Raw genomic sequence first — 56,836 nt, forward strand, 5'->3', positions numbered from 1 at the left:
CGTGCTTTTGGCCGGGATCCACTACTCATCGGGTGTGGATCCCGGCCAAAAGCACGCCGGAATGACGAGGGGCGCTACGGCATTTGGTTTGGGCGTGCCGGAATGACGGGGGGCGCTACGGTATTCAGTTTGGGTGTGCAGGAATGACGAAGGGCGCTACGGCATTCGGTTCGAGGATTACGAATGACCTGGGGTGCTGAGGTATTCGGTCCCGGGCATTCGGATTGACAAGGGGCACTGGGGCATAAGGAAGGCCGCCCCCGTCAAGGGGGCGGCCTTCGAATGGTGCGATGTCGCCCGGTCGGTACCGATGGCGCGGGAATCAGCCGGAGATGTCGGCGTTCTCGCGCTCTTCGTCGACGGCCTGATCGTCTGACTTATTGTTGTCCTGAATTGCCTTGCGGCCGGACTGATTCAGCGATCGGGGCTCGGGAGCGCCGTCGAGCAGTTCGCTTTCGCGGTTGACCGCGGCCAGCATGGCCGGGACCGAGTCGAGCTGACCGCGAATACCGAGCAGCTGGGCCAGGACGCGGCCACGCAGCACGCGCATTTCCTCGGCCAGTTCCTTGGCGTGCGCGATCTTGCGATCGGCGGACTGGGTGGCATTGGTGACCAGGCGGTTGGACTCGTCGGTCGCATCCTTGATCCGCTGGGCGGCCTCGGCGCGACTGGTCGCCTCCAGCTCCTCCATGGCACGGGTGAGCTTGGTGCGGCGCTCGGCCATGGTGACCTCGAAGTCCTGCTGCGCGGCCTTGCGCTTGGCCTCGGACTCCTTGGTGAGGCGGTCGGCCTCGGCATTGGCGGCGTCGATGATCTTCGTGGCCTCGTTGCGGGCATTGGCGAGAGTCTGCTCGAACTCGATCTCGAGCGCCTCGCGCTTCTCCTTGGTCTCGCCGAGGAGCGATTCGTACTTGCCGCGCATCTCGGCCGCCTGCTGCTCGGCGATCGAGATCATTTCGGCGGCCTCGGCCTGAGCCTGGGCGCGCACCTCGGAGGCCTCGTCGGAGGCCAGGCGGAGCATGCGGGAGATCCGGTCCGACATACCCTCCGCGGTGGTCGGCGGCACGGACAGCCGGTCGACCTCCTTGCGGAGCTCGTCGATCTCGTCGCGTGCGTCTTCCAGCTGCGCGGCCAGGTTTCGGGCCTGGGCGGCAGCGGCATCGCGATCGGTTGCGGTTACCCTTAGCTCGGCATCGAATCGGTCGAAGTAGTTGCGCACCTCATCACGGTCATACCCCTTCCGCACTACGGTAAAGGGCAGAGCGACGAAGCGATTACGATCGGGCTCAGTGGACGACATGCCCCACAAACTACAGCCTGGCGACCGGTGATGGTGACCCGACCGCGAATGTTGTTACAGCCTCTTTCCCGCCGCGAACGTCGGTACTAGTGAGTAGTTTTCGCGGCTGGTTCGACGAGTTCCACCAGCACACCGCCAGCATCCTTCGGATGGATGAAATTGATGCGGGAACCTGCGGTTCCGCCGCGTGGGGCGTCGTACAGCAAACGCAAGCCCCGTGTACGCAGATATGTGGCGACAGCATCGATATCGGTGACCCGATACGCGAGCTGCTGCAGGCCAGGGCCATTCCGGTCAATGAACTTGGCGATCGTGGACGCGTCACTCAGGGGTGCCAGCAACTGCAGGGCACTCGATCCCTCGGCTGCGCCCGCAAACGACAGCATGGCCTCGTGCACGCCCTGGGCCTCGTTGATCTCCCGATGCGTCTCGACCATGCCGAGATTGTCGGTGTACCAGGCGACCGCGGCATCGAGATCGGGCACCGCGATGCCGACATGATCGACGGCGGTGACGTACTCCGCGGGGATGAATTCGGACTTATCGGTATTGCTCACTCTTCGAACGGTAGCGCGCACCTGGGGAAGGCCGGCGGGAGGCCGCGGGTTACCTTTGAGTAGGGCTCCGATGGTTGGCGGAGCCCGACCATTCGACCCTTAGTGAGGTTCATCGTGACCACGACCGTCATCGTCTCCGGTGCGCGTACCCCGGTGGGGCGGCTGCTGGGATCGCTGAAGGATTTCAGCGGTTCCGACCTGGGTGGTTTCGCCATCAAGGCGGCCCTGGAGAAGAGCGGGGTCGCGCCCGACCAGGTCGACTACGTGATCATGGGCCAGGTGCTCACCGCGGGTGCGGGACAGATCCCGGCGCGCCAGGCGGCCGTGGCCGCGGGCATTCCGATGGACGTCCCGGCGGTCACCGTCAATAAGGTCTGCCTGTCCGGTATCAATGCGATCGCCCTGGCGGATCAGCTGATTCGCGCCGGTGAGTACGAAATCGTGGTCGCCGGTGGCATGGAGTCCATGTCCCAGGCTCCGCATCTGCTGGAGAAGAGCCGCGAGGGCTTCAAGTACGGCGATGTCACCCTGCGCGACCATATGGCCTACGACGGCCTGCACGACATCTTCACCGATCAGGCCATGGGCCTGCTCACCGAGCAGCAGAACGACACCCAGCCGATCAGCCGTGCGGATCAGGACGCCTTCGCCGCCGCCTCACACCAGAAGGCCGCTGCCGCCTGGAAGAACGGTGTCTACGAGGACGAGGTCGTGCCGGTCTCGATCCCGCAGCGCAAGGGCGATCCGATCCTGTTCGCCGCCGATGAGGGCATTCGCGCCGACACCACCGCCGAATCCCTGGCCAAGCTGCGTCCGGCCTTCCGCAAGGACGGCACCATTACCGCCGCCTCGGCCTCCCAGATCTCCGATGGCGCCGCCGCCGTCGTCGTAATGAGCAAGGAGAAGGCGCAGGCGCTGGGTTTGAGCTGGATCGCCGAGATCGGCGCGGCCGGTGTGGTCGCCGGGCCGGACTCCACCCTCCAGGACCAGCCCGCCAATGCCATTGCGAAAGCCTGTGCGCGCGAGGGCATTTCCCCCGCCGACCTGGATCTGGTCGAGATCAACGAGGCCTTCGCCGCCGTCGGCATCGCCTCCACCCGCAAGCTCGGCATCGATGCCGACAAGGTCAATGTCAATGGCGGCGCGATCTCCATCGGCCACCCGCTCGGCATGTCGGGTGCGCGCATCGTGCTGCACCTGGCGCTCGAGCTGAAGCGTCGCGGTGGCGGCGTCGGCGCGGCGGCCCTCTGCGGCGGTGGCGGCCAGGGCGACGCCCTCATCGTCCGCGTTTAGGTTTCACCCCGTCGCCCCGGTCCGGGTCGACCTCTCCGTCATCCCGGCCAAAAGCACGCCGGAATGACGAGGAGGCTGTGTCGGGGAGGGAACCTCACGTCGCCGGGGCGCGAGGTGTACCGGGACGATTCACGAAAATCACTGATCACTAAGGAATTTGGGAGCCTGCCCCCGGTTCGTATTCGAACCGGAGGCGGTTTCGTTCGGGGTATGTGACCACCTCCACTACGAGGTGTCGTAGATCTCAGGGCACAATGGTGCGCATGGGCAATCTCCTGGACCTCAGCACCGTGGCCAAACGTTTCCGATTTGTCGCATTTTTGGAGGCGGTGTCCTGGGCCCTCCTGATCGTCGGCATGATTTTCAAGCGCCTGCCCGAACCGGTGCTGTGGCCGGTCAAGGTATTCGGCATGTTCCACGGCGTGGTGTTCGTGGTGTTCGTACTCGTCGCCATCATGGCCGCGCGGGAATTGCGGTGGAACTGGAAGGTCACGCTGCTGGCGCTGGCATCGAGCATTCCGCCGTTCTTCACCGTGCTCTTCGAGGTGCTGGCGGTGCGTGCCGGTCTGCTCGCTGAGCTGAGCGAGGGGTCCGACGCCCAGGCTGGAGACCCCGCCGCCGCGCGTTCGTGACAGACTGGATGTCGTGACTCGACCTGCACGACGACCCTCAGCCGCTGCCGTTGCCGCTATGTCCGGTGCGGTGGATCTGTCCAGTTTGAAGCAGCCCCCAGCCGCCGCGGCGGATGTTCCGGACGGGCATTCCGTCACGGAAGTCGATTTCGAGACGAAGGTGCTGCGCCGTTCCGCTCAGGTGCCGGTGGTGGTGGCGCTGTATTCGCAGCGCAGCGCCGGCAGTATCGAACTGGTGAAACTGCTCGAGCAGCTGGCCGGGGAGACCACCGACTGGGAATTGGCCACCATCGAGGCCGAAGCGAATATGCGCATCGCGCAGGCGTTCGGGGTGCAGGGCATTCCGACCGTGGTCGCGGTGGCCGCCGGGCAGCCGCTCGCCGACTTCACCGGCAATCAGCCGGAGGAGCAGGTGCGGCAGTGGCTGACCGCCGTTGTCGACGCGGTGCGCGGCAAGCTGCCGGGCGTCGGCGCGGGTGAAGAGGCCGAGGTGGAAGAACCGGAGGACCCGCGCTTCGTGGCGGCCGAAGAGGCCCTGGAGCGTGGCGAATTCGATACCGCGGTGGCGGCTTACCAGGCCATCCTCAATACCGAACCCAATAATGTCGAGGCCAAGGCGGCACTGCGTCAGGTGCAGTTCATCGCCCGCGTCCAGGAGCTCGATCCGAGCGCCGTCGCCAAGGCCGATGCCGATCCGTCCGATATCGACGCCGGGTTGGCCGCTGCCGATCTGGAGATGTTCAACCAGCAGCCGGAGCAGGCGTTCGACCGCCTCATCGCACTGGTGAAGCGCACCGCGGGTGACGACCGCACCCGCGTACGCACCCACCTGCTGGAACTGTTCGAACTCTTCGATCCGGCCGAACCGATCGTGGTCGCGTTCCGCCGCAAACTGGCCGCCGCGCTGTACTGAGCAAACAGGCCGGTTCCCCACCTCTTATGAAGTGGGGAACCGGTTTTCGCAACTACCCGAGCGTTCGGGTGCCCGGGGGTGGGACCTAGTCCGCCGGGGTGGCCTGCGAGCTGCCCGAGATCAGAGCCTTCAGCACATCGGCCAGCGCCGAGGCGGACCCGGTGCCATTCGGGTCGGGCTCGCCCACGTCGACGACCGGCTCAGCAGCGGTGACGGGGACGTTGGCGGTCGCAAAACCGGCGCCGACGCCGACAAAGCCGGCCATGGCCGCACCGATGAACAGAGCAGTGCCAAGCTTCTTCATGTAGATGTATTCCTATCCATTGGTATTGCAGTTCGGGATGCGACGCCGCGTAACCAAATCCACTACATTCCAAACGATCTCGGCAGCCCCCAATGCCCGTGCCGGTAGTCTCGGGGGCGGCGCGACAGGGTGTTCTCAGCCGATGTCGGGCAGCCCGGCGAGAGCGGTGTCGATACGATCCTGGGGCAGTTCGAAGTCGCCCATCTCGCCGGAGAGATACCGCTCGTAGGCTGTCATATCGAAGTGCCCGTGGCCACACAGGGCGGTCAGCAGGACCTTCTCTTCGCCGGTTTCGGTGCAATGGCGGGCCTCGTCGATGACGGCCGCGATGGCGTGGGCGGGCTCGGGGGCCGGGAGGATGCCTTCGGCGCGGGCGAAGGTCACCGCGGAGGCGAAGCATTCGAGCTGATTTTTCGTGACGGCCTCGAACATCCCCAGTTCGTACATATGTGAGAGCAGCGGCGACATGCCGTGATATCGCAGGCCGCCCGCATGCACCGGATCGGGGATGAAGTCGTGTCCGAGGGTGTGCATTTTCATCAGCGGCGTGAATCCGGCGGTATCGCCGTGGTCATAGCCGTACCGGCCGCGGGTGAACGATGGGCAGGCGGCGGGTTCGACGGCGCGGAACACCGGATCGGTTCGCCCGGCGAGCTTTTCCCGCAGGAAGGGGAAGACGAGCCCCGCGAAATTCGAACCCCCGCCGGTGCAGCCGATAATCATGTCGGGCAGTCGCTCACCGGCGGCGTCGAACTGGGCGAGCGCCTCCTCTCCGATGACGGTCTGATGCAGCAGCACATGGTTGAGCACGCTGCCCAGCGCGTACTTGGTATCCGGGTTCTCGGCCGCCACCTCGACCGCCTCACTTATGGCGATCCCGAGGCTGCCGGGTGAATCGGGGTGGTCGGCAAGGATTTTCGCGCCCGCCGCCGTGACGGCCGAGGGGCTGGGGTGTACGGTCGCGCCCCAGACGTGCATGAGGGTGCGGCGGTGCGGTTTCTGATCGTAGGAGGCGCGCACCATCCAGGCTTCACAGTCGATGCCGTACTGTGCGCAGGCGAAGGCGAGCGCACTGCCCCATTGCCCCGCACCGGTCTCGGTGGTGAGCCGCCGGGTGCCCTCGGCCGCGTTGTAGAACGCTTGCGGTACGGCCGTATTCGGTTTGTGCGAGCCGGCGGGGGAGCCGCCCTCGTACTTGTAGTAGATCCGCGCCGGGGTGCGCAGGGCCCGCTCCAATCGCCGCGCCCGAAACAGCGGTGTGGGCCGCCAGAGCCGGTAGACGTCACGCACCTCGTCCGGAATTTCGATATAGCGCTCCCCGCTCATTTCCTGGCGGATCAGCTCCATCGGGAACAGCGGTGCGAGGTCGTCCGGCCCGATCGGCTGCCTCGTTGCCGGGTGCAGCGGCGGAGGCGGCGGGGCCGGAAGATCGGGAATGACGTTGTACCAACGTCTGGGCAGTTCGGATTCGTCGAGGGTGATTTTGCTGCGACCGCTCATCTGCGTCTCCCAGAGGATTGCCCCCTGTCGGGACGATACGCCGCGGCTCCGGCGCGGGTGGCCCGTTCGCGTGGATAGCGGTGGAATTACTCCGGTGCCAACCACACGGCGCTATTGGGGGCCAAGGCGACGGTGGCGGAGGCGGGCCAGCCCAGGCACGGCCGCTCGGTCGCGGCGACGACACCCAGATTCCCGATTCCACTGCCGCCGTAGGTAATCGCGTCGGTATTGAGTACTTCGCGCCACCGGCCCGGGCGGGGCAGACCGACCTGATACTTCGCGTGCTCGGAACCGGAGAAGTTGTAGAGGCACACCAGCATGGCGTCCTCGGTGCCGTAGCGCAGGAAAGACAGCACATTATTGTCGCGGTCGTCGGCGTCGATCCAGGAGTATCCACCGGGGGAGGTGTCCTGGCTCCACAGCGCGGGGTGGGCGCGATAGAGGTCGTTGAGGTCGCGAATCAGGGCCTGGACACCGTGGTGCAGCGGATTGTCGAGTTCGTGCCAGTCCAGGCCGCGGTCGTGATCCCATTCGCGGAACTGCCCGAATTCCTGTCCCATGAACAGCAATTGCTTACCGGGATGCGACCACATGTAGGCCAGCAGCGCGCGCACGCCGCTGGCCTTGGCGAAATCGTCGCCGGGCATCCGGGTCCACAGGGTGCCCTTGCCGTGCACCACCTCGTCGTGGCTGATGGGTAGGACGTAGTTCTCGCTCCAGGCATAGGTGAGCGAGAAGGTGATCTCGTTGTGGTGCCAGGCGCGGTGCACGGGGTCGTGGCCGAGGTAGCCGAGGGTGTCGTGCATCCAGCCCATATTCCACTTCATGGTGAAGCCCAGCCCGCCGACCTCGGTGGAGCGGGTGACGCCGGGCCAGGTGGTGGATTCCTCGGCGACGGTGAGTACACCCGGGTGGCGGCGGTGCACCGTGGCGTTCATCTCCTGGAGGAAGGCAACGGCTTCCAGGTTTTCGCGACCGCCGTGGATATTGGGTTCCCAGCCGTCGTCGGGGCGGGAGTAGTCCAGGTAGAGCATGGAGGCGACGGCATCCACCCGCAGGCCGTCGATATGGAATTCCTCGATCCAGTACAGCGCGTTGGCGACCAGGAAATTGCGGACCTCGTGCCGACCGAAGTCGAAAACGTAGGTGCCCCAGTCGAGTTGTTCGCCGCGGCGTGGATCGGCGTGTTCGTACAGGGCGGTGCCGTCGAAGCGGGCCAGGGCCCATTCGTCGCGCGGGAAGTGCGCGGGGACCCAGTCGAGGAGGACGCCGATTCCCCTGCCGTGCAGATGATCGACGAACCAGCGGAAGTCGTCGGGGGAGCCGAAGCGGGCGGTCGGGGCGTAGTAGGAGGTGACCTGGTACCCCCAGGAACCGCCGAACGGGTGCTCGGCGACGGGGAGCAGTTCGATATGGGTGAAGCCCTGGGCGGCAGCGTATTCGGCCAATTGCTCGGCCATCTCCCGATAGCCCAGGCCGGTCCGCCAGGAGCCGAGGTGCACCTCGTAGATGCTGATGGGGGCCCGCGGCGGATCCAGGGTCGAACGGGCGCGCAACCATTCGTCATCGTCCCAGGTGAATTCGCTCTCGGTAATCACCGACGCGGTGGCGGGCGGTGTTTCGGTGGCGAAGGCCATGGGGTCGGCGTGGTCGACGGTGCGCCCGTCCGCACCGTGTACCCGGTACTTGTACTTGTCACCCGGACCGAGACCCGGGACGAATACCTCCCAGACCCCGGAGCCACCGAGCCGTCGCATGGGCACGGTATTGCCGCTCCACCCATCGAAGTCGCCGATGACCGCGACCCCGCGCGCATTCGGAGCCCACACCGCGAACGAGGTGCCGGAAACTGCGCCGTCGAGGGTCGTGTACCGGCGTGGACGGGCCCCCAGCGCCTCCCACAGGCGCTCGTGTCGGCCCTCACCGATCAGGTGTAGGTCGAGTTCCCCCACGGTCGGCAGGAAGCGGTAGCCGTCGGCATCGATGGTGGTCCGCCCGCCCGGATACGAGGTGACCACCCGGTAATCCCACAGCTCCGGAAACGGGATCACACCTTCGAACAGTCCGTGCTCGACATGGTCGAGCGGATGATCGCCCTCGCCGATCCGTGCCACCACCGAGTCGGCATGTGGACGCAGGACCCGGACGACCGTGCCGCCGGGGTGCGGGTGCGCGCCCAGGACGGTGTGCGGATCGGGATGGGTACCCGCCGCCAGCAGCATGAGATCACGCCGGTTCACCGGGGGAGTCCCCGGCAGCCTGGCTCACGGACGGCGCGCACCCTGCCAACTTACTGCGCGGCCGGTGCGCGGTGCGTACCGCGACGTCGCGGCGGCACCCGGCCGATACGATCACCTCGGACTCGAAACGCTCGAACCAACGCTCAGCGAGGAGCGCCATGTGTCGATTGTTCGGTTTGTCGGCCGCGCCGCGGCGGGTCACGGCTACCTTCTGGCTGTTGGACGCTCCGGACAGCCTGTCGCTGCAGAGTCGGCACAATCCCGACGGCGCGGGGCTGGGCACCTTCTACCCGGACGGATCACCGCGGGTGGAGAAGCAGCCGATTGCCGCGTTCTCCGATGCCGACTTCGCCGAGGAAGCGCGGGAACGGGAATCGGAGACCTTCGTCGCGCATGTGCGGTTCGCCTCCACCGGCGGCATGGAAACGCGCAATACGCATCCTTTCGAGCAGCGGGGTCGGCTGTTCGCCCACAATGGCGTACTGCACGGACTCGACGAACTGGATGCCGAACTCGGCGCCTATCGCGAACTGGTGCACGGTGATACGGACTCCGAGCGGTACTTCGCCCTCATTACCGAGCGCATCGACCGACACGGCGGGGACATCACCGCGGGTATCACCGACGCCGTGCGCTGGATCGCCGACCGACTGCCCGTGTACGCGCTGAATCTGGTGCTCACCACCGCGACCGAACTATGGGCGCTGCGCTATCCCGATACGCACGAGCTGTTCGTGCTGGAACGCGCCGCGGGTGGGGCGAATGGCGGTCGCCATCTCGTGCATGAGGGGCAGGCGGGCATTCGGGTACACAGCGCGTCGCTCGCGGATTACCCGTCCGTTGTCGTGGCCAGTGAGCGCCTGGACGCGGACCCGGCCTGGCGGCTACTGGCGCCGGGAGAGTTGCTGCACGTCGACGCCCGGCTGAGCGTCAGCTCGATCACCGTCTCGGATTCCGCACCGAAACAACTGCTCACGCTGGCGCAATTGGATGCCGCAGCCGCTGCCTCTCAGACCGCGGTGCCCTGAGATTCTCCGCGTGATGTCGCCTGACGAGAGGGTGTGCGATACCGCTCGTTCGAGCTCAGTGATCCGGCTCGGGGACATTCAGTGGAATGAGCGGCGGAAGGCCAGTTGCTGGCGGGCGTGCATCGGCACCGGCGGCAGCACCAGGATGTGCGCGACCGCGTGCGCCGGGTCCAGTCGCACGTAATTGCTTTGACCCCAGTGGTATTCCTCGCCGCTGATCTCGTCGTACACCACCGGCCGATCGTGCCATTCGCGGCCGATGGCGGGCAGGTCGAGGGAGACCATGCCCTGTTCGGCCCCGAAGGGGTTGAGGTTCACCACGGTCAGCACCGCGTCGCCGGTGGTGGGATCGAATTTGGAGTAGGCGAGCAGGGAGTCGTTATCGGTGTGATGGAAGTGGATGCAGCGCAGCTGCTGTAGCGCGGGATGCGAGCGCCGGATCTCGTTGAGGCGAGTGATCCACGGCTCCAGGGATTCTCCGCGTGCGGCGGCCTCGGTGAAGCGGCGCGGACGCAACTGGTATTTCTCCGAGTCCAGATATTCCTCGCTGCCGGGATGCGGGGCCTGGTGTTCGTAGAGCTCGAAACCGGAGTACACGCCCCAGGTCGGACCGAGTGTCGCGGCCAGTACGGCGCGAATGGCGAACATACCCGGGCCCCCGTGCTGCAGGGTCTCGTGCAGGATGTCCGGGGTGTTCACGAAGAGGTTGGGGCGCGCCTCATCGGCTTTGGCGGCCAACTCGTTTCCGAAGTCGATGAAATCCCACTTGGTGGTGCGCCAGGTGAAATATGTGTAGGACTGGCTGAACCCGCGCCGGGCCAGTCCGTACAGCCGGGCCGGGCGGGTGAACGCCTCGGACAGGAAGATGACATCGGGGTGGTCGTGATGCACCTGCGCGATGAACCATTCCCAGAAGTCCGCTGGTTTGGTGTGTGGATTGTCGACGCGGAAGATCTTGACGCCCAAGCCGATCCAGTGCCGCACCACCCGCAGGATCTCGGCGTAGAGTCCGTCGGGATCATTGTCGAAATTGATCGGGTAGATGTCCTGATACTTCTTCGGCGGATTCTCCGCATAGGCGATGGTGCCGTCGGGGAGGGTGGTGAACCACTCCGGATGCGCGGCCACCCACGGATGATCGGGCGCACACTGCAATGCCAGGTCGATGGCCACCTCCAGGCCCAATTGCCCGGCGGCGGAGATGAAGTCGATGAAATCCGCCTCGGTGCCCAGATCGGGGTGAATGGCGTCGTGGCCGCCCTCCACGGAGCCGATGGCCCACGGTGAACCCACATCGCCGGGCTCGGCGGTCAGAGAGTTGTTGGGGCCCTTGCGATTCACCTTCCCGATCGGGTGGATCGGCGGCAGGTACACCACATCGAAACCCATGGCGGCAATGCGGGGCAGCTCCTTGGCCGTAGTGGCGAAGGTGCCGTGCACCGGCTTGCCCTCGGCGTCCCAGCCGCCCGTGGAGCGCGGAAAGAACTCGTACCAGGACCCGACCAGCGCACGCTGCCGGTCGACATGGACCAGATGCTGCGGGCCACGCGCCACGAATTCCCGCAGCGGGGTGACGCGCAGGATATCGCTCACCTCGGTGCTGAAGGCGGGCGCGACGCGGGCGGGCAATTGGGCATCACTGCGCAGTGCGGTGGCCGCGTCGCGCAATCTCTCCCACTGTTTCTTCGGCACCGCCTGCGCGGCCCGCTCCAGCAGTCGCGCCCCCATCTCCAGATCATTGGCCAGATCGGTGGCACTCTGGCCGACCGCGAGTTTCGCCTCCACCGCCGACCGCCAGGTGGCGATGGGATCGCTCCACCCTTCGATGCGGTAGCTCCACAGCCCCGGTTCGGTGGGGGTGAATACGGCATTGAAGACATCGGGCTCGTAATCGGGCGTCATTCGAATGCGACGGGGCCGCGTGGATCCGGGCGCGCGCACCGACAGCGTCGCGGCGACCGCGTCGTGCCCCTCCCGCCACACCACGGTACGTACCGGGAAAACCTCTCCGACCACGGCTTTCGCCGGTCGGCCACCGGGAATGGCGGGGGCGGTGTCATCGATGGCGATGCGGCCGGTCACGGAGTCGAACATACCGGCAGCGGCCGCCGCCCGGCGCGGCGGCGGGCGCGGAACTCACCAGAACCTGGGTCGCAATCCCCACGCGGTGAGTTCGGCGGCCACATGGCGGCGCAGGGTGTCGCGGTCGGGAAACCGGTCGGGATCGACCCCGGCGACAGCCAGCGTCACCGTTTCCCCGTCCCCGGAGTAGGCCACGGTCAGCCCGGCTTCGGCGCGACGGAAGAACTCCGGATCACCGGCCCGCACCACCGGCCGCATCACCACGGCGCGGGCGCGGATTCCGGCGATATCGGCGACCAGCTTCGCGCTGTCACCCAGATTGGTGCACAGGCAGATCGGCGCTTTCGAGGTGCGCACGAACCGGCGGGTGAGGGCGTCGGGCAGCAGCACCTGCACCGGTTGCAGATGTTGCAGCGGCGGGGTGGTGGCGGGATCGTCGTGTGCGGTGACCGCGCGTTTGGTGGCCGCCCGCAATCGCGCCAGATCGGTGCGTTCGCCGTGCCGATACGGCACCGCGACGGCGACACCGGTACTGGCATTGCCCCGCGGATCGTCGAGGCCGCGCATGGAGCGGGGGATCTCCACCCGCACCGCACCGTCGGTGACCCGGCCGCTGCGGCCGAGTACACCGACCGCGACCCCCACCATGAGCCCGTTCGCGGTTCCGGAATGCGCGGCGGCCACCCGATTCCAGTCCGCTGCCGGAACCGAGACCAGCAGATCCGCCGGCTGGAAGGGATTGGCCAGCGCCACCGGTGTGGTCTCGGGCCGGGGCTGGCGAACCGGTTCGTGGACCGCCCGCGCCCGAATCGCCCCGCGAATACCGGCGGCTACCGCCCGCACCTGTGCGACGGCATCGGCGATATGGGCGCGCAGCAGACCGGCCGAAAGGGTGTCCCCGACCAGACGACCGGCACTGGCCGCCCGGTCCGGGCTGGCGTCGGCACGCAGTCTTTCCAGGGCGTCGGCGACGGCGAACAGCCCACCGCCGCCATCGACCGCGACATGGGAGGCGACCAGCGATAGCACCGTGCCACCGGTCGCGGTGGGCGCGGCCGAGAGCCGCCACACCTCACCGGTGATCGGGTCCAGATCGGTATCGGTCTGTGCCGCAAGCCAATCCGGTACCCGGTCGGCGCGCACCGGCTCGGTCCGCCAGTCCAGCGGCAGCGCCCGCAGCGCGGGAGCCCACCAGGGCCGCGCCAGCGGAAACCGCGTGGTAACCACACGCCGGGCCAGGAATCCGTACGAAAGATGCTCGTGGAACCGCTGCACCGTGGCGCGCTCCAGCGGTTCGTCGAACAGCCAGGCCAGTTGCACCACCAGCAGCGGCCCGTACAGCCGGTGCACCTTCCAGAACAGGTCGTCGTCGGCGGTCAGTCGATTCATCTCGGTCATGAGTGGTCCCTGGGGTCAGCGCGGCCGCAGCACGCGCACGGTGACAAGAGCCGATACGAGCATGACCACCAGTGCGGTGGCCACCGACCAGACGGCGTCGCCGCCGAATCGACCGGTATCGGCGAGCGTGCGCACCGCCGAGACCAGATGCGATACCGGATTGACGTCGGAGATGGCGCGCAGCCACGAGGGCATGGCCGAGGTCGGGACGAGAGCGTTGGAGGCGCAGGTGAGCAGCATGAGCAGCAGGCCGGAAATGCCCTGCACGGCGGCCGGTCGTGTCACCGAAACCCCGACCACCGCGAAAACCCAACTGAGCGCGGTGGTTACGAATACCACCAGCACTGCGGCGGCCACCAGCCCGAGTGGATGGTCCGGGCGGTAGCCCATGACCCGGCCGACCAGCAGTACCACCGTGGCCCCGATGGTGTAGCGCACCACCCCGGCGGTGAGCGCACCGGCGATGGGAGCCAGCCGGGCCACCGGCATGGCGGCGAAACGGTCGTAGACACCGGACCGCACATCCTCGCAGAGCTGCACCCCGGTGGTCACCGACATGGTGAGCATGATCTGCACCAGTACCCCGGGGATCAGGATCGGCAGATAGTCGGTCACACTGCCCGCCACGGCGGTTCCGAAGACACTGCCGAAGAGGACCGGCGCGGCGATCGGCAGCAGCACGGCGTCGAACAGCAATTGGGGACTGCGGCGGAATACCAGCAGACCGCGCAGCGCCATAATCATCGATTGCCGGGCCGCCGACCCCGCGCCGACGCGAATTACCCGGGGCCGCCGGTCGATTCGCGTCACCCGGGTGGTCGGGACAGCAATGGTGGCGGTCATGCCGCTCCCTTCGTCGAGGACCGATTGGTGAGTGCGAAGAACACCTCGTTCAGGTCGGGACGGTCCATTCCGAAGCCGCGCAACGGTATTCCGGTGCGGCGGTACTCGAGCAGGACCGCCATGGCGGCTTCGGCATCCGGAACCGCCACCGCGAGTGCCGCGCCCTCCGGGCTGATTCGCGCCGTTGTCCCGGTGAGGCGTTCGGCCACCGCGACGGCCGCGGCCAGCCGGGTGGCATCGCCGAGTTCAACGCGCAGCACCTGTCCGCCGAGAGAATCCTTGAGTTCGGTGGCGGTGCCGGTGGCGACCACGCTGCCGTGGTCGATGACCGCGATCCGGTCGGCCAGTGCGTCGGCCTCCTCCAAATACTGGGTGGTCAACAGGATCGTGGCACCGCCCGCCACCAGCTCCCGCACCGTCGACCACATGCTCTGCCGGGTGCGTGGATCCAGTCCGGTGGTGGGTTCGTCCAGGAATATCAAGGGCGGCAGGGTGATCAGCGTCGCCGCCAAGTCGAGGCGACGACGCATACCGCCGGAGAAGGTACGCGCCGGGCGGCGGGCCGCGGCGGTGAGATCGAACTGTTCCAGCAATTCGGTGGAGCGGGCGGCGGCGGCCCGGCGCGACAGTCCGAGCAAGCGGCCGAAAATCCGGAGATTCTCATCGGCGGACAGGCTTTCGTCCACGGCCGCGTACTGGCCGGTGAGCCCGATCATGGAGCGCACCGCGGTGGCCTGGCGGACCAGATCGTGACCGAAGATCTCCGCATGCCCGCGATCGGGACGCAACAGCGTCGCCAGCAGGCGCACCATGGTGGTCTTCCCCGCGCCGTTCGGTCCGAGCAGTGCGAATACCGAACCGGCGGGCACGAGTAGATCGATACCGTCCACCGCGGCGACGGCGGCGAAACTCTTGCCGAGGCCGTGCGCTTCGATCGCTGGATTCGGCGTCATAACCGCTCCCTTTCGGCAGGTGCGACTGTGAGTGCACGGGAATGGGTTCGGAGGATATGCCCGGCGGCCAGTGCCTCGACGGCATCGGCCGCGCACCGGGCGCCGTCGTCGCGGAAGTCGGCGGCGAAGGCGTGCGCGCGTTGCCGGACGGGCGCGCTGGACGCGAAGCCGAGCAGTCGTTCGAGCCGGGGGCGGTCGAGCCGGGAGTATCGCGTGGTCGCGCCCAATCCCAGCACCCGCAACTGCCGCCCCCAGTAGGGCTGATCGGCGAGGAACGAGCACACCACCGAGGGCACCCCGGCCCGCAGGGCGGCGGCGGTGGTTCCGGCTCCGCCGTGATGGATGGCCACCAGGCATTGGGGCAGAACCGAGGCATGGTCGACGGCGGGCACGATCGCGACATCCTCGGTGAGGGTCGGTGCGGTCCGTGACCAGCCGGAGACGAAGAGCAGCCGCCGCCCGATACTCCGGCACGCCGCGCGCAGCAGCACCACCAGCGCACCGGTATCGCCCACCGGCATGGAGCCGAACCCGGCGTAGACCGGTGCGCTGCCAGCCGAAAGCCACTGTGCGAGCGCCGTATCCGGGGCCGAAGCCGGTGCGTCGGCGGTGGGAACGACGAAACCGGTAAAGGGCCGCCGCGGACCCCACTCCTGGGCGAGACCCGGAAATAGCCGCTCGTCGAACGCCTGGATGGCAAGACGCGGTGCGCGTTGTCCCGCCTCCGGAGCGCGCCGCGCCAGTTCGGCCAGCGGCGGCGCCAGCGCCCACGCGCGGGCCCGGACGACAGCGGACCCGGCCAGCTGGTTCAGCTCGCCGGGGAGGAACGCGCCCAACCGATTCGGCAGCACGGCGACGGCTCGGTTGGGATGGATGGGGAAGAAATGCACGGCCGCGAACGGCACCCCGCCGTGCGCGGCAATCGCATCGCCCACCTCCTCATTGGCCATACCGCCCACCACCACATCGGTTCCGGCGGCCAATTCCAGCAGATCCTCGGCGGCCTCGGTGAATCCCTGCTGGTTGAGCCGCCGCAGGGCCGAGATCCGGGATACCGGATTCGCGGTACGCCGTCGTGTGGCCAATTGCCTGCGCAGCAGTTCGCCGGTGTCGAGACCGAATCCGTGCGCCGCAACCCCGTGACTCGCGGCGAAATCCACCAGATTGGGTGATACCGCGAGCGTCACCCAGTGGCCGCGTTCGCGCAATTCGCGGGCTATGAGTATGCCCGGCTGCGCATCGCCGCGACTGCCGCCGAAAGCCAGGAGCATCCTCATGCCGCCCTGCCTTCCCGTCTGGGTTTCCCGGATTCGCCTGCCGTGCCGATGGTTTGGTCAGCGGAACGGAGGCCGGGGCGGTACTCACCGGTGGTGGCGACCGCGGTGAGGGTGCGACGCAGCGCCGCCGTGTAGTCGATGAGCCGAGTGCGCACCGCCGGAATATCCGGTGCGCCGAAGGTGACCGAGTAGCTGTCGGTACGGACGAGCCAGCTCGATACGGTCGAGGTGAGCCCCTCCCCGGAGAAGATCCGAATATCCGCCGCAGCCGAATCCTCGTCAGTCCCCGCGTCCATCAGGGTGACGAATCCCGGTTCCCGCGTGACGATCTCGCTGCCCTGGCCGGTCGCCAGTAGCCGCGCGAGGGCGGCGTGCGCGGGCAGTGCGGCGAGTGCGCGGCACTGGTCGAGACCGGTGCGTGCGGCCGTCGCGGTACCGGCGAAATCCGGATCGGCGTCCAGTGCGAAGGTGACCGGCACGAAATTGCACAGCCATCCCTGTGCGGTCGCGTAGCCATCGCGACGGGTGGCCACCACATTGAGTGCCGTGTACCGCCGCTGCCCGATGCGGGCGAAATCGGTGAGGGCGAGCGTGGCGAAAAGCGCTGCCGATGGCCGGATCCCCGCAGTGGCGAGCACTGCGTCGAAGCGCCGTGCCTTTTCCGGTTCGAGTAGCACCTCGGTGTGGAAAAAGCGTGGATAGCGTTGTCCATCAGTGATTTCCGGATGCTCCGGACCGGGTGGCGGCAACCGGAAACCGGTCTCCGCCAGTACCCGCAGCCAGTGTGGCGACAGCTCCTCGACGCGGTCGGCGGCGCGGGCGTACTCGGTATCGGCGTACCGGGCCGCCGAACCGGGATTTATCGCGGGCCACGTGGTTACGGTGCCGTCGCGATGTGCGTAGTAGCGATCGGTGAGCTCGCGCGCGGCCGCGGCCTGCGAAATGCCGTCGCTGAACGCGTGATCGGCCACGTACACCACATCGAAGCCACCGACGCCGGGCACCGCCGCGAATCCGATCGACGGCCACGCGAACGGGCTCAGGGTGCGGGCGAAATGGTCGATCAGGGCGGGTGCCCACGCCGTATCGGTCGGACCCGGCAGTGGCACGGCCTCGAATGCCATCTCCTCGGGCGCGGCGATATATCGGAGGAAACCACCGTCGACAGGGGCGAACCAGGTGCGCAGACCGTCGTGTGCCCGGACGAAGTCGGCGGTCGCGGCCGTCAGTGCGGCAATATCCGGGTCGCCGGATATCCGGGCCACAACGCCGAGCTGCGCGGACCCGGCGGTCGCCGGATCGACGGCCGCCGCACGCAGATGATCCATCTGGAGAAATGATGGCGGCGTGCTGGAGGCGGGCGCCCGACCGGCGGCGGCGTGTGCCGCCGGGGTGGGCCGCAGCAGGACCGGCCGCACGGCGGCGGTCAATAGTTCGGAGGGGCTGCCCAATCGCATTACGCCGCTCCTTCTGTGCGCAGGGCGCGCGGCCCAGCGGCCTCGGCGGCCCCGAAATTTCGAAGGATCGACGCGATCTCATCGATATAGCGATGCATAGCTGTATCCGAGTAGGCAGCGGGGAAGCGTGTCGAGATATTCAGCCCCTGCACGGTCCGATTGATCCAGAAGTAGACCTCGTCGGCGGAATGCGAGTCTGCCCGCAGGGCCCGCCAGCGCAGTCGCTCCAGTGTCCGGATATTCGGCAGTCGTCGCGTATCCACGAATGATGCCCCGAATCGCGGCCGGTCCTCGATATCGAGTAGGTTGAATACTCGCGACGCGGGAGCCATTGCGGCGGGTTTTGCCCGTTTCAGTGCGGTACGGGCGATATCCAATGCGTCGCGGAAATCGGTATGGTCGCCCAGCTCGATATCGACCGGCAGAATATTGACGAACCAACCCATTGATTCCGCCCACTGCGGTGGTCGGGTCGCCACCGGCATGACGGTGCGGAAATTCGAGGTGTGGAACAGCTGCCGTGCGGCCAGGGCGAGCGCGGCGAAGGCGCCGGTTGTCGCACGGTGTCCCACGGCATCCAGGGCCGCCTCGAAGGCGTCGGCCTCCGCGGCGTCGAGGAGCCAGCGCGAGACGCTGTGCTGTGCCGCGTCCGCGGTGTCGGGGTCCTGAACGGCGGTGACCGGGCCCGGATGGAAGCGCGGCAGGGTACCGCCGGATTCGGCCAGGAACTCCCGCCAGACGGCGACCGCCTCGCATTCCGGTGTCAGCGCCGCCGCGGCCGAACGTTCCACCGCGGCGAATTCGGCCGAGGCCGTGGATGTTTCCGACGGCGGGACAATAGCTTCGGCCAGGGCGGCGTGATAGAGCCGCCGCAGCTCGCTGATCACCAGCAGCTGACCGTAGGCATCCATAACGGAGTGGTCGGCGGCGACCAGCACGGTGAAATCCCTGGAATCGGCATGTTCGACGGTGGCGATCAGGCAGTGCGGCCAGATCAGCGGGGACAGTCGCAGCTCCAGCGCATCGCGGAGGAAGTCATTGAGTTCCTCGGAGTCGGTGACGGTGTCGACGCCCTCCGATCGGACCTCGATACCGGTCTCGGAGCAGGTGCGGCGCTGCCATTCGGCGGCGGCGCGGTGGACGGTGGTGCGCAGACCCTCGTGTCGGGCGTGCCACCACCGGGTCATGGTGTGCACCGCGTCGTGGTCGAACGGCGCGTCCATTTCGAAGATCGTGCCGATCCAGCGACCGCGTCCCGGTCGGGAATCGGAATTATCGATACTCGCGCAATATTCGGTATGCGCGGTGGACAGTGGTCGTGGATCGGGAGCCCATTCCGCGGTATTCGTGGCACTCCAGAAGGTGAGTCGGCCGGGACGAATTTCGAAATCCGAGAGGAGCGTATATTCCATCGAGTTTCCTGATTGTCGACGCGCGTCTACGGCGGCGCGCGAGAGGGATTCGCAGGCGTCGGCATACTGCCGGGGAGTTCCTGCCGAACTTCCGTGGTCGGCGGAGAACGATGAAATTCGAGAAATATCGGTTCCATTTCGAACCGCGTGGCTAGAACATACGACCGCGTGTCGTCCTACTCCAGGGTGTGCGTGGTCACAGCAGGGTTCGGTCGGCCGCCGCAGGACCGAAATGTGACCCAGCGCTCAGCGCGATCCCGTATTAATCGGACAAATGGGACGGAACTGTGAATGGTGAGTGAATACCCTTAAGGAATTGTTCACTTGACCAATAAAGTGATGCGCAACGCGATTTTTACGCTTGACCGGGCTTGAGCACGATGAACAGGCCGTGCGCCTCGGCGCACAGCCGCTCACCGTCCGCGAGGGTGGCGCGCACGTAGACCTTGCGGCCCTCCTGCCGCTCGACCCAGGCATGCACCTGCAACTCGGTGTTCAGCGGCGTAATCGAGCGGTAGTCGATGGTGAGGGAGGCGGTGCGGGTGACCTGTTTGGTGTGTACCGCCGCCGTCATACCGAGCAGATCATCGAACCCGAGCGCGATATGTCCGCCGTGCGCCGCGCCATTGCCGCCGAGGTGGAAGGTGCGGAAGGTGATGCGGGCGTCCACGCCGTCGCTGCCCGCGCGATCGATCCAGAACGGCGGCAGGGTGATATTGCCGCGCGAGGGCAGGTCGTGGCGTCGCCAGGTCGGGGTCGACCACTCATCGACGACCGATTCGTCGAGCCGGTCATTGAGCTGCTTCAACATGGCGATGGCATCCAGGGCCACCTCATCGGTCGGGGCGGAGAGCCGGACCCGATCCATCAGTCCACGCACCTGCTCGATGAGCTCCCCGTAATGCGGTCCGCCCACGGAGTTGTCCCGCCCGAGCTCCTCGATCGGCCGGAATCCGCCTTCGTGATGCTCGGCGGTCGGCGTCGACTCGACCTGCTGCTCAGTCATAAGAACACGTTATCGGTTGCCGGTCGGATGCTCGCGCGGACCCTGCCCCGGAACCGCATTGTCGGTGGTGAGCGCTACCACGCGGTATCGGACTGCGGGTGGTGTCCGACCCGGTACTGTCGTTCGGGTGAAGGCACTGCGTCGATTCACCGTCCGCGCCCATCTGCCCGAGCGGCTCACCGCGCTGACCGAACTGGCGACCAACCTGCGTTGGTCCTGGCACGGGCCGACGCAGGATCTGTTCGCCGAACTGGATCCCGAACTGTGGGTCGAGGTTCGACGCGATCCGGTGCGAATGCTGGGCGAGGTGCCCGCCGCGCGGCTGGATGAACTCGCCGCCGATGCGGGCTACACGCGGCGGGTGGACGCCGCCGCGGCCGATCTACACGACTATCTGACACGACCGCGCTGGTTCCAGCGCCAGGACGGCGGGCCGACCGGAATCGCCTACTTCTCCATGGAGTTCGGCGTTACCGAGGTGCTGCCGAACTATTCGGGCGGGCTGGGCATTCTGGCCGGCGACCATTTGAAGGCGGCCTCGGATCTCGGGTTGCCGCTCATCGGGGTGGGACTGCTGTACCGGTCCGGCTACTTCCGGCAATCGCTGACCGCCGATGGCTGGCAGGCCGAGCACTACCCGGCACTGGATCCGCAGGGGCTGCCGCTGCGCCAGCTCACCGATGGCGGGGTGCCGGTGCTGCTGCACGTGCCCATGCCGGAGGGCCGCGTGCTGCGGGCGCGGGTGTGGGTCGCGCAGGTGGGTCGAATTCCGCTGCTGCTGCTGGATTCCGATATCGCCGACAATGATCCGGAACTGCGCGCCGTCACCGACCGGCTCTACGGCGGCGACCAGGACCATCGCATCAAACAGGAGATTCTGGCGGGTGTCGGCGGGGTGCGGGCGGTGCGCGCCTACACCCGAGCCAATGGTCTGCCCGACCCCGATGTCTTCCATATGAACGAGGGCCACGCCGGCTTCCTCGGTATCGAGCGCATTCGCGAATTCATGGTCGCCGGACTGGATTTCGACGCCGCGCTCACCGCGGTGCGGGCCGGAACCGTATTCACGACGCACACCCCGGTTCCGGCCGGTATCGACCGGTTCGCGGCCGGGCTGGTGCGCCGCTACTTCGGCGGTGCGCACGGAGACCGTGAATCGGTGCTGCTGCCGGGTATTTCGGTGGATCGCATTCTGGCCATGGGTCGCGAGGCCGACCCGTCGATCTTCAATATGGCGCACCTGGGGCTGCGGCTGGCACAGCGCGCCAATGGCGTTTCGCGGCTGCACGGCGAGGTCAGCCGGAATATGTTCGCGCCGCTGTGGACCGGTTTCGATGCCACCGAGGTGCCGATCGGTTCGGTGACCAATGGTGTGCACGCGCCCACCTGGGCGGCGCGCGAATGGATCGACAAGGCCCGCGAACTCATCGGCGACGAACTGGTGGAGGAGGCGCGCGGCTGGGAGGAGATCGGCACCGTCGATCTCGGCGAACTGTGGTCGACGCGAAATACCCTGCGCGCCGTCCTCGTCGACGAGGTTCGCCGCCGCGTGCGGGCATCCTGGCTGGAACGTGGCGCGGCCCCGGCCGAACTCGGTTGGGTCGATGAGGTTTTCGACCCGAATGTGCTCACCGTCGGCTTCGCTCGACGCGTGCCCACCTATAAGCGGCTGACCCTCATGCTGCGCGATCCGGAGCGGTTGAAGGCGATGCTGCTGGATCCGGACCGGCCGGTGCAGTTGGTGGTGGCCGGTAAATCCCATCCCGCCGACGATGGCGGTAAGGCGCTCATCCAGCAGATCGTGCGCTTCGCCGATGATCCCGAGGTGCGCCATCGCATTGTCTTCCTGCCCGACTACGACATGTCCATGGCCCGGTACCTGTACCGGGGATGCGATGTGTGGCTGAACAATCCGCTGCGCCCGCTGGAGGCGTGCGGTACCTCGGGAATGAAATCGGCGCTCAATGGCGGCCTGAATCTCTCCATCCGCGACGGTTGGTGGGATGAGATGTACGACGGCGAGAACGGCTGGGCCATCCCCACCGCCGACGGCGTGCGCGACGACCACCGCCGCGACGACCTGGAGGCCGCGGCGCTCTACGAACTCCTGGAACGCGCTGTGCTGCCGCGTTTCTACGACCGCGGTGTCGACGGTATGCCGGTGCGCTGGATGGAAATGGTCCGCCACACCTTGCAGACCCTGGGGCCGAAGGTATTGGCCTCGCGCATGGTTCGTGACTACGCGGTCGAGTACTACCGGCCCGCGGCCACGGCATTCCGTGCGATCGCGCAGGATGATTTCGCCGGAGCCAGCGCGCTCGCGGAGTATCGCCGCCGCATCGAATCCGCCTGGCCCGGAGTGAAGTTCATTCAGGTGGACAGCTCGGGTCTGCCGGATATCCCGATCATCGGCGCGACGCTGTTCCTCCGGGCCCGCATCGACCTCGGCGGCCTCACTCCGGCCGATATCTCGGTGCAGGCCGTCCTCGGGCGCGTCTCGACCACCGACGACCTCTCCGATGTCACCACCGCACCGATGATTCACACCGGATCCGAGTCCGGCACAGACATTTTCGAGGTGGAAACCCCGGTCCCGCTGTCGGGCGCGGTCGGCTACACCATCCGCATCCTCCCGCACCACGACCTGCTGGCCACCGACGCGGAGCTCGGACTGATCGCCTCACCCAGCCCGTAGCGGCGCACCGCGTCCTCCCGGCGTGCTTTCGGCCGGGATCCACGCCGTGATGTATCACACCGGATCGTGTGGATTCCGGCCACAAGCGTGCCGGAATGACGGGTGTGCCGTGGCCGTATCAGGTCACAGGATTTGCTCACAATTCGCCGGGTCGGATGCGGGCGACCGGTACGCGACAGCTACGGTGCCCTGGGCACCTGCTGTATCTTCCGGCCGACTGGAGAAAACACCACATGACCACCGACGTCTTGGCGCGGGCCAAGGGGCGAGTCGACGCGTACTTCGGCATCAGCGGCCACGGTTCGACCGTGAAGCGCGAGCTCATGGCCGGAACCGTCACCTTCCTGGCGATGTCCTACGTTCTCGCCGTCAATCCGATGGTGCTCGGCGACGCGGGTCCTCTGGGCGATAAGGGCATGCCCATGCAGGCCGTATTCACCGCGACCGCCGTGGCGGCCGTGGTCGGCACCCTGGTGATGGGCCTGTGGGCGCGGTACCCGGTGGCGCTGGCCCCGGGTATGGGCCTCAATGCCTTCTTCGCCTACACGGTCGTGCTCTCCATGGGGATTCCGTGGCAGGAGGCGCTGTCGGGCACCTTGCTGTCCGGCATCATCTTCTTCGTACTGGCCATTACCAAGGTCCGCGAGAAGATCATCAACGCCATCCCCATGCAGATGAAGCTGGCGGTGGGTGCGGGTATCGGCCTGTTCGTGGCCTTCCTCGGCCTGAAGAGCGCGGGCATCGTGGTGGCTAACGAGGCGACCTTCGTACACCTGGGTGACTTCCACGAGGGCACTACCCTTTTGGCGCTGCTCGGCCTGGTGCTGACCGTCATCTTCATGGTGCTGAAGTGGCACGGTGCGGTCCTGTACGGCATTCTCGCCACCGCCGTGGTCGGCATGATCAGCGGATTGGTGAAGCTGCCCGACGGGCTGGTATCGCTGCCGCACGGCCTGGATCAGACCTTCGGGCAGGCCGTCATCCATCTGCCGAACGTCTTCACCAACGAGAAGATGGTCATTGTCGTACTGACGATGCTGTTCGTCGATTTCTTCGATGGCGCCGGCACCCTGATCGGGGTCGCGCACCACGCCGGGCTGCTCACCAAGGACGGCAAGTTGGACCGGGCCGGTCAGGCGCTGGCATCCGATTCGATCGGCACCGCCGCGGGCGCGATTATCGGCACCTCGACCACCACCGCCTATGTGGAATCCACGGCCGGTGTTTCGGCGGGTGGCCGCACGGGTCTGACGGCGGTTTCCGCGGCCTTCTGGTTCCTGCTCGCCATGTTCTTCTTCCCGCTGTTCGCGGTGGTGGCGGGTGTACCGGCGGTGACCGCGCCCGCGTTGATCGTGGTGGGCGTGCTCATGTCGCGGGCACTCGGTGAGATTGAATGGGAAAAGCTCGAATACGCGGTCCCGGCCTTTATCACCGTGATCATGATGCCGCTGACCTTCTCCATCGCCAATGGCATTGCGATGGGTTTGCTCTTCTACCCGGTGATTATGGTGGCGAAAGGCCGCGCCCGTGAGGTGCATCCGGTCATGTGGGCGCTGGTGGTCGTATTCCTGGCCTACTTCTTCTTCCTCGCCGAGTAGCTTTCGGCTCCTCGTCGCTGCGGTGTAACCAGGATTACACTGTTTTTCACCTGTGGCGGAATAGGCTGCCGTGCTCGGTAGTTGGGTACCGAGCGAGATGGTTAAGCGGACTACGGTCCGCTTGATCGCGTGAAACGCAGTCGACCAGATGAGGAACTGATCATGACCGCACCGACCTCCGACAAGACCACCGCACTTCGCGACGCGCTGGCAGCGCGCGATGGCATCGACGCCACCGCGACCGATATCGGCCTGCTCATCCTGCGTATCGGCTTCGGTGGCTTGTTCGCCGTGCACGGCGCGCAAAAGCTCTTCGGCTGGTTCAACGGCTACGGCCTGGAAGCCACCCAGGGCATGTTCGACGGCATGGGCTACAACCCGGGCAAGCTCTTCGGTACCCTCGCGGGCCTGTCCGAACTGGGCGGCGGCCTGCTGTTGCTGCTGGGCCTGTTCACCCCGCTGGCCGCGGCCATCGTGCTGGGCACGACGATCAATATCGTCAATGTGACCTGGTCCGCCGGGTTCGCCGTGTGGGAGATGGGTGTGCTGTTCGCGCTGGCGGCCGCCGCTATCGCCTTCACCGGTCCGGGCCGGTACTCGCTGGATGCCGGTCGGCCGTGGGCTCGTCAGGGTGTGCTGTGGGGCTTGGCCGCAGTCGCCCTGGCCGTCGTGACGGGCGTGCTCACGCTGATCCTGAAGGCCGCTCTCTGAATTCGAGGGACATAATGTGTCCCCGCGCCGCGTGCAGGGCTTGGCGCGGGGACCACGGATACTTCGATGTGGGAATTGGGGTGCATCGGAGTACCGCCAGTCAATTTACTTCTATACGGAAGTAAGAGCCACCGCTGTGATTGGTTTCACAGCGGTGGTTTCCGCTTTGTGCGTTTACGTCGACGCCGGAACGGCGGTTCCGGTCAATCGTCGCAATGCCTTGGCTACCAATTCGGGATCGGAAGTTTCCCAATACGGCGGCAGTGAGGCGCGCAGATATCCGCCGTATCGCGCCGTCGCCAACCGCGAATCCAGAATGGCGATGACGCCGCGATCATCCACGCTGCGCAGCAGTCGCCCGGTGCCCTGCGCCAGCAGGAGCGCCGCGTGATTGGCCGCCACCGACAGGAAGCCGTTTCCGCCCCGCGATTCCACCGCGCGCTGGCGCGCCACCAGTAGCGGATCGTCGGGGCGGGGAAACGGAATACGGTCCAGGATCACCAGACTCAGCGAGGGGCCCGGCACATCCACGCCCTGCCACAGCGACAGCGTGCCGAATAGTGAGGTCTCCGGATCGTCGGCGAATTTGCGAACCAGTGCGCCGGTGGCGTCGTCGCCCTGGCACAGCACCGGGGTGTCGAGGCGTTCGCGCAGAATCTCGGTGGCCGCCTTGGCCGCTCGCATGGAGGAGAACAGACCCAGGGTGCGGCCACCGGCGGCGCGAACCAGGCGTTCGATCTCATCGAGATAGGCGGTGGGCAGGCCGTCGCGGCCGGGCGCCGGGAGATGCTTTGCCACGTACAGGATTCCGGCCTTGCCGTGATCGAAGGGCGAACCCACGTCGAGGGAGTTCCACCGCACCTGCTCCGCATCCGAGGGCGCCTGCGCGCCATTGGCCAGGGCCGGATCCACTCGACCGCCGGACTGCGGCGGCAGGCCCCAGGTGACGGCCAGATTGTCGAAGGAGCCGCCGACCTGGAGGGTGGCCGACGCCAAAATCACCGTGGCGGTGCCGAACAGGCGGCTGCGCAGCAGACCGCCCACCGACAGCGGGGCCATATGCAGGGTGCGGCGGGGGATACCGCGCATCTCGTCCACGGCCAGCCAAATGACATCGCGGTGCGCGGCCGGGTCGGATTCGGTGAACGTTTCCAGGACGCGGACGGCGGCATCGTGCACATCCTCGACGGCGGCCACGGCCTGGTTGCGGGCGGCGGCGGCCTCCGGATCGCCCTGTGGCGCACTGGAACCCTGCGGGTTCAATGCGGTGCGGGCATTCCAGGCGGCATCGCGAATGAGCGCCAGCACCGCGGCCGCGCCGTCGGGCAGGGTGTCCCAGCGGCCCGCGGGCAGTTCGTCGAGGTAGGTGTGCCAGGCCTCCGCCGCGCCCTCGAGGCGGTCCACCTCGCGCTCGTCGACGAGCTTGGTGCAGCGTTTGGCGGCGGCGCTGATGGCGGCGGTGGACAGTTCGGCGGTGGCCACGCCCGTCACCCGGTCGACGAGTTCGTGTGCCTCGTCCACAACCACCACATCGTGTTCGGGCAGTACCTGGATACCGCTGATGGCGTCGATGGCCAGCAGCGCGTGATTGGTGACCACCACATCGGCCGCACCGGATTCGGCGCGGGCGCGTTCGGCGAAGCAGTCCACGCCGAAGGCGCAGCGGGATTTGCCCACGCATTCGCGGGAGGTGACGCTGACCTGTCGCCAGGCCCGATCGGTCACACCCGGGGCGAGTTCGTCGCGGTCGCCGGTCTCGGTATCGGAGGCCCATTCATTGAGCCGCTGTACCTCGCGGCCCAGGCGGGAGATGGCGAAGGCGTCGAACAGTTCGGCCTCGGCCGGTTCGTCCGGAATGACGCTGTTGATTTTGTTGAGGCACAGATAGTTGTTGCGGCCCTTGAGGATCGCGAACTTCGCCACCCGGCCCAGCTGCTGCGACAGCGCCTCGGACAACCGCGGCAGGTCCCGGTCCACCAGCTGTCGTTGCAGGGCGATGGTCGCGGTGGACACCACCACGGTCCGTCCGGTGCGTACCGCGTGGCGCAGGCTCGGCACCAGGTAGGCGAGCGACTTACCGGTGCCGGTGCCGGCCTGTACCGCCAGATGTTCGCCCGTGTCGATGGAGTGCGCTACCGCCGCCGCCATGGTCTGCTGGCCGGTGCGCTCCTTTCCACCCAGTGCCTCGACGGCAGCGGACAACAGTTTCGGAACCGGTGGGAGTTCGGGCACGGCCGCCAGACTACTGACCCGGGCCGACAAGCGGATGCGTGTACGACCACTCGTCATTCCGGCGCGCTTGTGGCCGGAATCCACTGCGATGGGCTGACGCGCCATGAGGTGTGGGTCCCGGCCACAAGCCTGCCGGGGTGTCGGGGGAGCCGAAATGGCGATATTGCGGATGACCGGACCGTCCACGACTGGGAGGATGGTGCGAATGGGGAAGCTACTCGTCATCGGCGATCTACACGGCAATACCGGTCATGCCCTGGCCTTGCTGCGCGAGGCGAAGAAGCAGGGGTGCGATCGGATCTTCGCGGTCGGCGACTTCGGGGCATGGGAGCACGTGCCCTCGGGGCGACGCTACTTCGAAGTGGTGAACAAGGCCGCCCGTCGCGAGGGGGTGCGGGTGTACTTCCTCGACGGCAATCACGACAAGACCTCGCTCATTCACGAGCTCTACGACGAGAAACGCGACGACGAGGGCTTTCTCACCTGCCGCAGCCATATTCGCTACGCCCCCCGCGGCCACCGGTGGACCTGGGACGACACCCGGTTCGCGGCCTTCGGCGGCGCGTACTCGGTGGATAAGCAGCGGCGACTGGACTGGGAGGCGCAGCGCGCGGCCAAGCCGAACGAGCGCCGCAGATACGGCACATCGCGCGAGCGCGTCACCGCGGGCTCGCTGTGGTTCCCCGAGGAGCAGATGACCGACGCGGAACTCGACGCCCTGCTCGAGGCCGACAGCTCACCCGCCGACATCCTGTTCACCCATGACAAGCCCCGCGACTCCCACCCCGACTTCAACCGCAAGAAGCATCCCGACTGCCTGCCGAACCAGGCCCGCATCCAGCGCGTAGTGGAAACCCTCCACCCCGCGGTGCTCTTCCACGGCCACCTGCACTACCGCTACACCGACCAGATCTGGTCCGGTGAGGGCAAACCGACCCGCGTCGAAGGGCTGGCCGCCGACCCGGACGCCTCCCCGCGCTCCGACTACCACCGCGACGACTCCTGGTACCTGCTGCCGCTGCCGTATTCCCGTGAGACAGCGGGCATTCCGCTGGCGGCGCGCTGAAAGTCCCGACGCCCCGGCATGCCGTCCGTGTGGCACGCGCGTTCGCGTAATTCCGGCGTGCTGCCACTCCTGTAGTTCCGGCGGGTGGCCGCTCGCGTAATTCCGGCGTGAGGCGTTCTCTCCGGGGTGTGATCGCTCGCGTAATTCCGGCGTGAGGCGCTTTCTCCGGCATGTGGCGTTCTCTCCGGCGTGTGGCCGCCCTCGTCATCCCGGCCAAAAGCACGCCGGGATGACGGGGAGGGAAGGGCATCCCGGCAGACGGCCGGTGACGGTGTGGTTGACGGCGGTGGCGGACGGGTGTGGGTGCCGGAGTGGCTGACGGGTCGCGTGCCGGGTGGCGGAGATCGTGCGACGCCGTCAGCGCTCCAGTGTGCCCGCCAATTCGACTCCGGCGGAATGCAATTGGTCGATGGCCCGCTCGGTCGTGTCCAGGGCGACGGCCGCCGTGAGGCCGAGGAGCACGCGGGTTTCGAAGCCTGCCGCCTGGGCGTCGAGGGCGGTGGCGCGGACGCAGTGGTCGGTGGCGATACCGCAGATGTCGACGGCGTCGATGCCGTGGGTGCGCAGCCAGTCGGCGAGGGCGGTGCCATCGGCCGCGGTGCCTTCGAAGCCGGAATACCCGGCGCTGTAGGCACCCTTGGAGAAGATCTCCTCGATGGGCTTCAGATTCAGGTCGGGGTGGAATTCGGCCCCGGGGGTGTTCGCGCGGCAGTGCGGCGGCCACGAGTCGACATAGTCGGGGGTGGCGGAGAAGTGCGGTCCCGGGTCGATGTGGAAGTCGCGGGTGGCCACGACGGCGGAGTAGTCGGAGACCGCCAGATATTCGGTAATGCGGTCCGCTACCGCCGCGCCCCCTTCGACGGCCAGCGCTCCGCCTTCGCAGAAGTCATTCTGCACATCGACGACGATCAGGGCTCGGCTCATAGGGTGCACCTCCCGGGTGAAACTGTGGCGTTATGCCTGCTAATTGCATTCTGCCCCGCCATCAGCGCCCGGTCCACGGGGCCGAATTCGGGTGCGGCCGCGGTGTGCGACGAGAAGCCGATTCCGCCTCGCGGGTACTCGGTGCGTCGGCTCAGCGCACGAAGGTTGTCGGAATCGCCGGATCGCCGGCGGAGAGTTTCAGGCCTTCCCAGGGCAGGCTGACCAGTCCGCGCGCCAGCAGCTCGCGGCTCTCGCGCAGGGTCGGCTGATCGGCTAGCACCTCGCCGCCACGGACCAGCGGGGTCCGCAGCTCGCGGACCTCGTAGCCATTGAGTTCGGGGCGGGCGGCGGAAGCGGGGTAGACAATCTCTTCCACAATGGTGCCGGTGTGCCGCGCCAGTCGGATGGCGGCCTTGGTGCCGCCGCGAGATTCCTTGTGGGAGCTGCGCTTCGCCACCGGTACGCCGTCGACCTCGACCAGTTTGTAGACCATGCCCGCGGTGGGCGCGCCGGAGCCGGTAACCAGCGAGGTGCCCACGCCGTACGCGTCGACGGGTTCCGCGCGCAGTGATGCGATGGCGTATTCGTCCAGATCGCCCGACACCACGATCTTGGTGCGGGTCGCACCGAGTGCGTCGAGCTGTTCGCGCACCTGTCGCGCCAGTACGCCGAGATCACCGGAATCGATACGCACACCGCCCAATTCGGGTCCGGCGACCTCTATGGCGGTAGCCACGCCATTGGTGATGTCGAAGGTGTCCACCAGCAGGGTGGTGCCGACACCGAGTGCATCCACCTGGCTGCGGAAGGCGGCCGCCTCATGGGCGCCATCGGCTCCGCTGTGCAGCAGGGTGAAGGCGTGCGCGGAAGTGCCCGCAGTCGGCACCCCGAAGGTGCGGGCCGCCTCCAGATTCGAGGTGGCGTCGAATCCGGCCAGGTAGGCGGCACGGGCGCTGGCCGGGGCCGCCAGTTCGTGGGTGCGTCGCGACCCCATTTCGATCATGCGGCGGCCCCCGCAGACACTGACCATGCGCGCGGCGGCCGCGGCGATGGCGCTGTCGTGGTTGTAGATCGACAGGATGAGGGTTTCCAGCAGTACGCATTCGGCGAAGGTGCCGCGCACGGTGACGATGGGGGAGCCGGGGAAGAAGAGCTCGCCCTCCGGATAGCCGTCGATATCGCCGGTGAATCGATAGTCGCGCAGCCACTCCACGGTCCGGGTATCCAGGAACTTCGACACGATCGCGAGCTCGGGTTCGCCGAAGCGGAACTCGGCCAGCGCCGCCAGCAGGCGCCCGGTGCCCGCGACCACCCCGTAGCGTCGACCGTGCGGCAAGCGGCGGGCGAATACCTCGAAGGTGCAGTTCCGATGCGCTGATCCATCGGCCAGCGCCGCCGCCAACATGGTCAGCTCGTACTGGTCGGTCAGTAGTGCGGTGCTGGTAACGCCGTCAGCGATCTTCACCCGCCCACTGTAGGCACAAGCCGACCAGTCTCGGTGTTTCAAGCCACGCCCGACCGCCGGATCGCATAACGCGCCACTCCCGGCGTGTCGGATGGGCTGTTGTTTCTCCGGAGCTGAGTCGTACCCTGGTTGTTATGGGTCTGTGCACAGAAGACGCTGTCCGGGTCGCCGCCGGTCCGGTCGGCACGAACGTGACACTGTCGGCGGCACAAGCGACGCCTGAGGCGATCGAGCACACCGAGGTTCTGGAGGCCGAGGATCGGCCGTGGGTGACCGTGGTCTGGGACGACCCGGTCAATCTCATGCACTATGTCACCTACATCTTCCAGAAGCTGTTCGGCTACAGCAAAGGGAAAGCAACCGAGCTGATGCTGAAGGTGCACAACGATGGCAAGGCAGTCGTGTCGTCCGGGTCGCGAGACAAGATGGAACACGACGTGCAACGCCTACACTCGGCCGGCCTGTGGGCGACCATGCAGCGTGACGACTGACGAGGGCGACTACGGTAGGCCCGTGCGGAAGTGGAGCAGGAAGAACTCGCTGGGCGGGCTGAAACTGCGGTCCGAAATGGACGCCCATGAGGCGGAGGTACTGCGCTCCCTCGTCGGTGCCGTCACCGGACTGCTGACCGACCGTGCCCGTGCGGCACCCGAGGACGACCTGGCCGCGCTGACCGGGCTACAGATGGGCAACACCACCCCGCCCGACGACCCCCGGCTGCGCCGCCTGCTCCCCGAATTCCACCGCAAGGAGCCCGGGTCTCCCGACGCCGACCGCGCCGATCTCAATAGTGCCCTGCGCAGCCTGCACGAACCCGACATCATCGAGGCCAAGGTGGCCGCGGGGCAGGTGGTGCTGGAAACCCTGCCGCCGGAGGGCGGCAAGGTCACGCTCAGTCCCGAACAGGCCGACGCCTGGCTCACCGCCGTCAATGACATTCGCCTCGCCCTCGGCACGGCCCTGGACATCAGCACCGAAACACCGGATAGCTTCGATTCGGACGACCCCCGCGCCCCGCACTTGGACGTCTACCACTGGCTGACGTGGATGCAGGATTCGCTACTCCAGGCCCTCGCTCCCTGACGCAGCACCCGGGAACCCGGCCCTGCCGTGTCCTCCCCGACACCCCCTGTCATCCCCCGACACCCCGTCATTCCGGCGTGCTTTTGGCCGGAATCCACACCTATCGAAGTGGTGGATCCCGGCCAAAACACGCCGGGATGACGACGGTGGCGCGCAAGCATTCCGGGATGACGACGGCGGCTGGTAAGCGCGCCGGGATGACCAAGGTGGCTGGTAAGCGCGCCGGATAGCGACGGTGGCTCGCGAACATGGCGGGTTCATGAAAGGGCCCGCACACGCCGCGTCGCGTTCAGCGCGCTCCCGATGCGCGGGCTAGGGTGCAGCCCGTGAACAGTGCTGCGGGACCGCGCAATTCGCTCACCGACGTCCAGGGCCTGCTGGTCGGGCACCACTCTGTGCTCGATCCCGATGCGACCATCGGTTCGGGTGCGGCGACCGGTTGCACCGTGGTGCGCGCGCCCGGCGGGGCGGTCGCCGCCGTGGATGTGCGCGGCGGTGGGCCCGGGACCCGGGAAACCGATCTACTCGATCCGTCGAATACCGTGCGGCAGGTCAATGCGATTGTGCTGACCGGTGGCAGCGCGTACGGGTTGGCCGCCGCCGACGGGGTGATGCGCTGGCACGAGGAGCACGGCGAGGGCATTCCGATGGACCCCACCGATCCGAACAAGGTGGTGCCCATTGTCCCCGGTGCGGTCATCTTCGATCTTCCGGTGGGGGCGTGGGATATTCGGCCCACCGCCGACTTCGGCTTCCTGGCCGCGGAGACCGCCGCCGTCGATTTCGAGCGCGGCTCGGTCGGTGCGGGTGTGGGTGCGCGCGCCGGGTCCATCAAAGGGGGAATCGGCACCGCCAGTGTGCGTTTCACCGAGGGTCCAGCCGCCGGGATCACGGTCTCGGCGCTGATTGTCGCCAATCCGGTCGGCTCGGTATTCGACCCGCGCACCGGATTGCCCTGGGGCACAGGCACCGATGGCGCGGAGTATTTCGGACTGCGGCCCGTCGATCCGGCAAAGCTGGCCATGGCCAACGCTTTACCGGTCAAGGGCACTGTCCTCAATACCACCATCGGAGTTGTCGCCACCGACGCAGCCCTCGATCCCGCCGCCTGTCGCCGTCTGGCCACCACCGGTCACGACGGTCTGGCCCGCGCCATCCGCCCCGCGCATTCCCCCCTCGACGGCGACACGCTGTTCGCGATCGCCACCGGAACCGCCACCGTGGACCAGAGTTTCCCGCTTCCGCCCGCCTTCCCCGCCCACCTGCTCATGCTCGATCAGCTCTGTACCGCCGCCGCCGTCTGCGTCGAGCGGGCAATCGTCGACGCCATCCTGTCGGCCTCCGCGGTCGCGGACATCCCGTCCTACACCGACCTCTTCGCCAACTGACCGCGCGAGCTACGGACCTGCCCCGCAGTCGGAGTCGGAGGTTCGAGGTGAAGCCGCGCTGGACTAGACCCTCTCGACCTGTTCCGCCATTTGGGGGTTCGGGGGCGAAGCCCCTGAGACCCTCCGAGAGTCTCGGCCAACCCCTCCTGCGCCCTGCCGGGAATAGCCGAATATTCTCGTCTGTTGCGGGCTATGAGCGGAAGGATTCGACTGTGCTGGTGATCAAGGCCGACCTCGTCGACCAGATGGTGGCGCACGCGCGCGCCGATCATCCCGACGAAGCCTGCGGTGTCATCGCCGGTCCGGAGGGTTCCGATCGGCCCGAGCGATTCGTGGCCATGGTCAATGCCGAACGCTCACCCACCTTCTACCGCTTCGACTCCGGCGAACAGCTGAAGGTCTGGCGCGGTATGGATGACGCCGATGAAGAACCCGTGGTCATCTACCACTCCCACACCGCCACCGAGGCATATCCGAGCCGTACCGATATCTCGTACGCGTCGGAGCCGAACGCCCACTACGTGCTGATCTCCACGCGCGATCCGCAGCAGCACGAGGTGCGCAGTTACCGCATCATCGACGGCCAGGTCACCGAAGAGCCGGTCCGGATCGTCACCTCGTACGAAGCCTAAGGAGCATCCATGCCGGTCACCGTGTCCATCCCGACCATCATGCGCACCCTCACCGGTGGTGAGAAGCGCGTGCAGGCACAGGGATCCACCCTCGCCGCCCTCATCGACGACCTGGACACCAATTACTCGGGTCTGAAGGCGAAGCTGCTGTCGGACGGCAAACTGAACCGCTACGTCAATATCTATATCGATGATGAGGATGTGCGCTTCGCGGGCGGACTCGAGGCCGAGGTGCCCGCCGACGGCACCGTCACCATCCTTCCGGCTGTCGCCGGTGGCGCGCGCTAACCGTGGCGCGCTACGAGTCGCTGATCGCGACGCTGGGTGATACCCCACTGGTCGGACTGCGCAACCTGTCCCCGCAGTGGGACGGGGACAACCATGTGCGGCTGTGGGCCAAACTCGAGGACCGCAATCCGACCGGCTCCATCAAGGACCGCCCGGCGCTGCGCATGATCGAACAGGCCGAGGCCGAGGGACGGTTGACACCCGGGTGCACGATTCTCGAGCCGACCAGCGGTAATACCGGTATCTCCCTCGCAATGGCCGCCAAGCTCAAGGGCTATCAGTTGGTATGCGTCATGCCGGAGAACACCTCGGTGGAGCGGCGGCAGTTGCTCACCATGTTCGGTGCGCGCATTATCGACTCTCCGGCCGCGGGCGGTTCCAATCAGGCTGTCGCCCTGGCCAAACAGATCGCCGCGGAGAACCCGGACTGGGTCATGCTCTACCAGTACGGCAATCCGGCCAACGCGCTCGCGCACTACGAGGGCACCGGTCCGGAAATCCTGGCCGACCTGCCGGAGATCACCCACTTCGTCGCCGGACTCGGCACCACCGGCACCCTGATGGGCGTCGGCCGCTACCTGCGCGAAAAGCTGCCCGATATCGATATCGTCGCCGCCGAACCGCGCTACGGCGAACTGGTCTACGGCCTGCGCAATCTCGAGGAGGGCTTCGTCCCGGAGCTCTACGACGAGTCGGTGCTGACCTCGCGCTTCTCGGTCGGCCCCTACGATGCGGTCCGGCGCACCCGTGAACTCGTCGGCGAAGAGGGCATTTTCGCGGGTATCTCCACCGGCGCGATCCTGCACGCCGCCCTCGGCGTCGCGAAGAAGGCGCACAGGGCGGGCAAGCGCGCCGATATCGCCTTCGTCGTCGCCGACGCGGGCTGGAAATACCTGTCCACCGGCGCGTACGACGGCACCCTCGAAGAAGCCGAAGAGCGCCTCGACGGCCAACTCTGGGCCTGACACCCCGCACCGGGTGCTCTCCCGGTCGTACCGGAGTGCTCTCACCTCCGGTCGTACCGGCGTGCTCTCATCTCCCGTCATCCCGGCATGCTTTGGCCGGGATCCACTACGCGCCAAAGGTGGATTCCGGCCAAAAGCGCGCCGGAATGAGAGGGGCGCGGCCGCCGGACCGCGGCGCAGCGATCAGGCCGGGAATGACGGGCTGGTGCCGCCGTCGGCACAGGTACGCTCGGAGACGAGGACTGCGCTAGGAGGTTCCATGAGCGGCGGTACCGGAATGGGCGCGTCATTCGATCCGGAGCGGATCGGGCGGCTGCGATCCGGGTTGACCAATCCCCAAACAGTGACGCGCGGCACAGGCGCGTTGAAATCGCTGTGGCAGCGCGCGATTGCGATCATTCTCGCGTTTACGGCGATGCTCTACGGGATAGAGGGCATTGATTCCGCCACCGGGCATCAGCTCGAATACTCGGGTATCGAGCCGCGCGAGGCCGACGGTTTGAGCGGAATTCTGTTCGCGCCGTTACTGCATGCCGATTGGAATCATCTGATCGCGAATACCATGCCGCTCATCGTGCTGGGTTTGCTGACCCTGCTCTCCGGAATCGGGCGGGGGCTGGCGGCGACCGCGATTATCTGGGTGATCGGCGGTTTCGGTACCTGGCTGACCGGCGCTGACAACTCGGTGCACATCGGCGCGTCCGGATTGATATTCGGCTTCCTCACATATTTGATCTCGCGGGGCCTGTTCGCACGCAATGTGGCTCAGATCGCGATCGGCCTCGTAGTGGGGTTGCTGTACGGCTCGATTTTGTGGGGAGTTCTGCCGGGACAGGACGGAATCTCTTGGCAAGGCCATCTTTTCGGGGCGGTGGGTGGACTGGTTGCCGGGTGGGTACTCTCTGGTGATGCACGTCGTCATCGTCGCGGGGCTAACGCCGGCCGTCTTGCGTCGTCGGGGTGACAGCGGACCCGGTCGGCGATATGGGGGATCCCTCCTTGAATGAGTCAGCAGCGTGGCAGCATGGGGGAATGCGCCTCACCGTGATCGGGTGTTCGGGCAGTGTTTCCGGCCCGGATTCCCCGGCGTCGGGCTATCTGCTCACCGGCCCCGATATGACTCCCACTGTCATCGATTTCGGGCCCGGCGTGCTGGGTGCGCTGCAGCGATATCTGGATCCCGGTGAGGTCGATATCTTCCTCACCCACCTGCATGCCGATCATTGCCTGGATCTGCCGGGTTTGCTGGTGTGGCGGCGCTACCATCCGAATCCGCCGACCGGTAAGGCCGTTGTTTACGGTCCCTCCGATACCTCGCTCCGGATCGGTAATGCCTCCGCGGAGATCGGCGGCGATTGTGACGATTGGTCCGACGTCATCGATATGCGCCAGTGGTCCGTCGGCGCACCCATTCCCTTCGGCCCGGGCCATACCGTCGAGGCCCGCCGAATGTTCCATCCGCCGGAGTCCTACGGCCTGCGTATCGCCACCGCCGCCGGCCGCACCTTCGTCTACACCGGCGATACCGCCATCTGCGACGAGGTCTACGAACTGGCCCGCGGTGCCGATGTGCTCTTGGCCGAGGCGTCCTGGACCCACGATCCCGCGAATCGCCCACCGGGCATTCACCTTTCGGGCACCGAGGCGGGAATGATCGCCGCCGAAGCCGGAGTCGGCGAACTCCTGCTCACCCATATCCCCCCGTGGACCTCCCGCGAAGATGTGATCGCCGAGGCCAAGGCCGTATTCACCGGCCCGGTACACGCGGTCTCACCCGGCGAGACCTTCGACATCTGACATCTAGCGAAGGCGGACTCTGATTTCGCACATGGCGGGGTAACTCATCGAGCACGCCCAGAATGGAGTCGGCGAACTCCTGCTCACCCCAACATCCCCCATGGACTTCGCGCGAAGATGTGATCGCCGAGGCCAAAGCCGTATTCACCGGCCCGGTGCACACGGTTACACCGGGCGAGACCTTCGACATCTGAAGGCGACAACTGATTTCGTAAGAATCGGGGTAACTCACCGGGTACGCCCAAAATCGGCTCGGTTCCTAACCGGCGGCACGCGCGCATGACGGTCAACGGCTCTCAGCCGTGCGCTGAAGTCTCGGGGAGGCGGGGGAGCGGAGGCGGGGGAGCGGAGGCGGGGGAGCGGAGGCGGGGGAGCCCGCTGAAGTCTCGGGGAGGCGGTATAGCCTGCCCCTGTGTCTAAACGAGCCGATGGCAGGGCGGACGACGAGCTCCGCGAGGTCCGCATAACCCGGGGTTTCACCACGCATCCAGCAGGTTCGGTGTTGGTGGAATTCGGGCAGACGCGGGTGATGTGCACCGCGAGCGTGACCGAGGGCGTGCCGCCGTGGCGCCGCGATTCCGGATTGGGCTGGCTGACCGCCGAATACGCGATGCTGCCCGCCGCCACCCACACCCGCAGCGGACGCGAGTCGGTCAAGGGCAAGGTGGGTGGTCGCACCCAGGAGATCTCCCGACTGATCGGCCGTTCGCTGCGCGCCTGCATCGACCTGTCCACCATCGGTGAGAACACCATTGCCATCGACTGCGATGTACTGCAGGCCGACGGCGGCACCCGCACCTCCGCGATCACCGGCGCGTACGTCGCGCTCTCCGACGCCGTCACCTACCTGTCGGCGGCCGGGCAACTGACCGATCCGCAGCCCATCTCCTGCGCCATCGCCGCGGTGAGCGTCGGCGTGGTCGACGGCCGGGTGCGTCTGGACCTGCCGTACGAGGAGGATTCGCGCGCCGAGGTCGATATGAATGTGGTCGCCACCGATACCGGCACCCTGGTGGAAATCCAGGGCACCGGTGAGGGCGCGACCTTCCCACGCTCCACCCTGGACAAGCTGCTCGATTCCGCCCTCGTTGGGTGTGAGCGGATCTTCGCCATCCAGAAGGAAGCCCTCGCACTGCCGTACCCCGGCACCCTGCCGGATCCGTCGGAGTTCAAGAAGCGATGACCCGCCGTGTCCTGGTCGCCAGCCGTAATGCCAAGAAGCTCAACGAATTGCGCCGCATCCTCGATGAGGCCGGTATCGCGGGTATCGAAATCGTCGGCCTGAACGACGTCGCACCCTACGACGAGGCCCCCGAAACCGGCGCGACCTTCGAGGAGAACGCCCTGGCCAAGGCCCGCGACGGTTTCGCCGCGACCGGATTGCCTTGCGTCGCAGACGATTCCGGCATCGCGGTGGATGCTCTCAATGGCATGCCCGGCGTCCTCTCGGCCCGCTGGGCCGGTAAGCACGGCGACGACACCGCCAACAACATCCTGCTGTTGGCGCAGCTCAACGACGTCCCCGACGACCGCCGCGGCGCACAGTTCGTTTCCGCGTGCGCCCTGGTCGCCGAGGGTGTCGAGGAAGTCGTCCGCGGTGAATGGCCCGGCACCATCGGCCGCAAGCCCGTGGGCGACGGCGGTTTCGGCTACGACCCACTGTTCACCCCGGAGGGCGAAACCCGCACCTCCGCCGAACTCACCCCGGCCGAAAAGGACGCCGCCTCCCACCGCGGCCGCGCCCTGCGCGAGCTGCTCCCGACGCTGGCGGCCTTGGCCGACAACTGAATTCAGGCCCGAGCCTTCGTCATCCCGGGCTGGAGCCCTCGTGATTCCGGCTGGAGCCCCTTCATCCCGAGCGCACGCCGGAATGACAGGGGTGCTCAGGCCGGAATAATGGGGTGCTCAGGCCGAATAACGGGGGAGCACAGGCCGATTGACGGCGCTGAGCTTCTCCCCGCCCCGGATATGACTGTGCCCCTGCCGATTCGGCAGGGGCACAGTCATTTGCTTTCGGGGTCAGAGACCGAAGGTCTCCTTGACGTCCTGGGTCCGCTTGTGTTCGAACACGAAGGAGAGGAACGGGATGGTGCCCGCCAGCGCGGTGGCGAAGGTGGTCATCGGCTTCCAGCGCGCCTTGATACCCAGGTCGATGGTGAAGACCAGGTACAGCATGTAGAAGATGCCGTGTACCTGGCCGATGTAGAACAGCCACTCGGGGGCGGTGCTGGAATCTTCCAGCAGGAGGTACTTGTAGATCATCTCGCCGGTGAGGACCAGCAGCCAGAGGCCGGTGATCCAGGCCAGCACCCGGTAGCGCAGCAGCGCGCCGCGAATCTTCTCGGGGGCGGCCGCGCCGATCGGTCGGGGCGCGAGGGTGGTCTCTGCGGAGTTGTCGCGGGTGCTCACCCGGCGCTCCTTTCGGTGTCGGTGTGCAGGCCCGCGTCACGCATCTGTTCCTCGATATCGTGGGCGTGCAGGTCGGCCAGGTATTTGTTGTATTCGGCGAGTACCGGATCGTCGTCGCGGGCGGCCTTCGGCCGTTCCGGCAGCAGTCCGGCCGGGATTTCACGCGGCGCGGCGGATTTACTGCGCCCGGCCTTCGCGGGAGCGTCCGATGACGACGCGGCCACTTCGGCTTCGGCTTGTTTCTCCAACCGCACGAACCGGAAGTAGGACCACACCGCGAAGCCCGCGAACAGCGGCCACTGCAGGGCGTAGCCGAGATTCTGCCCGGTGCCATTACCGGATTCGAAGCGAGACCACTGCCAATACCCCAGCGCCAAACAGACGGCAGCCGACGCGACCACCAAGATGATCAGGGCCGGGCGGCGGTGGGGAGCGGACACGTCTTCAAAGGTACCTGCCTACTACGCGCCGCGTAGTAGGCAGGTGGGCTGAAAGAAGATCCCGCCGTGACCGGATCGCGGCGGGATCGAAGCGGGGAATCGGCCGGGGTCGGTCACTCAGAATTTGTATGTGACGCCGGTCAACCGCTCCGACTCCTCCCACAGCCGCTTCCACAGGTCGCGGTTCTGCGAGAGCTTGCTCGACGATGCGGGCTCGACCGGGCCCTGGCTGCCGCGCAAGCGGGTGGGACCCCAGTAGATGGTCGGATCGGCGTCGGGATCGGTGGCCGCGAACAGGGAGGAATGGGCGGCGCGGGCGGGGGAGTGGCCGATCAGGCGGACGAAAGGCTTGGAGATCTTGTCAAGGGGGGTTTCGGTACGGGCGAAGAGATCGGTGGCCGAGACGCCCGGATGCACGCCGTAGGAGCGCTTGGTGGCGCCGGCCTCGGTCAGTCGCCGCTGTAGTTCGCGCGCGAACATGAGGTTCGACAGCTTGGACTGCGCGTAGGCGAGATTGCGCTGGTACCGGCGGTTTTCGTAATTGAGGTCGTCGATCCACAGCTTCGGCGTCTGCCGGTGCGCGATGGAGGCCAGCGTCACCACTCGATCACGCATTTTGTCCAATAGCAGGCCGGTCAGCGCGTAATGCCCGAGATGGTTGACGCCCCACTGGGTTTCGAATCCGTCCTTGGTACGCGAGAACGGGATATTCATCAGACCGGCATTGTTGATGAGCACATCGAATTCGCCGGTGTTCTCGGCGAATTCGCGCACCGAGCTCAGATCGGCCAGGTCCAGCCCGCCGACCCGCACATCCCCCTCGATGCGGTCGGCGACTTCCTGCGCCTTGGCGGTATTGCGGCACGCCATTATGACGGTGGCGCCCTTGCCCGCGAGGACCTTGGTGGTCTGTTCGCCGATTCCGCCGTTGGCTCCGGTGATCACGAAAGTGCGTCCGGACTGATCCGAGATTTCGCTGGGCTTCCACGCCATGGGTCAGACCTCACTGGGTTCCGGGTTCGTTGTGCGGAACGCTGGTAGCGACCCGCACCTCGACCTTACTCCAGAGTAAGTTTCAGCGGTAGAGTTGGGCGGGCCCACTCTGGGATCTCGTGCCCCGTTGCTGACGCAACGGGGCACGATGGGCGAGGAGGGATACGGCTCTCGTGCTGCCGTTGATGTGTCGGGCGCAATGGGGGAGATGCTGCAACTGCACCCCGCTCGTCCTTCGTCATCCCGGCATGCTTTTGGCCGGGATCCACACCCTCATGTACCGCACCGGATCGTGTGGATTCCGGCCAAAGCGCGCCGGAATGACGGGATGTGCCGTCGCAGTACCGAGCGGACGGCGGTCGAGGGTGAAGGGCAGCGGCTGTCGTGCCCAGGTCAGCGGCTGCGGCTGAGTTGGCCGAGGGCGGTGGCGAGGGGCGGCAGCTGCCCGCCCTGGACCTACGAGATGGTGGGTCCGGGGTTGTGCACCGGATACGACGCCGGTCATGAGCCGCCAGCTTGGGACCCGTCCTGTCTGTGCGGTGGAGGCGTGTACGTCGCGCTGCGGCTGCTGCGCGACGGCTCGCACACCACCATCACCACCCGGCTTCCCGCCCTGGTGGGGGTTATCCGAGCAGGTCGGCGAGGAGTGAGCTGCGGCCCGGCTGCCGCAGCTTCTGCATGGCCTTGGCTTCGATCTGTCGCACGCGCTCGCGTGACACGCCGAAGAGTCGGCCGATCTCCTCGAGGGTGCGCGCCTCATGGCCGTCCAGTCCGTAGCGCAGTGCGATCACCTGGGCCTCGCGTTCGGGCAGGGTTCGCAGCGCCTTGGCGAGCTGCCCGCGCAGGGCGGATTCGGTCACCGTCTCCGACGGACCCGGCGCGCGATCGGCGAGGAGTGCGCCCAGTTCACCGTCCTCACCGACCGGCAGGTGCAGTGAAATCGGTTCGCGCGCATGCCGCTTCAGCTCGCGGACCTTCTCCGGCGTCAATTCCACCTCGGCGGCGATCTCCTCGGTGGTGGCATCGCGTCCGAGCTGCTGCGACAGTGTCCGCTCGGTGCGCAGCACCCGGTTCAGCACGTCCACCACATGTACCGGAATCCGAATTGTCCGGCTTTGATCCGAGAGCGCCCGACCGATGGCCTGCTTGATCCACCAGGTCGCATAGGTCGAAAGCTTCAGTCCGCGTTCATGATCGAACTTCTGCACCGCACGCATGAGGCCGAGCGTGCCCTCCTGGATCAGGTCCAGGAGCGACCATCCGGCCGGAATCGGATAGTGCTTGGCGATCGAGACCACCAGCCGCAGATTGGCGCGCACCATGTGGTCGGTGGCCCGGCGCCCGTCCGCGGCGGTCCGATGCAGCGCGCGACGCTCATCGGCGGTGAGTTCCACCGCGGTGGAGCCGATTTCATCCAGCCGCTGCTGGGCGAGCACGCCCTGGGCAATGCGCGCACCGAGTTGGTACTCCTGCTCGGCGGTCAGCAGCGGGGTGCGGCCGATCGCCCGCAGGTAGTCCCGGACCGAATCGACGCCGAGGGTGGCGGTGCTGCGGGTGAGGGTGCTGGTCATGGAATCTCCTGTGGTCGCGGTGTGCTGAAACGGGTTGTTGCGCAGAGAGATTCGCGCTCAGCGACGGCCGGGGATGCGCAAGTGGTGCCGCGGCTGGACGTGCTGGTTGGCCACCCGCCGTGTCGGCTCCGGTTTACGGCCGCGCCGCGGGGCCTGGTTCGGGAATCCGGTTGCCGTACGGCCGGATTCGATCAGGCGGGCGGTGGTCTGGGTCATCTCGGCCATGAGGGCTGCTTCCTGTCGGGTGGTGAAGGTGGTGCGGAGGGAGGTGGCTGCCAGGGGGCCGTTGATCAATGTGGTGTCCTTCGTTCGTGGTCGCCGGTGCGGCAACGCATACAAAATTAGATCAGACCTAAAAATATGTCAATAATGAAGTTTGGACGAGATTAGATATGCTGGTCGACATGAGTGCACAGACCCTCCCTCCGAAGGCCCCCACCCCGGGTCTGCGGGAACGGAAAAAGCAGCAGACCAGGCAGAACATCTCGAATGTCGCGACCGCGCTGTTCCTGGAGCGCGGCTTCGACAATGTGACGATCGCCGAGATCGCCGCGGTGGCCGATGTCGCCAAGATGACCGTGACGAACTACTTCCCGCGCAAGGAAGACCTGGTGCTGGACCTACAGGACGAGTTCGTCGTGGGTCTCGGACGCACGGTGCGCGAGCGGCGACCCGGCGAATCCGCCCTGGCCGCCCTGCGCCGCGCCTACCTCGCCGACGCCACCGCCCAGAACCCCGTCATCGGTTTCTCCGGCCCGGAATTCGGTCGCCTCATTACCGGCAGCCCGGCGCTCCTCACGCGATTGCGGGAATTTCACGACGAGCGTGAACGCGCCCTCGCCGAGACACTGGCGGCGGAAACCGGCGTCACCGCCGCCGATGACGACATCACACCCGTTACCGCGGCGGCGCTACTCGCCGGAGTCCACCGGGTGCTCTTCGAGGAAACCTTGCGCCGCACCGTCTCCGGCGAACCGAACGACACCATCGCCCCCGCGATCATCGAGTACCTCACCACCGCCTTCGACCTGCTCGAACCGTCACTCGGGTACTACGCCGTGCGGGCCGCCTGACCTGTACCACTGATTTGCCGTGTCGTTGCTGGGTATCGGTGTTCACTCCCAGATACTGGGCCGATGACCGGTGCCACCGCCGCCAAAACCTCCGCGCCGATAGCGATGAGCCGAGGCGGTGTGAACCTCGTCTTCGCGACGGTCGTGCTCGGCATGCTGATGGCGGCGCTCGACCAGACCATTGTGTCGACCGCGCTGCCGACCATCGTGGCCGACCTCGGCGGTGCGGGGCATATGGCCTGGGTGGTGACCGCCTACCTGGTGACCGAGGCGATCGCGACCGCGCTGGCGGGCAAATTCGGCGACCTGTTCGGCCGCAAGCTGGTCTTTCAGGTCAGCGGCGCGATATTCATCCTCGGTTCGATCGTGTCCGGGATGGCGCACGATATGACCCTGCTCATTGTGGCTCGCGGTGTCCAGGGCATCGGCGCGGGCGGCCTCATGGTCACCTCCATGGCCCTGATCGCCGATGTCATTCCGCTACGGGAGCGCGGCAAATATCAGGGCGCGCTCGGTGCGGTATTCGGTCTGACCACGGTGCTGGGTCCCACCCTCGGCGGCCTGTTCACCGATCACCTGAGCTGGCGCTGGTGCTTTTATGTGAACGTCCCGCTGGCCATCATCATGATCGTGATGGCCGCGAAGTTCATTCCGCAGCTGCGCAAGGACGCCAAGCCGATCGTCGACTACCTGGGTATCGCGCTGGTCTCCATCGGCGTCACCTGCCTGATCCTCGGATTGGAATGGGGCGGACAGGAATACGCGTGGGGCTCGACCATGATCATTGGATTGTTCGTCGGCGCGGCGGTGGCGCTGGCGGCCTTCGTGGTGGCCGAATTCCGGGCCGAGGAGCCGATGCTGCCCATGCATCTGTTCCGCAGCAATGTCTTCACCATCTGCTCGATACTCAGCTTTATCGTCGGCTTCGCCATGCTCGGCGCGATGACCTTCCTCCCGGCCTTCCTGCAGTACGCGATGGGTGTGACCGCGACGGCTTCCGGACTGCGCACCCTGCCGCTGGTGATCGGGCTGTTCGCCACCTCGATCTTCTCGGGCATCGTGGTCGGCCGGACCGGCAGGTACAAGATCTTCCCGATTGTCGGTACCGGCGTCATGGCGGTGGGTCTGTACCTGATGTCGACCATGGACGAGCACACCGGCTTCTGGGAAATGTCGACGTACATGATGATCCTGGGTCTGGGCATCGGCCTGACCATGCAGGTGCTCACCATTGCCGTGCAGAACACCGTGCCCTACTCCGACCTGGGAACCGCCACCTCCGGGGTGACCTTCTTCCGGACCATCGGCAGTGCTTTCGGCACAACGATTTTCGGCACCCTCTACACCAACCAGCTCACCCCGAATCTGGCATCGGCTCTGGAGGAGGCGCAGGTGGTACCGCCCGCCGTCGCGCAGAGCCCGGAGGCGCTGTGGCGGCTGCCCTACACCGAGATCGCCCCGATCGTGCACGCCTACGCCGAATCCATCGGATACGTCTTCCGCTGGGTGGTGCCGGTGGCGATTATCGGATTCCTGGTGGCCTGGCTGTTGAAACAGGTACCGCTGCGCGATAGCGTGCGGGCCGAGACCTCGGATGTGGGCGGCGGCTTCTCGGTGCCCGATTCCCCGGATCGGTTGGTGCAGTTGGAGAATGCCATCGGCCGGGTGATTCGCAAGCTGCGGGACCGCGCGGTGCCGGATCCGGACATTCTGATCACGGCGGGGAGCACCCTGACCAGGGGTGAGGCGTGGGCGCTGGGACAGGTGCGCCTGTACGAACGCCTGCGCGGCGAAGCGACGGTCACCGATATCGCTCGCACGCACTGGATTCCACCGGAAGTGATCTCACCGGTGTATGACCGTGCCATGCAGGAGGGTCTGCTCGAATACCACGGGGAGCGAATGACTCTCACCGACGCCGGTCGCGGGGAAACGGATCTGATCCGCGCCGCCTGGCGAAGCTGGCTCGAAACCCAGCTCGACGACTGGGATCTCACCGACCCCGAGGATCTCGTACTGTTCGACCAGGCGCTGGACAATATCGCCACCAAACTCCTGGACGAGGCGGATCGCCTCGAGGTGACCCCGGCTCGCTAGCAAGCCCCGTCACTGGCAACCCCGTCATTCCGGCGTGCGTTTGGCCGGAATCCACCGTTTCAGCTCATGTGCCCAAGGATGTGGATCCCGGCCAAAAGAAGGCCGGGATGACTAGTTTCGGTTCGACCCGTCTTGTCGCGGCCCAGTCCGCCCACCTGGGACGACGATGGTGCGATGGCCGCACCCAGCTATTCGGATGCGACCATCGGCGGTTTCGGTGCCTACGTGGCCACCGCGACCGGCCGCACCGGTGCGTCCCAGTCGATGCGGAAGCGCTGTTCGCGGCCGAAGGTCTTCTCCGGGTTCATCGCCTTGAACATGAGCGGCATGAGTAGGTACATGGCCTTGCGGGCAATCGGCCCGGCGGCCTTCGTCTGGTTCATCCGTGCCACCCGGGCCGCGACTGCCTCCACCCGGGGGCGACGCATCGCCTCGTAGGTGGCGAAAGCCGTTGTCGGATCCGCGATATCGCGCAGGCAGCGGGCGAGTTCGATGGCACTCTCGATGGCCAGCGACGCACCCTGACCGGAGGTATTGCTCGGGGCGTGGATCGCGTCCCCGGTCAGCACCATGCGCCCGCGATACCAGCGCGGTACGGGCGGCATGACCTGCAGTGCGCCAACGACTTCCAGTTGATCGGGCCGCGTATTGGCGGCCAGCTCGGCCCCCGGGTTGTCCTCGGCGTAGGTTTCGCGCAGGATGCGCAACCACTCCTCCGCTGACACGGTCCGCGCCTCGGTCAGCGAAAGATACTGCTCATGGGGCAGATTCGCGCCCCAGCCGATACGGCCGTCCGGCAGTGCCCAATACAGGTAGTACGCCTTCTTGCCGAAGGCGAAAACCATGCTCTCCGCCGACACCTCGATCGAGCATTCGGACGGCCCGCCGAACCCGAGCATATTGAGGAATTGCGGTCCCGGTGCCGCCGGATCGATGAGTTGGCGCACGGTGGAACGGATTCCGTCCGCGCCGATCAGCACATCGGCGGTGGCGGTACTGCCATCGGCGAAGGCGGCGGTGACCCCGTCGGCATGCTCGTCGACCTCGACCAGCCGCCTGTTGTACTCGAACGGTACCCCGGCCGCGACCGCGTGATCGTGCAGTATCTGATGCAGGGCGAAGCGGTCGACCAACCGCAGCGGCTCGATATCGGTGAGGCTGGGCGCGGAAATGCGCTTATCGCCGATACTCATCACCTGATGCCGCATGGGGGCGGCGAGGGCACGAACCGCATCGCCCGCACCGATCAGGTCGAGGGCGGCCAGTCCGTTCGGGGCCAATCCGAGCCCGGAGCCGATGCCGTAGGCCGGACCGGGGTACGCCTCGTAGACACGGGCGTCGATACCGGCCTTGCGCAGCGCCATTGCGGCTACCGGCCCGGAAATACCGCCGCCGATAATGATCGCGGTGCGAATAGTGGCTGAGTCTTGGATGGACATGGGAGTTTCTCCTCGGGTGTGAAATACCCGAATCGCTGCGCGCGCAAGGAACCCAGTTATCCTGTAGTTGCCAAACTCGAGGCGGGTTCGCCTGCACGGAGTCGGTTCGAGAAGGTGTTTTCCCGGGTCTCGACGTAGGTGTTGCCGCACCTCGTCGGGACCCGGTCTCATTCGCCGGTTGCCGCCCCGGCGTACTGCGAATTCAGTCCGTTGCCGGTGTGATCGGCGCTCCTTCCTCGATTCGGGCATCGACTTCGGCGACGATGTCGGCGGGTGGTGTCCCATCCTCGTGCCAGCGTCGCCACAGCTCCACATCCGGGAAACTGCCGTCGGCAATGGAGTCGCGAAGCGCGCGCACCCAGGCCGCTTCGGCTTCCGCAATGGCGAGCTCGTAGTCACCCTCGATCAGGAACAGGCGGGGGAGTGCGCCGTCCATCGCGGTCAATTCCGCACGGGCGGTTTCGATTTCCGCATTCAGCTTGATCAGTCGCTGTCCCAGTAATTCGGTCACCTCGTCCGGTGCCAAGCCCGACATCACGGAGAGTCCGGCCACGAACCGGCGCTGCTCGGGTTCCGGGTTGGCGATGAGTTCCCTTGTCCAGTCGGCGAGTTCAGCGCGGCCGCTATCGGTAATGCGGTAGATGACGCGCTCCGGGCGTGCCCCGTCGCGTTCGCTGCCGACGATTTCCAGGAACCCGTGCTTGTTCAGGTTCTCCACAACCGTGTACAGCGAGCCCCACTTGATCGCCATATCCCGATCCTTGCCCCGGTGCTTCAGCGTCGCGGCGATCTCGTAGCGGTGCATGGGTCGCTCGACCAGTGTCGACAGCACAGCGAGTGCCATCAGATTCCCGACCTTGCGTTTGCGGGCCATCCCGACACCTCCTACTCGTATACGAATATACGTCCACGAGTATTCGCCCGCAAGCAGATCGGAGCCTCCGAATCCAGCACTGTCCGCAGCGGCGGTCCGGTACCGTCAGAAACCATGGTTGACGTGCAAAGATTCGGACCCACCATTCGCATCACCATGAACCGCCCCGCCAAGCGCAACGCCCTGTCCTACCAGCATCTGGTGGAACTACTGACGGCCTTTCAGGAGGCGGGCGAATCCGATGCCACCGGTATCGTGCTGGCCGCCGAGGGGCCGGTGTTCTCCGCCGGACACGATTTCGCCGATGTCGCGAGCCGCGATCTCGAGGGTGTGCGGGATCTCCTCGATCTGTGCACCGAGTTGATGCACACCATTCAGGAGGTGCCGCAGGTGGTGATTGCCCGCGTACACGCCCTGGCGACGGCGGCGGGATGTCAGCTGGTGGCATCGTGTGATCTCGCAATCGCTTCCGACGCAGCCGGATTCGCACTGCCCGGCGGTAAGGGTGGCTGGTTCTGCCACACTCCGGCGGTACCGGTGGCGCGGTCGGTCGGCCGAAAACGATTGATGGAGCTGGTACTTACCGGCGATCCCATCGACGCCACCACCGCCGCCGAATGGGGCCTGATCAACCGCGCGGTACTGCCCGAGGAGTTGGACGCCGCCGTCGACGACCTACTCGCGCGCGCCACCCGGGGCAGCCGCGTGAGCAAGGCACTCGGAAAGCGCACCGTCTACGCACAATTGGACCGCCCCGAGGCCGACGCCTACGAGATCGCCTCGGCTGTCATGGCCGAGGCCTCGCAGACCGCCTCCGCCAAGGAGGGTATGGCCGCCTTTCTGGAGAAGCGCCACCCCACCTGGCCCGAGTAATGACCCTGCCAACTCTGCTGCGGGCTCGAACAGGCCCGCTGCCACTGCGATGGCGACCCGTTCGGCAAGGTGGTGGTCACCGTCGCCTATGTTCGGGGCGTGCGCATCTTCCTGGCCGGAGCGACCGGAGTTCTCGGTAGTCGACTGGTACCGCTGCTCATCGCGGCGGGCTACGAGGTGGCGGGTATGACCCGTTCGGCGGATAGGGCGGCAGCGGTGTCCGAGGTCGGGGCCACTCCCGTCGTCTGCGATGTCTACGACGCGGCCGCTCTCACCGAAGCCGTCGTCGCTTACGCCCCGGATCTGGTGATGCATCAGCTCACCGACCTTCCCGACGATGCGGCGCAGCTGCCCGAGAGCCGCGCGGCCAATGCCCGCATGCGTACCGAGGGCACCACCAATCTGCTCGCCGCGGCGCGGGCGGCCGGGGTGAAACGGGTACTGGCGCAGAGTGTGGCCTGGACGCTCGACAGCGACGGCCAGGATGCCAAGGAATTCCTGGAGAACGCGGTACTCGAAGCCGGTGGCGCGGTGCTGCGTTACGGCCGGTTCTACGGCCCCGGAACCCACTATCCGGACGAGTTCCCGGACGCCCCGCGCATCCATATCGATGAGGCGGCGGCGCGTACCGTCCTCGCGCTCGATCTGAACTGCGGCAGCTACCAGGTCATCGACGGTTCCGCCTCGGATTTCGAACCCGTGCCCTGATTGCTCAGTCCGTGCGATCGGCGGCAGTCGTTGCGGCGCGGGCGAATTCGCGAACAGGCTCGGTTTCCCCGCCCGACCGCCACAGCAGTGCCCAGCGCACCGGTTCGGCATCGCGAATGGGGACGTAGGCCACGTCCGGCCGGGCGTTGTAGCGGCGCAGGTGCGCGCTGACCGGGAATACGCCCCAGCCCGCGCCGACCAGGGTGAGTAGTTCGTTGTAGGTGGCGGCGGCGGGACCCGCGGGAATCTGCTGACCATCGGGAGTGACCGGGGGAGTGCGGGTTTCGCGTACGGCCCGGGGCAGTTCGGGTGGCAACTGGAGCATGGTGGTCCGGGCCAGGTCCGACTGGGTGATCGAGCGGCGGCGAGCGAAGGGGTGTGCGGCCGGAACGGCCAGCAGCCGGGCCGCGGCGACGAGTTCCGGACCGGTGGTGATCCCCGGCTCCGGGAACGGCACCATATCCAGCGCGATATCGATCTCGCCGTCGCGGAGCCACGGAATCACCTGCGCCGGTTGGGCTTCGCGCAGCCGCACCGCGCATTCGGGCAGCCGTTCCCGGAACAGCTCGGCGGCACGGATGAGTAACTGCCCGGTCGTCGAATCCACGAAGGCGACCTCCAGGGTCCCGGCTCGGCCACGGCCGGTATCCATGGTGCGCCGTACCGCGACGGTGATCCGGTCCCACGCCGGTCGCAACTCGGCGTAGAGATCCCGCCCGGCCGGTGTCGTCCGCACCCGTCGGCTGCTGCGCTCGAACAGCGCGACCCCCAGTCGCCGTTCGAGTTTCGCGATCGTCTGACTGACCCGCGCGGTGGAGACGTGTAGGCGTTCGGCGGTGCGCCCGAAGTGCAGTTCCTCGACAAGGGTCAGGAAGGCCTCCAGTTCGTGCCGTTCCAGCATGTGTGCGCCTCACCTCGATCGTTAACCCTGCCTTGACGATAATTGCACAGTTCGGCATTGCTGGCGGTGGCACGGCGACGGAGGGTTGTCTCGACAGCACACCGTATGAACAGGAGAAACCATGTACGTCACCGAGAATCACGCTCTCGCCGCCACCTCCGCCGACACCGTAGTTCGTGAACTGCGCGATCGCGCCGAGATTGTGGACGCCCTGTACCGTTTCGCCCTCGGACAGGATCTGCGGGACAAGGATCTGTTCGCGTCGTCCTTCGCCGTGGACGCCGAACTCGACTTCCAGCCCGCCGCCGCGAAGTGGGGCGGTAGTGCACCCCTCATGACCGGGCGCGACTTCATTGTCGCCACCATCCTGGACGGTTTCGCGGGACGGGTGGACACCACCCACCAGGTCACCAATCCGCGCATCGCCATCGACGGCGATACCGCCCGCCTCACCGCCCTGGTGGAGGCGCAGCATCTGCTGACCGTCGAGCACGACACCTTCGCCCTGCTGAAAAACCGCTACGACGTGGACCTCGTCCGCGCCGACGGACGCTGGCTCATGAGCCGTGTCCGCATCGAAAACGTTTGGTACCAAGGTGATCCGACAGCGATCTTCGGTGGGTGACAGTTAGGCTCGACAGATGTCGAAGTCGCATGATCTTCAGCATCGTTTGGTGACCACACTGCAGCGGCACATCGCCAATCCGATCCAGCGCCGCAATCCCGTGCAGCAACTGCTCGAGACCACCGGGCGCGTCAGCGGCGAGCCGCGCGTGACACCTATCGGCGGCCGTCGCGTCGGGGACCAGTTCTGGCTGGTCTCCGAATTCGGCGAGCGCTCGCAGTACATCCGCAATATCCAGGCCGACCCCCGGGTCCGGGTGCGCTTGCGCGGTCACTGGTTCACCGGGACCGCGCACCTGGTTCCCGAGGATGATCCGATCGCCCGGCTGCGGAAGTTGCCGCGCGGCAATAGCGCGGCGGTGCGACTGGTGGGTACGGATCTGCTCTCCGTTCGCGTCGACCTGGACCCGGCGTCCTGATATCGCAAATAGTTCGCTAACAATCGAATAGATGCTGAGCTGGGACCGAACTATTACGTGTAGTTATTTCAATCCCTCAGCAACCTGGGTAGCTTCTGAGAGACGAGCTTTTCGGATCAACGGATTCTTCTGCTTTTGTGAGCGAGGGAGTTCAGCGATGACAGGCACGCGACAGCGCGACACCCAGGAGAGTGAAGGTACGCCCGGCGTGACCGCTTCCGGTGACGTTCCGGGGCGGGCCGTCGCGTTCATGGTCGCGGTGGCCCTGGCTCTCACGGTCGCTCTGATCGGCAGCAACCCGCTGACCTGGTTCGAGGGCAGCCACGGCGTCCAGGCGGACCCGCCCGCGACGTCGACTTCGGAATCGAAGCCGAAACCCACCGAACCGGCGCACTCACCAGCGGATGGCCCGCCCCCGCCCCCGCCACCGCCCGCGCCGGTACCGCCACCGCCCGCCCCGGAACCCGCACCGGCCTACACACCGGAACCCGCTCCGGTCTATGTGGAACCGGCCCCCGCGCCGGAACCCGAACCCGCGCCGCCGCCCGCTCCCGCGCCACCCCCACCGCCGCCGGTCCCGGACATCTTGGCGCCGATCCTGCCCTTCCTCATCCCCCCGCCCCCGCCGCCACCCGCTCCCTGATCGGTATCGGCGATCGAATCGAAGGAGGTCAGCCATGGTCCAAGGGCAGAGCGAAGGGGATGTCGATCCCCGCGGCCTCGCCGCTGTCATAGTGATCGCCGCGCTGCTGATTCTCGCTATCGGAGCGGGCATGCTGCTGACCCACCGCGGCGCTATCGAGCCGGTCGACAGTGCGCCGGAGCCGATCGGTACGCCCGCGCCGACGACCACCGACTTCCAGCAACCGGCCAGTGTGCCGTCGCTACCGCACCCGGAGGTCCGGATTCCCACTCCGGTGTCCCCACCGGTCGACCTCGCGAACCGCCGGATCGGCGACGACTGCTCCGTCAATGGTGTTGTGGCGCAATGGGGTGTCACGCCCTATGCGGGGTGGGTCTGTCTGCCCGTCGGCAACTGATCACTACACTCCGGAAATCCCCGCGAGCTGGCCGATGCCATAGGTGACCGCCATGGCCAGGGCACCACCGATCACGACCCGCAGCACCGCCCGCCGTGGATTACTGCCGCCCAACCGCGCACTCACCGATCCGGTAACGGCCAATGCCACCAGCACGGCCACGAAGGTCACCGGAATTCGCGATGACACCGGCAGCAGCAGGATTGCCAGCAGCGGTAGCAGCGCACCGAGTGTGAAGGCGATGGCCGAGGACACCGCCGCCTGCCACGGGCTGGTGAGTTCCGCTGGGTTCAAACCCAATTCGGCTTCGGCGTGCGCGGCGAAGGCATCGTGGGCGGTGAGTTCCTCGGCCACCTTGCGCGCGGTCTCTGATGACAATCCCTTGCCCTCGTAGATCTGGGCCAGTTCGGCGAGTTCGTAGTCGGGATCCTCGGCGAGCTCCCGCTTCTCCTTGGCCAGCACGGCCCGCTCGGAGTCACGCTGGGTGCTCACCGAAACGTATTCCCCGGCGGCCATCGAGATGGCACCGGCGGTGAGTCCGGCGACGCCCGCGGTGAGAATCGTGGCGGTCTCCGTCGTGGCGGCCGCCACACCGACCACCAGACCGGCCGTCGACACAATCCCGTCATTCGCGCCGAGCACCCCCGCGCGCAGCCAATTGAGTTTGGACGCGAGCCCCTGGGCGTGCGGTTCGTGCGGATGCGGCAGGGCGGCGTCCGTATCGATCGAGTCCATGCGAGCGCCTCTCCTGATCCGGCGAGAATCCGCCATGTCGAGTGTGCCTGGCCCGCCCTTCTCTTCGATACGAAATATGCCAGCTGATCTCGTAACGGTCGGGGTAACTCACCGGGGACCCCCAAAATCGGCTCGGCTCCCAACCGCCGGCACGCGTGCATAACGGTCGACGGCTCTCAGCCGTGCGCTGAAGTCTCGGGGAGGCGGGACAGAGATGCGCCCGAATAGCTGGAAATATGGACGGCATGGTCCGTTACTTCCTGAACCACTGGTCCGCCCTTGTTCCGATCCTGGCGGCTGTGGTGCTGGCGGTTTCCTGGGGGCGCAGCCCGGCGGCCGCCGCGATGGTTCTGGTGTTCGCGGCGCTCATGGGCGCGGTGCTGGCGGCCGTGCAGCACGCGGAGGTGGTGGCGCATCGGGTGGGTGAGCCGCTCGGTGCCCTCGTGCTCGCGGTGGCGGTGACCATTATCGAGGTCGGTCTGATCGTCACGCTCATGATCTCCACCGGCGATAAGGCGGCGGCACTGGCCCGCGATACCGTCTTCGCGGCCATCATGATCACGTGCAATGGCATTGTCGGGCTATCGCTGCTGGTGGGTGCGGTGCGACGGGGTGTGGCGGTCTTCAATCCCGAGGGGACGGGTGCGGCGCTGGCCACCGTGGCCACCCTCGCCACCCTGAGCCTGGTGCTGCCGACCTTCACGACCAGTGAACCCGGCCCGGTGTTCTCGAGTTCGCAATTGGCCTTCGCGGCGGTGACATCGCTGGTGCTCTACGGCGTCTTCGTCATGGTGCAGACCGTGCGGCACCCCGGCGATTTTCTCCCGGTGGAGGGTGGCCCGGCCGATCGCAGCGGTGTCGACGCGCTCTACGACTTCGACGAGCACTCCGAACCGCCCACAAAGCGCGCGGCCTTCAGCAGTCTCGCGCTCCTGCTGGTCGCGCTGATCGGCGTGGTCGGGCTGGCGAAGGTGGCTTCGCCGTCCATTGAAAGCGGTATCGAGGCCGCGGGTCTGCCGGCGTCGGCCATCGGTGTGGTGATCGCCCTGCTCGTACTGCTGCCGGAAACCCTGGCGGCGGTCCGGATCGCGCGCCGCGACCGCGTGCAGATCAGCCTCAATCTGGCATTGGGTTCGGCCATGGCCAGTATCGGTCTCACCATTCCGGCCATCGCGATCGCTTCGATCTGGCTCGAGGGTCCACTCATGCTCGGCCTCGGTGCGACGCAGATGGTGCTGCTCGCGCTGACGGTGGTGGTCGGGGCGCTCACGGTGGTACCCGGCCGCGCCACCCTCTTGCAGGGCTGCGTGCACCTGGTGTTGTTCTCGGCCTTCGTATTCCTCGCCGTCAGTCCCTGACGCGGCTCACGCCGTCCACTGGTACACCTGGCCGTCGCGCATCTCGTATTCGCGCGCGGGCGGGGCCGTATGCGATCCGGAGGTATGGGCACGACCGGCGAGCATGGCCATTACCCGGGTGCGTCCCCGAGTGGTGTGGCCGTCCTCGGTCCAGGACACATAGGGATGAACGAGTTTCGCGAAGGCGGTCCAGTCCTCGGATTCGATGGCACATAGGACATCCGACACCGTCTGATCCACAGGGCAAGTGAACACTTCCAGCCCGGGTCATGCGACTCGAATGGGTCGAATCGGTCCGCCGCTGACCACCGAAATCACGATTGCTGACAGTTCACTTGATTCGCCCCCGAGGTATTACCGGAACCGTCCGAGGGTGCGGTGTCCGCGATTCGCCGAGATGGTGTCCTACGTCATATCGATAGCAGATGCCGCTGGTAACACGTTTTAGAACCATCATTCACATGGGGAAATGGCAGATCAGACACATTGAAAGGTTTCTTACCCGCTGGTAGGTTGGCGGCGGCCGTCACACCATAACCTGATTTGTTGTAACTGATCGTAACGATTAGCTTTGAGGGCTGGCAGTGTTGCCGATCACGGAGAAGATGATTTGAAGCTCGTCACCCGCCGCGTCTACCGGCATTCCGAAGCAGGTATGCGATGACCCGGTCCATACCGAAGCCGTCCGCGGTTCGGATCGTTCGCGACAACTTCTCGGGCACCGCCGTGTCGTCGCTGCGTACCTTCGGACGAGCGGTGGGCATTGCCGAGGAAACCGTCACCGGAGCCGTCGGCGATATCGCGCGCGGCCAACTGCAGTGGCGCGAGGCCATCATTCAGGCGTGGCGACTGATCACCGTCACCGCGCTGCCCGCCATCCTGATCGCGATTCCCTTCGGTGTCATCGTCTCGGTGCAGGTCGGCAATATCATTCACACCCTCGGCGCGGATTCGCTGCTGGGCGCGGCGGGCGGGCTCGGTGTCATCAAACAGGGCGCGCCGCTGGCCACCGGCTTCCTGCTGGGCGGCGCGGGCGCGGCGGCGATTGCCGCCGATCTCGGCGCGCGCACCATTCGCGAGGAGATCGACGCGCTGAACACCATGGGTATCAGCCCGATTCACCGCCTCGTGATTCCGCGCATGATCGCCATGCTGTTCGTGGCGCCGCTGCTGAATATCCTGATCATCTTCGTCGGTGTGCTGGCCGGATACGCGGTCGCCGTCGGCGGGCAGAACGTCACGCCGGGTAGCTACTGGGCGACCTTCGGTTCCTTCGCGACCACCGCCGATGTGTGGATATCGCTGCTCAAGGCCCTCATCTTCGGCTTCCTGGTGGTGGTTATCGCCTGCCAGCGCGGGCTCGAGGCCAAGGGCGGACCGCGCGGTGTGGCCGATGCCGTCAATGCCGCGGTGGTGCTGTCGGTCGTTTCCATTGTGTGCGTGAACCTGGTCGCCACCCAGATCACCGCCATGTTCCTGCCGACGAGGCTCGCCTGAGATGACCACTTCGACCTACGTGCCCAAGGGGCTCGGCAAATTCGCGCGCTTCTATCGCCGCCGCGGCCTGATCCTGCGCCGGGTGGAGAATCTCGGCTTCGTCCTCGCCTTCGTCTGGCAGGTGCTGTCGTCGATTCCCTTGACGCTCAAGCGCTATCGCGACGAGACCATGCGGGCGATTACCAATATGACCTGGGGTCGCGGGTCCATCATCGTGGGTGGCGGCACCGTGCCCATGATGATCGTGCTCGGTCTGGTCATGGGCGCGTCGGTGGCCGTGGAGTCCTACGCCACCCTGGACATGCTCGGTATGGGGCCGGTGACCGGGCTGGTGTCGGCGTACGCGACCACCCGTGAGCTCGCGCCCATCGCGGCCGCCATCGGTTTCGCGGCGCAGGCCGGATGCCGGATGACCGCCGAGATCGGCTCCATGCGGATTTCCGAAGAAATCGATGCGATCGAGTCTTTGGGGCTGCGGTCGGTGCCGTTCGTGGTGACCACCCGCGTGCTGGCGGGTGCGGTCGCGATCATTCCGACCTTCCTGATCGCGCTGATCCTGTCGTATCTGTCCTGCCGCGGCTTGATCACGCTGGTGCACGGCTCTGCGGCGGGCGTCTACGACCATTACTTCTTCCAGTTCGTCACCGGCTTCGACGTGATCGCGGCGGTGATCAAGGTGGCGATCTTCGCGACCGTGGTCATTCTCATCCACTGCTACTACGGGTTCTTCGCCTCCGGCGGCCCGG

Annotated in this window: 55 protein-coding genes and 1 pseudogene (1 of these 56 cut by a window edge); 30 read left to right on the top strand and 26 right to left on the bottom strand. The window is 66.6% G+C overall.

Annotation, left to right across the window (positions count from 1 at the left end; genetic code table 11):
* Window positions 1-322 precede the first annotated feature (322 nt).
* Together NU1_RS26600 and mce are read right to left on the bottom strand one after the other, a co-directional pair.
* Entirely contained in the window at window positions 323-1,300 is a 978-nt protein-coding gene (locus NU1_RS26600) for a coiled-coil domain-containing protein (RefSeq protein ID WP_067525485.1), read from the bottom strand.
* An 86-nt stretch (window positions 1,301-1,386) separates the two neighbouring features.
* Window positions 1,387-1,857 carry a methylmalonyl-CoA epimerase gene (gene mce, locus NU1_RS26605; RefSeq protein WP_067525486.1) on the bottom strand — a complete coding sequence of 157 codons (471 nt, stop codon included), beginning with the start codon at window positions 1,855-1,857 and terminating at the stop codon, window positions 1,387-1,389.
* Between the two features lie 114 nt (window positions 1,858-1,971).
* On the opposite strand from mce, the gene NU1_RS26610 reads away from it, so the two are divergent.
* The 3 genes from NU1_RS26610 (at window position 1,972) to NU1_RS26620 (ending at window position 4,695) form a co-directional block, all read left to right on the top strand.
* Window positions 1,972-3,150 (top strand): acetyl-CoA C-acetyltransferase, encoded by a 1,179-nt coding sequence (locus NU1_RS26610; RefSeq protein ID WP_067525487.1) that lies wholly within the window; start codon window positions 1,972-1,974, stop codon window positions 3,148-3,150.
* A 263-nt stretch (window positions 3,151-3,413) separates the two neighbouring features.
* Window positions 3,414-3,782, top strand: coding sequence for a DUF3817 domain-containing protein (locus NU1_RS26615; protein WP_084521845.1), 369 nt, complete (start codon window positions 3,414-3,416; stop codon window positions 3,780-3,782).
* Between the two features lie 58 nt (window positions 3,783-3,840).
* A complete protein-coding gene (locus NU1_RS26620; RefSeq protein WP_067525490.1) occupies window positions 3,841-4,695 on the top strand; it encodes a tetratricopeptide repeat protein in 855 nt (284 codons plus the stop codon).
* An 85-nt stretch (window positions 4,696-4,780) separates the two neighbouring features.
* Here the strand turns inward: NU1_RS26620 and NU1_RS26625 are convergent, their stop codons facing one another.
* The 3 genes from NU1_RS26625 to glgB all read right to left on the bottom strand — a co-directional run bounded on the left by NU1_RS26625 (window position 4,781) and on the right by glgB (window position 8,721).
* Window positions 4,781-4,999: a hypothetical protein gene (locus NU1_RS26625; RefSeq protein WP_067525492.1), complete on the bottom strand. Its 219-nt coding sequence runs from the start codon at window positions 4,997-4,999 to the stop codon at window positions 4,781-4,783.
* A gap of 135 nt (window positions 5,000-5,134) precedes the next feature.
* Window positions 5,135-6,499, bottom strand: coding sequence for a TrpB-like pyridoxal phosphate-dependent enzyme (locus tag NU1_RS26630; RefSeq protein WP_067525493.1), 1,365 nt, complete (start codon window positions 6,497-6,499; stop codon window positions 5,135-5,137).
* Between the two features lie 86 nt (window positions 6,500-6,585).
* Complete coding sequence (glgB, locus tag NU1_RS26635) at window positions 6,586-8,721, bottom strand: 1,4-alpha-glucan branching protein GlgB (RefSeq protein WP_067525757.1); 2,136 nt, start codon at window positions 8,719-8,721, stop codon at window positions 6,586-6,588.
* A gap of 176 nt (window positions 8,722-8,897) precedes the next feature.
* Here glgB and NU1_RS26640 point away from each other — a divergent pair, with 176 nt between their 5' ends.
* Window positions 8,898-9,767, top strand: a complete 870-nt coding sequence (locus NU1_RS26640) for a class II glutamine amidotransferase (RefSeq protein WP_067525495.1) — start codon at window positions 8,898-8,900, stop codon at window positions 9,765-9,767.
* Between the two features lie 78 nt (window positions 9,768-9,845).
* Here the strand turns inward: NU1_RS26640 and NU1_RS26645 are convergent, their stop codons facing one another.
* The 8 genes from NU1_RS26645 to NU1_RS26680 form a co-directional block, all read right to left on the bottom strand.
* Window positions 9,846-11,849 carry an alpha-1,4-glucan--maltose-1-phosphate maltosyltransferase gene (locus NU1_RS26645; protein ID WP_067525760.1) on the bottom strand — a complete coding sequence of 668 codons (2,004 nt, stop codon included), beginning with the start codon at window positions 11,847-11,849 and terminating at the stop codon, window positions 9,846-9,848.
* 54 nt (window positions 11,850-11,903) lie between these two features.
* Window positions 11,904-13,247 carry a hypothetical protein gene (locus NU1_RS26650; protein WP_067525497.1) on the bottom strand — a complete coding sequence of 448 codons (1,344 nt, stop codon included), beginning with the start codon at window positions 13,245-13,247 and terminating at the stop codon, window positions 11,904-11,906.
* Window positions 13,248-13,262: 15 nt separating this feature from the next.
* Window positions 13,263-14,090 carry an ABC transporter permease gene (locus NU1_RS26655; RefSeq protein ID WP_067525499.1) on the bottom strand — a complete coding sequence of 276 codons (828 nt, stop codon included), beginning with the start codon at window positions 14,088-14,090 and terminating at the stop codon, window positions 13,263-13,265.
* Window positions 14,087-15,043, bottom strand: coding sequence for an ATP-binding cassette domain-containing protein (locus NU1_RS26660; RefSeq protein ID WP_067525501.1), 957 nt, complete (start codon window positions 15,041-15,043; stop codon window positions 14,087-14,089). The genes NU1_RS26655 and NU1_RS26660 overlap by 4 nt, the downstream gene beginning before the upstream one ends.
* Window positions 15,040-16,320: a glycosyltransferase gene (locus NU1_RS26665; protein ID WP_084521833.1), complete on the bottom strand. Its 1,281-nt coding sequence runs from the start codon at window positions 16,318-16,320 to the stop codon at window positions 15,040-15,042. The genes NU1_RS26660 and NU1_RS26665 overlap by 4 nt, the downstream gene beginning before the upstream one ends.
* Window positions 16,317-17,777 (bottom strand): hypothetical protein, encoded by a 1,461-nt coding sequence (locus NU1_RS26670; protein WP_157553073.1) that lies wholly within the window; start codon window positions 17,775-17,777, stop codon window positions 16,317-16,319. Before NU1_RS26670 ends, NU1_RS26665 begins: the two co-directional genes overlap by 4 nt.
* Window positions 17,777-19,189, bottom strand: a complete 1,413-nt coding sequence (locus NU1_RS26675) for a condensation domain-containing protein (protein ID WP_067525507.1) — start codon at window positions 19,187-19,189, stop codon at window positions 17,777-17,779. Before NU1_RS26675 ends, NU1_RS26670 begins: the two co-directional genes overlap by 1 nt.
* Window positions 19,190-19,544: 355 nt before the next feature.
* On the bottom strand, window positions 19,545-20,195 hold the full coding sequence (locus NU1_RS26680; protein ID WP_067525509.1) for a PaaI family thioesterase: 651 nt from the start codon (window positions 20,193-20,195) through the stop codon (window positions 19,545-19,547).
* A 127-nt stretch (window positions 20,196-20,322) separates the two neighbouring features.
* Between NU1_RS26680 and glgP the strand changes: the two genes are divergently transcribed.
* From glgP to NU1_RS26695, 3 genes are all read left to right on the top strand, one after another.
* Window positions 20,323-22,890, top strand: a complete 2,568-nt coding sequence (gene glgP, locus NU1_RS26685; RefSeq protein WP_067525511.1) for an alpha-glucan family phosphorylase — start codon at window positions 20,323-20,325, stop codon at window positions 22,888-22,890.
* 233 nt (window positions 22,891-23,123) lie between these two features.
* On the top strand, window positions 23,124-24,488 hold the full coding sequence (locus NU1_RS26690; RefSeq protein ID WP_067525513.1) for an NCS2 family permease: 1,365 nt from the start codon (window positions 23,124-23,126) through the stop codon (window positions 24,486-24,488).
* A 162-nt stretch (window positions 24,489-24,650) separates the two neighbouring features.
* Window positions 24,651-25,199 carry a DoxX family protein gene (locus tag NU1_RS26695; protein ID WP_067525515.1) on the top strand — a complete coding sequence of 183 codons (549 nt, stop codon included), beginning with the start codon at window positions 24,651-24,653 and terminating at the stop codon, window positions 25,197-25,199.
* Between the two features lie 174 nt (window positions 25,200-25,373).
* Here the strand turns inward: NU1_RS26695 and NU1_RS26700 are convergent, their stop codons facing one another.
* Window positions 25,374-27,431, bottom strand: a complete 2,058-nt coding sequence (locus NU1_RS26700; RefSeq protein WP_067525762.1) for an ATP-dependent DNA helicase — start codon at window positions 27,429-27,431, stop codon at window positions 25,374-25,376.
* Between the two features lie 205 nt (window positions 27,432-27,636).
* On the opposite strand from NU1_RS26700, the gene NU1_RS26705 reads away from it, so the two are divergent.
* Window positions 27,637-28,497 (top strand): metallophosphoesterase family protein, encoded by an 861-nt coding sequence (locus NU1_RS26705; RefSeq protein WP_067525517.1) that lies wholly within the window; start codon window positions 27,637-27,639, stop codon window positions 28,495-28,497.
* A 357-nt stretch (window positions 28,498-28,854) separates the two neighbouring features.
* On the opposite strand, the gene NU1_RS26710 is transcribed toward NU1_RS26705, so the two are convergent.
* Both NU1_RS26710 and NU1_RS26715 read right to left on the bottom strand, forming a co-directional pair.
* Window positions 28,855-29,421: a nicotinamidase gene (locus tag NU1_RS26710; RefSeq protein WP_067525519.1), complete on the bottom strand. Its 567-nt coding sequence runs from the start codon at window positions 29,419-29,421 to the stop codon at window positions 28,855-28,857.
* A gap of 151 nt (window positions 29,422-29,572) precedes the next feature.
* The gene (locus tag NU1_RS26715) at window positions 29,573-30,886 is read right to left on the bottom strand and encodes a nicotinate phosphoribosyltransferase (protein ID WP_067525521.1); all 1,314 of its coding nucleotides are present in this window, start codon (window positions 30,884-30,886) and stop codon (window positions 29,573-29,575) included.
* A 134-nt stretch (window positions 30,887-31,020) separates the two neighbouring features.
* On the opposite strand from NU1_RS26715, the gene clpS reads away from it, so the two are divergent.
* The 11 genes and pseudogenes from clpS to rdgB all read left to right on the top strand — a co-directional run bounded on the left by clpS (window position 31,021) and on the right by rdgB (window position 38,827).
* A complete protein-coding gene (gene clpS, locus NU1_RS26720) occupies window positions 31,021-31,377 on the top strand; it encodes an ATP-dependent Clp protease adapter ClpS (protein WP_157553076.1) in 357 nt (118 codons plus the stop codon).
* Window positions 31,378-31,399: 22 nt separating this feature from the next.
* Complete coding sequence (gene aosR, locus NU1_RS26725) at window positions 31,400-31,969, top strand: oxidative stress transcriptional regulator AosR (protein ID WP_067525523.1); 570 nt, start codon at window positions 31,400-31,402, stop codon at window positions 31,967-31,969.
* Window positions 31,970-32,295: 326 nt separating this feature from the next.
* Window positions 32,296-33,357 carry a P1 family peptidase gene (locus NU1_RS26730; RefSeq protein ID WP_067525525.1) on the top strand — a complete coding sequence of 354 codons (1,062 nt, stop codon included), beginning with the start codon at window positions 32,296-32,298 and terminating at the stop codon, window positions 33,355-33,357.
* Between the two features lie 212 nt (window positions 33,358-33,569).
* Window positions 33,570-33,989, top strand: a complete 420-nt coding sequence (locus NU1_RS26735; protein ID WP_067525527.1) for a M67 family metallopeptidase — start codon at window positions 33,570-33,572, stop codon at window positions 33,987-33,989.
* A gap of 9 nt (window positions 33,990-33,998) precedes the next feature.
* Window positions 33,999-34,277 (top strand): MoaD/ThiS family protein, encoded by a 279-nt coding sequence (locus tag NU1_RS26740; protein ID WP_067525533.1) that lies wholly within the window; start codon window positions 33,999-34,001, stop codon window positions 34,275-34,277.
* A gap of 2 nt (window positions 34,278-34,279) precedes the next feature.
* The gene (locus NU1_RS26745; protein WP_067525535.1) at window positions 34,280-35,242 is read left to right on the top strand and encodes a PLP-dependent cysteine synthase family protein; all 963 of its coding nucleotides are present in this window, start codon (window positions 34,280-34,282) and stop codon (window positions 35,240-35,242) included.
* Between the two features lie 259 nt (window positions 35,243-35,501).
* Entirely contained in the window at window positions 35,502-36,206 is a 705-nt protein-coding gene (locus NU1_RS26750; RefSeq protein WP_245720324.1) for a rhomboid family intramembrane serine protease, read from the top strand.
* Between the two features lie 68 nt (window positions 36,207-36,274).
* A complete protein-coding gene (locus NU1_RS26755; RefSeq protein ID WP_067525768.1) occupies window positions 36,275-37,039 on the top strand; it encodes a cyclic nucleotide-degrading phosphodiesterase in 765 nt (254 codons plus the stop codon).
* Window positions 37,040-37,094: 55 nt separating this feature from the next.
* A pseudogene (locus tag NU1_RS43445) lies at window positions 37,095-37,233 on the top strand (MBL fold metallo-hydrolase); the annotation flags it as partial.
* A gap of 218 nt (window positions 37,234-37,451) precedes the next feature.
* Window positions 37,452-38,222 (top strand): ribonuclease PH, encoded by a 771-nt coding sequence (gene rph, locus NU1_RS26760; RefSeq protein ID WP_067525536.1) that lies wholly within the window; start codon window positions 37,452-37,454, stop codon window positions 38,220-38,222.
* A complete protein-coding gene (rdgB, locus tag NU1_RS26765) occupies window positions 38,219-38,827 on the top strand; it encodes an RdgB/HAM1 family non-canonical purine NTP pyrophosphatase (RefSeq protein ID WP_067525538.1) in 609 nt (202 codons plus the stop codon). Before rph ends, rdgB begins: the two co-directional genes overlap by 4 nt.
* A 231-nt stretch (window positions 38,828-39,058) precedes the next feature.
* Here rdgB and NU1_RS26770 read toward each other — a convergent pair whose 3' ends face one another.
* The 5 genes from NU1_RS26770 to NU1_RS26790 all read right to left on the bottom strand — a co-directional run bounded on the left by NU1_RS26770 (window position 39,059) and on the right by NU1_RS26790 (window position 42,746).
* On the bottom strand, window positions 39,059-39,400 hold the full coding sequence (locus tag NU1_RS26770) for a DUF3817 domain-containing protein (RefSeq protein WP_245720335.1): 342 nt from the start codon (window positions 39,398-39,400) through the stop codon (window positions 39,059-39,061).
* A gap of 44 nt (window positions 39,401-39,444) precedes the next feature.
* Window positions 39,445-39,888, bottom strand: coding sequence for a transcriptional regulator (locus NU1_RS26775; RefSeq protein WP_067525542.1), 444 nt, complete (start codon window positions 39,886-39,888; stop codon window positions 39,445-39,447).
* A 117-nt stretch (window positions 39,889-40,005) separates the two neighbouring features.
* The gene (locus tag NU1_RS26780) at window positions 40,006-40,881 is read right to left on the bottom strand and encodes an oxidoreductase (protein WP_067525544.1); all 876 of its coding nucleotides are present in this window, start codon (window positions 40,879-40,881) and stop codon (window positions 40,006-40,008) included.
* A gap of 623 nt (window positions 40,882-41,504) precedes the next feature.
* The gene (locus NU1_RS26785; protein ID WP_067525546.1) at window positions 41,505-42,452 is read right to left on the bottom strand and encodes a sigma-70 family RNA polymerase sigma factor; all 948 of its coding nucleotides are present in this window, start codon (window positions 42,450-42,452) and stop codon (window positions 41,505-41,507) included.
* A gap of 57 nt (window positions 42,453-42,509) precedes the next feature.
* Window positions 42,510-42,746, bottom strand: a complete 237-nt coding sequence (locus tag NU1_RS26790) for a hypothetical protein (protein ID WP_067525548.1) — start codon at window positions 42,744-42,746, stop codon at window positions 42,510-42,512.
* A 110-nt stretch (window positions 42,747-42,856) separates the two neighbouring features.
* On the opposite strand from NU1_RS26790, the gene NU1_RS26795 reads away from it, so the two are divergent.
* Window positions 42,857-43,525 (top strand): TetR/AcrR family transcriptional regulator, encoded by a 669-nt coding sequence (locus NU1_RS26795; RefSeq protein ID WP_067525771.1) that lies wholly within the window; start codon window positions 42,857-42,859, stop codon window positions 43,523-43,525.
* A 63-nt stretch (window positions 43,526-43,588) separates the two neighbouring features.
* Window positions 43,589-45,622, top strand: coding sequence for an MDR family MFS transporter (locus NU1_RS26800; RefSeq protein WP_067525550.1), 2,034 nt, complete (start codon window positions 43,589-43,591; stop codon window positions 45,620-45,622).
* 221 nt (window positions 45,623-45,843) lie between these two features.
* Here NU1_RS26800 and NU1_RS26805 read toward each other — a convergent pair whose 3' ends face one another.
* Window positions 45,844-47,061, bottom strand: coding sequence for an FAD-dependent monooxygenase (locus NU1_RS26805; protein ID WP_067525552.1), 1,218 nt, complete (start codon window positions 47,059-47,061; stop codon window positions 45,844-45,846).
* A gap of 202 nt (window positions 47,062-47,263) precedes the next feature.
* Complete coding sequence (locus NU1_RS26810) at window positions 47,264-47,935, bottom strand: PadR family transcriptional regulator (protein ID WP_067525554.1); 672 nt, start codon at window positions 47,933-47,935, stop codon at window positions 47,264-47,266.
* A 114-nt stretch (window positions 47,936-48,049) separates the two neighbouring features.
* On the opposite strand from NU1_RS26810, the gene NU1_RS26815 reads away from it, so the two are divergent.
* On the top strand, window positions 48,050-48,808 hold the full coding sequence (locus NU1_RS26815) for an enoyl-CoA hydratase-related protein (RefSeq protein ID WP_067525556.1): 759 nt from the start codon (window positions 48,050-48,052) through the stop codon (window positions 48,806-48,808).
* A gap of 99 nt (window positions 48,809-48,907) precedes the next feature.
* Window positions 48,908-49,516, top strand: a complete 609-nt coding sequence (locus tag NU1_RS26820; RefSeq protein WP_067525773.1) for an NAD-dependent epimerase/dehydratase family protein — start codon at window positions 48,908-48,910, stop codon at window positions 49,514-49,516.
* A gap of 4 nt (window positions 49,517-49,520) precedes the next feature.
* On the opposite strand, the gene NU1_RS26825 is transcribed toward NU1_RS26820, so the two are convergent.
* Window positions 49,521-50,417, bottom strand: coding sequence for a LysR family transcriptional regulator (locus tag NU1_RS26825; RefSeq protein ID WP_067525558.1), 897 nt, complete (start codon window positions 50,415-50,417; stop codon window positions 49,521-49,523).
* 121 nt (window positions 50,418-50,538) lie between these two features.
* Between NU1_RS26825 and NU1_RS26830 the strand changes: the two genes are divergently transcribed.
* The 4 genes from NU1_RS26830 (at window position 50,539) to NU1_RS26845 (ending at window position 52,500) form a co-directional block, all read left to right on the top strand.
* Window positions 50,539-51,042, top strand: coding sequence for a nuclear transport factor 2 family protein (locus NU1_RS26830; RefSeq protein ID WP_067525560.1), 504 nt, complete (start codon window positions 50,539-50,541; stop codon window positions 51,040-51,042).
* Window positions 51,043-51,058: 16 nt separating this feature from the next.
* Entirely contained in the window at window positions 51,059-51,460 is a 402-nt protein-coding gene (locus NU1_RS26835) for a nitroreductase/quinone reductase family protein (protein WP_067525562.1), read from the top strand.
* A gap of 157 nt (window positions 51,461-51,617) precedes the next feature.
* The gene (locus NU1_RS41780) at window positions 51,618-52,103 is read left to right on the top strand and encodes a hypothetical protein (protein WP_067525564.1); all 486 of its coding nucleotides are present in this window, start codon (window positions 51,618-51,620) and stop codon (window positions 52,101-52,103) included.
* Window positions 52,104-52,137: 34 nt separating this feature from the next.
* Window positions 52,138-52,500, top strand: a complete 363-nt coding sequence (locus NU1_RS26845) for a hypothetical protein (RefSeq protein ID WP_067525569.1) — start codon at window positions 52,138-52,140, stop codon at window positions 52,498-52,500.
* A gap of 3 nt (window positions 52,501-52,503) precedes the next feature.
* On the opposite strand, the gene NU1_RS26850 is transcribed toward NU1_RS26845, so the two are convergent.
* The gene (locus NU1_RS26850) at window positions 52,504-53,235 is read right to left on the bottom strand and encodes a VIT1/CCC1 transporter family protein (RefSeq protein ID WP_067525571.1); all 732 of its coding nucleotides are present in this window, start codon (window positions 53,233-53,235) and stop codon (window positions 52,504-52,506) included.
* Between the two features lie 236 nt (window positions 53,236-53,471).
* Between NU1_RS26850 and NU1_RS26855 the strand changes: the two genes are divergently transcribed.
* Window positions 53,472-54,593, top strand: a complete 1,122-nt coding sequence (locus NU1_RS26855; RefSeq protein ID WP_067525573.1) for a calcium:cation antiporter — start codon at window positions 53,472-53,474, stop codon at window positions 54,591-54,593.
* A 6-nt stretch (window positions 54,594-54,599) separates the two neighbouring features.
* On the opposite strand, the gene NU1_RS26860 is transcribed toward NU1_RS26855, so the two are convergent.
* On the bottom strand, window positions 54,600-54,821 hold the full coding sequence (locus NU1_RS26860) for a nuclear transport factor 2 family protein (protein ID WP_169815145.1): 222 nt from the start codon (window positions 54,819-54,821) through the stop codon (window positions 54,600-54,602).
* A gap of 432 nt (window positions 54,822-55,253) precedes the next feature.
* Here NU1_RS26860 and NU1_RS26865 point away from each other — a divergent pair, with 432 nt between their 5' ends.
* A complete protein-coding gene (locus tag NU1_RS26865; protein ID WP_067525577.1) occupies window positions 55,254-56,090 on the top strand; it encodes an ABC transporter permease in 837 nt (278 codons plus the stop codon).
* Between the two features lies 1 nt (window position 56,091).
* On the top strand, window positions 56,092-56,836 hold the 5' portion of the coding sequence (locus NU1_RS26870) for an ABC transporter permease (protein ID WP_067525579.1). It continues 122 nt past the right edge of the window; 745 of the gene's 867 nt are visible here — the first part of the coding sequence; it begins with the start codon at window positions 56,092-56,094; its stop codon lies beyond the right edge, outside the window.

The organism is Nocardia uniformis NBRC 13702 (assembly GCF_001613345.1).
Taxonomy (GTDB): Bacteria; Actinomycetota; Actinomycetes; order Mycobacteriales; family Mycobacteriaceae; genus Nocardia; species Nocardia uniformis.

Bases quoted from the DNA above. Each gene is read 5' to 3' on its own strand.
- NU1_RS26600 (WP_067525485.1), bottom strand. From the start codon at position 1,300: ATGTCGTCCACTGAGCCCGATCGTAATCGCTTCGTCGCTCTGCCCTTT.
- NU1_RS26740 (WP_067525533.1), top strand. From the start codon at position 33,999: ATGCCGGTCACCGTGTCCATCCCGACCATCATGCGCACCCTCACCGGT.
- rdgB (WP_067525538.1), top strand. From the start codon at position 38,219: ATGACCCGCCGTGTCCTGGTCGCCAGCCGTAATGCCAAGAAGCTCAAC.
- NU1_RS26785 (WP_067525546.1), bottom strand. From the start codon at position 42,452: ATGACCAGCACCCTCACCCGCAGCACCGCCACCCTCGGCGTCGATTCG.
- NU1_RS26865 (WP_067525577.1), top strand. From the start codon at position 55,254: ATGACCCGGTCCATACCGAAGCCGTCCGCGGTTCGGATCGTTCGCGAC.
- NU1_RS26845 (WP_067525569.1), top strand. From the start codon at position 52,138: ATGGTCCAAGGGCAGAGCGAAGGGGATGTCGATCCCCGCGGCCTCGCC.
- NU1_RS26615 (WP_084521845.1), top strand. From the start codon at position 3,414: ATGGGCAATCTCCTGGACCTCAGCACCGTGGCCAAACGTTTCCGATTT.
- NU1_RS41780 (WP_067525564.1), top strand. From the start codon at position 51,618: ATGACAGGCACGCGACAGCGCGACACCCAGGAGAGTGAAGGTACGCCC.
- NU1_RS26620 (WP_067525490.1), top strand. From the start codon at position 3,841: ATGTCCGGTGCGGTGGATCTGTCCAGTTTGAAGCAGCCCCCAGCCGCC.
- NU1_RS26810 (WP_067525554.1), bottom strand. From the start codon at position 47,935: ATGGCCCGCAAACGCAAGGTCGGGAATCTGATGGCACTCGCTGTGCTG.
- NU1_RS26640 (WP_067525495.1), top strand. From the start codon at position 8,898: ATGTGTCGATTGTTCGGTTTGTCGGCCGCGCCGCGGCGGGTCACGGCT.
- NU1_RS26780 (WP_067525544.1), bottom strand. From the start codon at position 40,881: ATGGCGTGGAAGCCCAGCGAAATCTCGGATCAGTCCGGACGCACTTTC.
- NU1_RS26825 (WP_067525558.1), bottom strand. From the start codon at position 50,417: ATGCTGGAACGGCACGAACTGGAGGCCTTCCTGACCCTTGTCGAGGAA.
- NU1_RS26660 (WP_067525501.1), bottom strand. From the start codon at position 15,043: ATGACGCCGAATCCAGCGATCGAAGCGCACGGCCTCGGCAAGAGTTTC.
- NU1_RS26630 (WP_067525493.1), bottom strand. From the start codon at position 6,499: ATGAGCGGTCGCAGCAAAATCACCCTCGACGAATCCGAACTGCCCAGA.
- NU1_RS26675 (WP_067525507.1), bottom strand. From the start codon at position 19,189: ATGGAATATACGCTCCTCTCGGATTTCGAAATTCGTCCCGGCCGACTC.
- NU1_RS26680 (WP_067525509.1), bottom strand. From the start codon at position 20,195: ATGACTGAGCAGCAGGTCGAGTCGACGCCGACCGCCGAGCATCACGAA.
- NU1_RS26750 (WP_245720324.1), top strand. From the start codon at position 35,502: ATGAGCGGCGGTACCGGAATGGGCGCGTCATTCGATCCGGAGCGGATC.
- NU1_RS26815 (WP_067525556.1), top strand. From the start codon at position 48,050: ATGGTTGACGTGCAAAGATTCGGACCCACCATTCGCATCACCATGAAC.
- clpS (WP_157553076.1), top strand. From the start codon at position 31,021: ATGGGTCTGTGCACAGAAGACGCTGTCCGGGTCGCCGCCGGTCCGGTC.
- NU1_RS26795 (WP_067525771.1), top strand. From the start codon at position 42,857: ATGAGTGCACAGACCCTCCCTCCGAAGGCCCCCACCCCGGGTCTGCGG.
- NU1_RS26705 (WP_067525517.1), top strand. From the start codon at position 27,637: ATGGGGAAGCTACTCGTCATCGGCGATCTACACGGCAATACCGGTCAT.
- glgB (WP_067525757.1), bottom strand. From the start codon at position 8,721: ATGCTGCTGGCGGCGGGTACCCATCCCGATCCGCACACCGTCCTGGGC.
- NU1_RS26670 (WP_157553073.1), bottom strand. From the start codon at position 17,777: ATGCGATTGGGCAGCCCCTCCGAACTATTGACCGCCGCCGTGCGGCCG.
- NU1_RS26625 (WP_067525492.1), bottom strand. From the start codon at position 4,999: ATGAAGAAGCTTGGCACTGCTCTGTTCATCGGTGCGGCCATGGCCGGC.
- NU1_RS26655 (WP_067525499.1), bottom strand. From the start codon at position 14,090: ATGACCGCCACCATTGCTGTCCCGACCACCCGGGTGACGCGAATCGAC.
- NU1_RS26800 (WP_067525550.1), top strand. From the start codon at position 43,589: ATGACCGGTGCCACCGCCGCCAAAACCTCCGCGCCGATAGCGATGAGC.
- NU1_RS26665 (WP_084521833.1), bottom strand. From the start codon at position 16,320: ATGAGGATGCTCCTGGCTTTCGGCGGCAGTCGCGGCGATGCGCAGCCG.
- NU1_RS26755 (WP_067525768.1), top strand. From the start codon at position 36,275: ATGCGCCTCACCGTGATCGGGTGTTCGGGCAGTGTTTCCGGCCCGGAT.
- NU1_RS26695 (WP_067525515.1), top strand. From the start codon at position 24,651: ATGACCGCACCGACCTCCGACAAGACCACCGCACTTCGCGACGCGCTG.
- NU1_RS26850 (WP_067525571.1), bottom strand. From the start codon at position 53,235: ATGGACTCGATCGATACGGACGCCGCCCTGCCGCATCCGCACGAACCG.
- NU1_RS26805 (WP_067525552.1), bottom strand. From the start codon at position 47,061: ATGTCCATCCAAGACTCAGCCACTATTCGCACCGCGATCATTATCGGC.
- NU1_RS26710 (WP_067525519.1), bottom strand. From the start codon at position 29,421: ATGAGCCGAGCCCTGATCGTCGTCGATGTGCAGAATGACTTCTGCGAA.
- NU1_RS26835 (WP_067525562.1), top strand. From the start codon at position 51,059: ATGTCGAAGTCGCATGATCTTCAGCATCGTTTGGTGACCACACTGCAG.
- NU1_RS26830 (WP_067525560.1), top strand. From the start codon at position 50,539: ATGTACGTCACCGAGAATCACGCTCTCGCCGCCACCTCCGCCGACACC.
- NU1_RS26690 (WP_067525513.1), top strand. From the start codon at position 23,124: ATGACCACCGACGTCTTGGCGCGGGCCAAGGGGCGAGTCGACGCGTAC.
- NU1_RS26650 (WP_067525497.1), bottom strand. From the start codon at position 13,247: ATGACCGAGATGAATCGACTGACCGCCGACGACGACCTGTTCTGGAAG.
- NU1_RS26855 (WP_067525573.1), top strand. From the start codon at position 53,472: ATGGACGGCATGGTCCGTTACTTCCTGAACCACTGGTCCGCCCTTGTT.